At 51.0% G+C, this 57,671-nt stretch carries 57 protein-coding genes (2 of these 57 cut by a window edge); 46 read left to right on the forward strand and 11 right to left on the reverse strand.

Features of this window, described 5'->3' with window-relative positions; translation table 11 throughout:
• The 3 genes from fadI to sixA form a co-directional block, all read left to right on the forward strand.
• Positions 1-363, forward strand: partial view of an acetyl-CoA C-acyltransferase FadI gene (fadI, locus tag OH773_RS06145; protein WP_270143977.1) — the 3' portion only. Its footprint begins 948 nt before the window's first position; 363 of the gene's 1,311 nt are visible here — the last part of the coding sequence; its start codon lies beyond the left edge, outside the window; it ends in the stop codon at positions 361-363.
• On the forward strand, positions 363-2,486 hold the full coding sequence (gene fadJ / locus OH773_RS06150) for a fatty acid oxidation complex subunit alpha FadJ (RefSeq protein ID WP_270143979.1): 2,124 nt from the start codon (positions 363-365) through the stop codon (positions 2,484-2,486). Before fadI ends, fadJ begins: the two co-directional genes overlap by 1 nt.
• A 245-nt stretch (positions 2,487-2,731) precedes the next feature.
• The gene (gene sixA, locus OH773_RS06155) at positions 2,732-3,220 is read left to right on the forward strand and encodes a phosphohistidine phosphatase SixA (RefSeq protein ID WP_183270052.1); all 489 of its coding nucleotides are present in this window, start codon (positions 2,732-2,734) and stop codon (positions 3,218-3,220) included.
• A gap of 132 nt (positions 3,221-3,352) precedes the next feature.
• Here the strand turns inward: sixA and smrB are convergent, their stop codons facing one another.
• The gene (gene smrB, locus OH773_RS06160) at positions 3,353-3,904 is read right to left on the reverse strand and encodes an endonuclease SmrB (protein WP_270143981.1); all 552 of its coding nucleotides are present in this window, start codon (positions 3,902-3,904) and stop codon (positions 3,353-3,355) included.
• A gap of 171 nt (positions 3,905-4,075) precedes the next feature.
• Between smrB and prmB the strand changes: the two genes are divergently transcribed.
• The 6 genes from prmB to OH773_RS06190 all read left to right on the forward strand — a co-directional run bounded on the left by prmB (position 4,076) and on the right by OH773_RS06190 (position 8,693).
• The gene (gene prmB, locus OH773_RS06165; protein ID WP_270143984.1) at positions 4,076-5,008 is read left to right on the forward strand and encodes a 50S ribosomal protein L3 N(5)-glutamine methyltransferase; all 933 of its coding nucleotides are present in this window, start codon (positions 4,076-4,078) and stop codon (positions 5,006-5,008) included.
• Positions 5,009-5,104: 96 nt separating this feature from the next.
• Entirely contained in the window at positions 5,105-6,190 is a 1,086-nt protein-coding gene (gene aroC, locus OH773_RS06170; RefSeq protein ID WP_270143986.1) for a chorismate synthase, read from the forward strand.
• A gap of 4 nt (positions 6,191-6,194) precedes the next feature.
• Positions 6,195-7,019, forward strand: coding sequence for a penicillin-insensitive murein endopeptidase (mepA, locus tag OH773_RS06175; protein WP_270143988.1), 825 nt, complete (start codon positions 6,195-6,197; stop codon positions 7,017-7,019).
• Between the two features lie 11 nt (positions 7,020-7,030).
• On the forward strand, positions 7,031-7,828 hold the full coding sequence (locus OH773_RS06180) for a sulfite exporter TauE/SafE family protein (protein WP_270143990.1): 798 nt from the start codon (positions 7,031-7,033) through the stop codon (positions 7,826-7,828).
• Between the two features lie 16 nt (positions 7,829-7,844).
• A complete protein-coding gene (locus tag OH773_RS06185) occupies positions 7,845-8,390 on the forward strand; it encodes an elongation factor P hydroxylase (RefSeq protein ID WP_270145707.1) in 546 nt (181 codons plus the stop codon).
• Between the two features lie 27 nt (positions 8,391-8,417).
• Positions 8,418-8,693: a YfcL family protein gene (locus OH773_RS06190; protein ID WP_183270046.1), complete on the forward strand. Its 276-nt coding sequence runs from the start codon at positions 8,418-8,420 to the stop codon at positions 8,691-8,693.
• A 44-nt stretch (positions 8,694-8,737) separates the two neighbouring features.
• Here the strand turns inward: OH773_RS06190 and mnmC are convergent, their stop codons facing one another.
• Positions 8,738-10,738 (reverse strand): bifunctional tRNA (5-methylaminomethyl-2-thiouridine)(34)-methyltransferase MnmD/FAD-dependent 5-carboxymethylaminomethyl-2-thiouridine(34) oxidoreductase MnmC, encoded by a 2,001-nt coding sequence (gene mnmC / locus OH773_RS06195; RefSeq protein WP_270143993.1) that lies wholly within the window; start codon positions 10,736-10,738, stop codon positions 8,738-8,740.
• Positions 10,739-10,895: 157 nt separating this feature from the next.
• Between mnmC and fabB the strand changes: the two genes are divergently transcribed.
• Together fabB and OH773_RS06205 are read left to right on the forward strand one after the other, a co-directional pair.
• On the forward strand, positions 10,896-12,113 hold the full coding sequence (gene fabB / locus OH773_RS06200) for a beta-ketoacyl-ACP synthase I (protein WP_183270044.1): 1,218 nt from the start codon (positions 10,896-10,898) through the stop codon (positions 12,111-12,113).
• A gap of 232 nt (positions 12,114-12,345) precedes the next feature.
• A complete protein-coding gene (locus OH773_RS06205; protein WP_270143996.1) occupies positions 12,346-13,527 on the forward strand; it encodes an MFS transporter in 1,182 nt (393 codons plus the stop codon).
• Positions 13,528-13,558: 31 nt separating this feature from the next.
• On the opposite strand, the gene flk is transcribed toward OH773_RS06205, so the two are convergent.
• Positions 13,559-14,563, reverse strand: a complete 1,005-nt coding sequence (gene flk / locus OH773_RS06210; RefSeq protein ID WP_270143998.1) for a flagella biosynthesis regulator Flk — start codon at positions 14,561-14,563, stop codon at positions 13,559-13,561.
• Positions 14,564-14,666: 103 nt separating this feature from the next.
• Here flk and pdxB point away from each other — a divergent pair, with 103 nt between their 5' ends.
• The 15 genes from pdxB to hisP all read left to right on the forward strand — a co-directional run bounded on the left by pdxB (position 14,667) and on the right by hisP (position 28,999).
• Positions 14,667-15,800 (forward strand): 4-phosphoerythronate dehydrogenase PdxB, encoded by a 1,134-nt coding sequence (pdxB, locus tag OH773_RS06215; RefSeq protein ID WP_270144000.1) that lies wholly within the window; start codon positions 14,667-14,669, stop codon positions 15,798-15,800.
• Between the two features lie 69 nt (positions 15,801-15,869).
• A complete protein-coding gene (locus OH773_RS06220) occupies positions 15,870-16,883 on the forward strand; it encodes an aspartate-semialdehyde dehydrogenase (protein WP_270144002.1) in 1,014 nt (337 codons plus the stop codon).
• A complete protein-coding gene (gene truA / locus OH773_RS06225; protein WP_270144004.1) occupies positions 16,883-17,698 on the forward strand; it encodes a tRNA pseudouridine(38-40) synthase TruA in 816 nt (271 codons plus the stop codon). The genes OH773_RS06220 and truA overlap by 1 nt, the downstream gene beginning before the upstream one ends.
• 25 nt (positions 17,699-17,723) lie before the next feature.
• Positions 17,724-18,383: a DedA family protein gene (locus tag OH773_RS06230; RefSeq protein ID WP_270144006.1), complete on the forward strand. Its 660-nt coding sequence runs from the start codon at positions 17,724-17,726 to the stop codon at positions 18,381-18,383.
• Between the two features lie 138 nt (positions 18,384-18,521).
• A complete protein-coding gene (gene accD / locus OH773_RS06235) occupies positions 18,522-19,442 on the forward strand; it encodes an acetyl-CoA carboxylase, carboxyltransferase subunit beta (RefSeq protein ID WP_270144009.1) in 921 nt (306 codons plus the stop codon).
• Between the two features lie 78 nt (positions 19,443-19,520).
• Positions 19,521-20,789, forward strand: a complete 1,269-nt coding sequence (gene folC / locus OH773_RS06240; RefSeq protein ID WP_270144011.1) for a bifunctional tetrahydrofolate synthase/dihydrofolate synthase — start codon at positions 19,521-19,523, stop codon at positions 20,787-20,789.
• Positions 20,779-21,501, forward strand: coding sequence for a cell division protein DedD (dedD, locus tag OH773_RS06245; protein WP_270144013.1), 723 nt, complete (start codon positions 20,779-20,781; stop codon positions 21,499-21,501). Before folC ends, dedD begins: the two co-directional genes overlap by 11 nt.
• A 282-nt stretch (positions 21,502-21,783) precedes the next feature.
• On the forward strand, positions 21,784-22,269 hold the full coding sequence (gene cvpA, locus OH773_RS06250) for a colicin V production protein (RefSeq protein ID WP_120064052.1): 486 nt from the start codon (positions 21,784-21,786) through the stop codon (positions 22,267-22,269).
• 39 nt (positions 22,270-22,308) lie between these two features.
• Positions 22,309-23,826 (forward strand): amidophosphoribosyltransferase, encoded by a 1,518-nt coding sequence (gene purF / locus OH773_RS06255; protein ID WP_270144018.1) that lies wholly within the window; start codon positions 22,309-22,311, stop codon positions 23,824-23,826.
• Positions 23,827-24,012: 186 nt separating this feature from the next.
• The gene (locus tag OH773_RS06260) at positions 24,013-24,582 is read left to right on the forward strand and encodes a UbiX family flavin prenyltransferase (RefSeq protein ID WP_183270033.1); all 570 of its coding nucleotides are present in this window, start codon (positions 24,013-24,015) and stop codon (positions 24,580-24,582) included.
• Positions 24,583-24,880: 298 nt separating this feature from the next.
• Positions 24,881-25,663 carry a lysine/arginine/ornithine ABC transporter substrate-binding protein ArgT gene (gene argT, locus OH773_RS06265; RefSeq protein WP_270144020.1) on the forward strand — a complete coding sequence of 261 codons (783 nt, stop codon included), beginning with the start codon at positions 24,881-24,883 and terminating at the stop codon, positions 25,661-25,663.
• Between the two features lie 296 nt (positions 25,664-25,959).
• The gene (hisJ, locus tag OH773_RS06270; protein ID WP_183270031.1) at positions 25,960-26,742 is read left to right on the forward strand and encodes a histidine ABC transporter substrate-binding protein HisJ; all 783 of its coding nucleotides are present in this window, start codon (positions 25,960-25,962) and stop codon (positions 26,740-26,742) included.
• A gap of 74 nt (positions 26,743-26,816) precedes the next feature.
• Positions 26,817-27,503, forward strand: coding sequence for a histidine ABC transporter permease HisQ (locus OH773_RS06275; protein ID WP_270144022.1), 687 nt, complete (start codon positions 26,817-26,819; stop codon positions 27,501-27,503).
• Complete coding sequence (locus tag OH773_RS06280) at positions 27,500-28,216, forward strand: ABC transporter permease (protein ID WP_183270029.1); 717 nt, start codon at positions 27,500-27,502, stop codon at positions 28,214-28,216. The genes OH773_RS06275 and OH773_RS06280 overlap by 4 nt, the downstream gene beginning before the upstream one ends.
• A 9-nt stretch (positions 28,217-28,225) precedes the next feature.
• Positions 28,226-28,999: a histidine ABC transporter ATP-binding protein HisP gene (gene hisP / locus OH773_RS06285; protein ID WP_183270028.1), complete on the forward strand. Its 774-nt coding sequence runs from the start codon at positions 28,226-28,228 to the stop codon at positions 28,997-28,999.
• A gap of 90 nt (positions 29,000-29,089) precedes the next feature.
• Here the strand turns inward: hisP and OH773_RS06290 are convergent, their stop codons facing one another.
• The 3 genes from OH773_RS06290 to yfcG all read right to left on the reverse strand — a co-directional run bounded on the left by OH773_RS06290 (position 29,090) and on the right by yfcG (position 31,072).
• Entirely contained in the window at positions 29,090-29,983 is an 894-nt protein-coding gene (locus OH773_RS06290) for a TIGR01777 family oxidoreductase (RefSeq protein ID WP_270144024.1), read from the reverse strand.
• Positions 29,984-29,999: 16 nt separating this feature from the next.
• Complete coding sequence (gene folX, locus OH773_RS06295; RefSeq protein ID WP_183270026.1) at positions 30,000-30,362, reverse strand: dihydroneopterin triphosphate 2'-epimerase; 363 nt, start codon at positions 30,360-30,362, stop codon at positions 30,000-30,002.
• Positions 30,363-30,442: 80 nt separating this feature from the next.
• A complete protein-coding gene (gene yfcG / locus OH773_RS06300) occupies positions 30,443-31,072 on the reverse strand; it encodes a GSH-dependent disulfide bond oxidoreductase (RefSeq protein WP_270144027.1) in 630 nt (209 codons plus the stop codon).
• A 151-nt stretch (positions 31,073-31,223) separates the two neighbouring features.
• Between yfcG and yfcF the strand changes: the two genes are divergently transcribed.
• The 3 genes from yfcF to yfcD are packed head-to-tail and all read left to right on the forward strand — an operon-like array spanning position 31,224 to position 33,076.
• Positions 31,224-31,868 carry a glutathione transferase gene (gene yfcF, locus OH773_RS06305; protein WP_270144029.1) on the forward strand — a complete coding sequence of 215 codons (645 nt, stop codon included), beginning with the start codon at positions 31,224-31,226 and terminating at the stop codon, positions 31,866-31,868.
• Between the two features lie 56 nt (positions 31,869-31,924).
• The gene (gene yfcE / locus OH773_RS06310) at positions 31,925-32,476 is read left to right on the forward strand and encodes a phosphodiesterase (protein ID WP_270144031.1); all 552 of its coding nucleotides are present in this window, start codon (positions 31,925-31,927) and stop codon (positions 32,474-32,476) included.
• 57 nt (positions 32,477-32,533) lie between these two features.
• Entirely contained in the window at positions 32,534-33,076 is a 543-nt protein-coding gene (yfcD, locus tag OH773_RS06315; RefSeq protein ID WP_270144034.1) for an NUDIX hydrolase YfcD, read from the forward strand.
• Between the two features lie 96 nt (positions 33,077-33,172).
• On the opposite strand, the gene pta is transcribed toward yfcD, so the two are convergent.
• The 3 genes from pta to OH773_RS06330 all read right to left on the reverse strand — a co-directional run bounded on the left by pta (position 33,173) and on the right by OH773_RS06330 (position 37,077).
• The gene (pta, locus tag OH773_RS06320) at positions 33,173-35,314 is read right to left on the reverse strand and encodes a phosphate acetyltransferase (RefSeq protein ID WP_270144036.1); all 2,142 of its coding nucleotides are present in this window, start codon (positions 35,312-35,314) and stop codon (positions 33,173-33,175) included.
• Positions 35,315-35,514: 200 nt separating this feature from the next.
• Complete coding sequence (ackA, locus tag OH773_RS06325; protein ID WP_270144037.1) at positions 35,515-36,717, reverse strand: acetate kinase; 1,203 nt, start codon at positions 36,715-36,717, stop codon at positions 35,515-35,517.
• Positions 36,718-36,765: 48 nt separating this feature from the next.
• On the reverse strand, positions 36,766-37,077 hold the full coding sequence (locus OH773_RS06330) for a hypothetical protein (protein ID WP_183270018.1): 312 nt from the start codon (positions 37,075-37,077) through the stop codon (positions 36,766-36,768).
• Here OH773_RS06330 and yfbV point away from each other — a divergent pair.
• From yfbV to OH773_RS06350, 4 genes are all read left to right on the forward strand, one after another.
• The gene (gene yfbV / locus OH773_RS06335; RefSeq protein ID WP_270144038.1) at positions 37,054-37,509 is read left to right on the forward strand and encodes a terminus macrodomain insulation protein YfbV; all 456 of its coding nucleotides are present in this window, start codon (positions 37,054-37,056) and stop codon (positions 37,507-37,509) included. The genes OH773_RS06330 and yfbV overlap by 24 nt on opposite strands.
• Before the next feature lie 73 nt (positions 37,510-37,582).
• Complete coding sequence (locus OH773_RS06340) at positions 37,583-38,077, forward strand: YfbU family protein (RefSeq protein WP_183270016.1); 495 nt, start codon at positions 37,583-37,585, stop codon at positions 38,075-38,077.
• Positions 38,070-38,750 carry a sugar phosphatase gene (locus OH773_RS06345; protein ID WP_270144041.1) on the forward strand — a complete coding sequence of 227 codons (681 nt, stop codon included), beginning with the start codon at positions 38,070-38,072 and terminating at the stop codon, positions 38,748-38,750. The genes OH773_RS06340 and OH773_RS06345 overlap by 8 nt, the downstream gene beginning before the upstream one ends.
• A gap of 80 nt (positions 38,751-38,830) precedes the next feature.
• Positions 38,831-40,663: an SLC13 family permease gene (locus OH773_RS06350; protein ID WP_183270014.1), complete on the forward strand. Its 1,833-nt coding sequence runs from the start codon at positions 38,831-38,833 to the stop codon at positions 40,661-40,663.
• 41 nt (positions 40,664-40,704) lie between these two features.
• Here OH773_RS06350 and yfbR read toward each other — a convergent pair whose 3' ends face one another.
• Entirely contained in the window at positions 40,705-41,304 is a 600-nt protein-coding gene (gene yfbR, locus OH773_RS06355) for a 5'-deoxynucleotidase (RefSeq protein WP_270144043.1), read from the reverse strand.
• Between the two features lie 97 nt (positions 41,305-41,401).
• On the reverse strand, positions 41,402-42,616 hold the full coding sequence (gene alaA / locus OH773_RS06360) for an alanine transaminase AlaA (RefSeq protein ID WP_183270013.1): 1,215 nt from the start codon (positions 42,614-42,616) through the stop codon (positions 41,402-41,404).
• 1,008 nt (positions 42,617-43,624) lie between these two features.
• Between alaA and lrhA the strand changes: the two genes are divergently transcribed.
• From lrhA to nuoM, 13 genes are all read left to right on the forward strand, one after another.
• A complete protein-coding gene (gene lrhA / locus OH773_RS06365) occupies positions 43,625-44,560 on the forward strand; it encodes a transcriptional regulator LrhA (protein ID WP_270144046.1) in 936 nt (311 codons plus the stop codon).
• 639 nt (positions 44,561-45,199) lie between these two features.
• Positions 45,200-45,688 carry an NADH-quinone oxidoreductase subunit NuoA gene (gene nuoA / locus OH773_RS06370; RefSeq protein WP_270144048.1) on the forward strand — a complete coding sequence of 163 codons (489 nt, stop codon included), beginning with the start codon at positions 45,200-45,202 and terminating at the stop codon, positions 45,686-45,688.
• Between the two features lie 97 nt (positions 45,689-45,785).
• Positions 45,786-46,460, forward strand: coding sequence for an NADH-quinone oxidoreductase subunit NuoB (gene nuoB / locus OH773_RS06375; protein WP_183270010.1), 675 nt, complete (start codon positions 45,786-45,788; stop codon positions 46,458-46,460).
• 89 nt (positions 46,461-46,549) lie between these two features.
• Positions 46,550-48,361, forward strand: coding sequence for an NADH-quinone oxidoreductase subunit C/D (gene nuoC / locus OH773_RS06380; protein WP_270144051.1), 1,812 nt, complete (start codon positions 46,550-46,552; stop codon positions 48,359-48,361).
• Between the two features lie 2 nt (positions 48,362-48,363).
• Positions 48,364-48,864, forward strand: coding sequence for an NADH-quinone oxidoreductase subunit NuoE (gene nuoE / locus OH773_RS06385; RefSeq protein ID WP_270144053.1), 501 nt, complete (start codon positions 48,364-48,366; stop codon positions 48,862-48,864).
• Positions 48,861-50,201 carry an NADH-quinone oxidoreductase subunit NuoF gene (nuoF, locus tag OH773_RS06390; protein WP_270144055.1) on the forward strand — a complete coding sequence of 447 codons (1,341 nt, stop codon included), beginning with the start codon at positions 48,861-48,863 and terminating at the stop codon, positions 50,199-50,201. Before nuoE ends, nuoF begins: the two co-directional genes overlap by 4 nt.
• A gap of 63 nt (positions 50,202-50,264) precedes the next feature.
• A complete protein-coding gene (gene nuoG, locus OH773_RS06395; RefSeq protein ID WP_270144057.1) occupies positions 50,265-52,988 on the forward strand; it encodes an NADH-quinone oxidoreductase subunit NuoG in 2,724 nt (907 codons plus the stop codon).
• Positions 52,985-53,962 carry an NADH-quinone oxidoreductase subunit NuoH gene (gene nuoH, locus OH773_RS06400; RefSeq protein ID WP_270144059.1) on the forward strand — a complete coding sequence of 326 codons (978 nt, stop codon included), beginning with the start codon at positions 52,985-52,987 and terminating at the stop codon, positions 53,960-53,962. The genes nuoG and nuoH overlap by 4 nt, the downstream gene beginning before the upstream one ends.
• A 14-nt stretch (positions 53,963-53,976) precedes the next feature.
• Complete coding sequence (nuoI, locus tag OH773_RS06405; protein WP_121268553.1) at positions 53,977-54,519, forward strand: NADH-quinone oxidoreductase subunit NuoI; 543 nt, start codon at positions 53,977-53,979, stop codon at positions 54,517-54,519.
• Positions 54,520-54,531: 12 nt separating this feature from the next.
• Positions 54,532-55,089: an NADH-quinone oxidoreductase subunit J gene (gene nuoJ / locus OH773_RS06410; protein WP_270144063.1), complete on the forward strand. Its 558-nt coding sequence runs from the start codon at positions 54,532-54,534 to the stop codon at positions 55,087-55,089.
• Entirely contained in the window at positions 55,086-55,388 is a 303-nt protein-coding gene (nuoK, locus tag OH773_RS06415; protein ID WP_008459783.1) for an NADH-quinone oxidoreductase subunit NuoK, read from the forward strand. The genes nuoJ and nuoK overlap by 4 nt, the downstream gene beginning before the upstream one ends.
• Positions 55,385-57,226, forward strand: a complete 1,842-nt coding sequence (gene nuoL / locus OH773_RS06420; RefSeq protein ID WP_270144069.1) for an NADH-quinone oxidoreductase subunit L — start codon at positions 55,385-55,387, stop codon at positions 57,224-57,226. Before nuoK ends, nuoL begins: the two co-directional genes overlap by 4 nt.
• Before the next feature lie 129 nt (positions 57,227-57,355).
• A protein-coding gene (gene nuoM / locus OH773_RS06425; protein WP_183270002.1) for an NADH-quinone oxidoreductase subunit M crosses the window boundary here: on the forward strand, positions 57,356-57,671 show its 5' portion. It continues 1,214 nt past the right edge of the window; the window shows 316 of its 1,530 coding nt (coding positions 1-316); it begins with the start codon at positions 57,356-57,358; the stop codon falls past the right edge of the window.

Below are 57,671 nucleotides of genomic sequence, written 5' to 3' on the forward strand. Positions count from 1 at the left end.
CTTGGCCCGGCCTGGGCGACACCTCTGGCGCTAGAAAGAGCAGGCATCACATTGAATGACCTGACCTTATTCGATATGCATGAAGCCTTTGCTGCGCAAACGCTGGCTAACCTGAAAATGCTCGCCAGTGAACGTTTTGCTCGCGATGTGTTAGGCCGCGCCCATGCAACGGGCGAAGTGGATGATTCGAAATTCAACGTACTAGGCGGCTCGATTGCTTACGGTCACCCGTTTGCTGCGACCGGTGCGCGAATGATCACGCAAACGCTGCATGAATTACGTCGTCGCGGTGGAGGGTTGGGTTTAGTCACCGCCTGCGCGGCGGGTGGATTGGGTGCTGCCATGGTTCTGGAGGCCGAATAATGGAACAGACTTCTGCTTTCAACTTACATATCCGCCTCGACAATATCGCGGTGGTGACTATTGATGTTCCGGGCGAAAAGATGAATACGCTGAAAGCCTCTTTCGGCCCGGAAGTGCACGGTATCATCAAGCAAATTCGCGATAACTCCGCGCTGCAAGGAGTGATCTTTATTTCTGGCAAACCGGACAACTTCATTGCGGGTGCCGATATCAACATGATCGCTAACTGCCAGACGGCACTTGAGGCGCAAACTCTCGCGCACCAGGGCCAGCAAATCATGGCAGAAATTGCAGCTTTACCCATTCCAGTGGTGGCGGCCATTCACGGAGCATGCCTTGGTGGCGGGTTGGAATTGGCGCTGGCATGCCATGCGCGTGTTTGTACCGATGATGAAAAAACCAAACTCGGCTTGCCTGAAGTGCAACTGGGTTTACTGCCGGGCTCGGGTGGGACACAACGTTTGCCACGTTTGATTGGGGTCAGCAATGCGCTGGATATGATCCTGACGGGCAAACAATTACGTCCGCGCCAGGCATTAAAACTCGGGCTGGTAGATGAAGTGGTGCCGCATTCGATTTTGTTGGCAGCAGCCATTGAGCTGGTGGCAAAAGGCCGCCAGCCATCCCGAATACTGCCGGTTCGGGAACGCATTCTGGCGGGGCCGCTAGGGCGTTCTTTACTGTTTAGCATTGTAAGTAAGAAAACCGAGCAAAAAACGCGCGGTAATTATCCTGCCACGCAACGCATTATCGATGTGATGAAAGTGGGTCTGGGGCAGGGGAGTTTTAGCGGTTACGAATCAGAGGCGAAAGCCTTTGGTGAACTGGCGATGACTCCACAATCCGCCGCTTTGCGGGGGTTATTCTTTGCCAGTACCGAGCTTAAAAAAGAACATGGTGCGGATGCACAACCGCGTCCAATAAACGCAGTGGGTGTGCTGGGTGGCGGGCTAATGGGCGGAGGTATTGCGTTTGTCACGGCGACCAAAGGCAAATTACCCGTGCGAATCAAAGATATTAACAACGACGGCATTAATCATGCGTTGAAATACAGTTGGGACTTGCTGGATAAAAAAGTGCGTTGCCGTCATATGAAAGCGGGCGAACGCCAGAGCGAAATGGCGCGTATTTCCGGTGCTACGGATTACCGGGGATTCCATCATCGTGACATCGTCGTGGAAGCGGTTTTTGAAGATCTCGCACTCAAACAAAAGATGGTCGCAGAAATCGAACAACATGCGGCACCGCATACCATTTTTGCGTCGAACACGTCTTCTTTGCCTATTGCCGATATTGCGGCAAACGCCGCAAGACCTGAGCAGGTTATCGGTCTGCATTACTTCAGCCCGGTCGATAAAATGCCGTTAGTTGAGGTTATCCCGCATGCCGGAACCAGTGCGGAAACCATTTCCACGACGGTTGCTCTGGCTAAAAAACAGGGCAAAACACCGATTGTGGTGGGCGACAGCGCAGGCTTTTACGTCAACCGAATTTTGGCGCCTTACGTTAACGAAGCGATGCGTTGCCTGGTAGAAGGGGAACCTGTCGATAAAATTGATAATGCGCTGGTGGCGTTTGGTTTTCCGGTCGGCCCAATCCAACTTTTGGATGAGGTGGGAATCGATGTGGGGACTAAAATTAGTCCTATACTTCAGCGTGCTTACGGCGATCGTTTTGCCGCACCGCAAAGTATTGCAGCAATATTGAACGACGATCGCAAAGGGAGAAAAAATGGGCGGGGTTTCTATCTTTATCCTGGGAAAGGGAGTAGAAGCAAAAAGCAGGTTGATCCTGCAATCTATTCGCTGCTGGGCGTTTCGCCGAAAGGGCAGCTTACTGAAAAAGAGATAGCTCAACGCTGTGTGATGATGATGCTCAATGAGGCGGTTCGCTGCCTGGATGAGGGCGTTGTTCGCAGCGCTCGCGATGGTGACATCGGCGGCGTATTCGGTATTGGTTTCCCACCGTTCCTCGGTGGCCCGTTCCGCTATATGGATTCACAGGGGGCGGGTGAAGTCGTCGCGCAATTGCAACGCCTGGCCAGTCAGTACGGGGAGCGCTTTGCTCCTTGTGACAGGCTTTTACAAATGGTGGAAGAACAACGAAATTTTTGGGGAAACTGAACCCCAAAGATGAAACTGTAGTCAAAGAATCATGAGTTTTAACTCGCTCTTAGGGTGAGGAGTGAACTCGGTGAATGGATGCTGGTCGGTCATTTGGTAACCAGTGATTGACTATACTTGCACCATTGAGGTAAAAAACAGCGTTTCATTCGATGTACGGATAAGGCACAATGCCCGGCTGCTGAATTTCTCCTCTCAAGTTTCAGGGGAATTCAAGCATTCCTGGTTAACAAAAGCGGTGCAATATGCAAGTTTTTATCATGCGTCACGGCGACGCAGCACTCGATGCCGCCAGCGACTCGGTACGTCCACTCACCCAGTGTGGTTGTGATGAATCCCGAGTAATGGCGACTTGGTTGAAAGGTCAAGTAGCGGATATCGAACGTGTTCTGGTGAGCCCTTACCTGCGAGCCGAACAAACCCTGGATGTTGTGCGGGAAGCACTGATTCTTCCAGGTAAAGAAGACATTCTGCCGGAATTGACGCCGTGCGGCGATGTGGGACTGGTGGGTGATTACCTGCAAGCCCTGGCAAATGAAGGCGTTGAATCGGCATTGGTGATTTCCCACTTGCCGTTGGTCGGTTACCTGGTGTCTGAGCTCTGTCCACAAGAGACACCTCCGATGTTCAGTACCTCAGCTATTGCCAATGTCACACTTGATCCTGAAACCGGGAAAGGTGTGTTCAACTGGCAGATGAGTCCGTGCAATTTGAAGATAGCTAAAGCTATCTGAAAGCCGTAAGCATGAAGTAAAAAGAGCCGCGATAAGCGGCTCTTTCTGTTTGTGGCGACGGCCGGGGCATCTGATGTTTTCTCCCTCTCTCAGTGGGAGAGGGGCGGGGTGAGGGCATCAGGCAGCTCAGTGCTACGGTAACTCCGGTGGCAGCCACTCTTCAATTTCAATCAACACCAACAATGCAGAATCACCGCCATACTCTTTTGGCGCCTGGTGAAATGCCATGACATGTGGATGTTGCGCCAACCACAGCGGCGTTTGCTGCTTCAAAATGTGTTTGCCATGCCCATGCATGACGCTTGCACAAAATACATGTTCACGGCGACAGGCCGCGATCAACGCCCCTAATTCCTGTTTTGCTTGCAACTGTGTCAGACCATGCAAATCGAGGAACAATTCTGGCGAATAATCTCCCCGACGAATTTTTTTAAGCTCAAAATGGCTGACGTCCTCGCGCACATATCGCGTCGGACCTTCCGTTGCCAACCGTGGCTGGAATTCATCGGAAAAATAATGGCTGGCATCGGCTTGCTCTTGTAACAGCCGTTTCACCGGGACTTCCTGGACTTTCTTACGCATCGGACGATGAACAATGGTGTCCTGAGTCAATTTTTTCGTGCCGCTCATCAAATCACGGAAAAGGTTCCTTTCATCAACGCTGAGCGGAGTTTTCTTTTTCATCTTTTTCTTGTCTCGCATTCGTTTTGTCGCCAGTTTACCTGGTTTGCCGTCCATCACTAAATAAAACGGAACTTTCCCCGCAGTGACAGTAATTGAAATGCTGATTTGTCGCGGTCTTCATGGCAAACTAATCGATTATTGAATTAGCGTGAACGGCCTGCGGAGGGCAACGTGGATAAAATTTTCGCCGATGAGGCAGTGAATGAACTGCACACCATTCAGGATATGCTGCGCTGGGCAGTAAGTCGTTTTAGCGCCGCCAACATCTGGTATGGACACGGCACCGATAATCCGTGGGACGAAGCCGTTCAGTTAGTGCTGCCAAGCCTCTATCTGCCGCTGGATATTCCTGAAGATATGCGTACGGCACGCCTGACGCCAAGCGAACGCCATCGTATCGTTGAACGCGTTATTCGCCGTGTAAATGAGCGTATTCCGGTCGCTTATCTCACCAACAAAGCCTGGTTCTGCGGTCATGAATTTTATGTTGATGAACGCGTGCTGGTGCCGCGCTCTCCGATTGGTGAGCTTATCACTAACCGCTTTGCGGGCCTGTACGATCAGGAACCGCTGCATATTCTTGATATGTGTACCGGCAGCGGCTGTATTGCTATTGCTTGCGCGTATGAGTTCACAAATGCAGAAGTGGACGCGGTAGATATTTCTGTGGATGCGTTGGCGGTTGCCGAGCAAAACATCGCCGAGCACGGCCTGGAAAACCAGGTCACACCAATTCGTTCCGACCTGTTCCGCGACCTGCCAAAAGTGCAGTACGACATTATCGTGACCAATCCGCCGTATGTGGATGCAGAAGATATGTCTGATCTGCCAGGCGAATTCCGCTTCGAACCTGAGCTGGGTCTGGCTGCGGGCAGCGATGGTCTGAAACTGGCACGTCGTATTCTGGCATGTGCTCCGGACTACCTCGCTGATGGCGGCGTCCTGATTTGTGAAGTCGGGAACAGCATGGTGCATCTGATGGATCAGTACCCTGATGTGCCGTTTACGTGGCTTGAGTTCGACAACGGCGGGGACGGCGTCTTTATGCTGACCAAAGCGCAGTTGATCGACGCGCGTGAACACTTCAGCATCTATAAAGATTGATCAGTACAGGCGGGCCGTTAGGCCCGTCTTCATTTGCTCACAACACACTTGATTAACAACACAACGAAAAACGACAACGGTAAGGAGCCGTGAAAGATGGCTGGTAACTCAATTGGACAAGTATTTCGCGTAACGACATTTGGTGAATCTCACGGTGTGGCGTTGGGTTGTATCGTGGATGGCGTGCCGCCAGGCATTCAGCTGACCGAAGCCGATTTACAACACGATCTCGACCGCCGCCGTCCAGGCACTTCCCGCTACACCACGCAACGTCGTGAACCTGATCAGGTGAAGATCCTTTCCGGTGTATTCGAAGGGGTGACCACGGGTACAAGCATCGGTTTACTGATTGAAAACACCGATCAGCGCTCGCAGGACTACAGTGCGATTAAAGATGTGTTCCGTCCTGGGCACGCTGATTATACCTACGAACAAAAATATGGTCTGCGCGATTACCGTGGCGGTGGCCGTTCTTCCGCGCGTGAAACCGCAATGCGTGTGGCCGCTGGGGCTATTGCTAAAAAATATCTGGCACATAAATACGGCATTATTATTCGCGGCTGTCTGACGCAGATGGGCGATGTGCCGCTGGAAATTAAAGACTGGGAACACGTTGAGCAGAACCCATTCTTCTGTCCCGATCCCGATAAAATCGAAATTCTTGACGAACTGATGCGCGCGCTCAAAAAAGACGGCGATTCTATCGGTGCAAAAGTCACCGTGGTAGCTGATAATGTGCCGCCAGGTCTTGGCGAGCCCGTTTTCGACCGCCTGGATGCCGATATTGCCCATGCATTGATGAGTATCAACGCGGTGAAAGGCGTGGAAATCGGCGATGGTTTTGGCGTAGTTAACCTGCGTGGCAGCCAGAACCGCGACGAAATTACCAAAGAAGGCTTCCAGAGCAATCACGCTGGCGGCATTCTGGGTGGCATCAGCAGTGGCCAGCAAATTGTCGCGAATATGGCGCTGAAGCCAACGTCCAGCATCATGGTTCCGGGCCGCACCATCAATCGCGAAGGCGAAGAAGTGGAGATGGTAACGCGTGGCCGCCACGATCCTTGTGTGGGTATTCGTGCTGTGCCGATTGCCGAAGCGATGCTGGCGATTGTTTTGATGGACCATATGCTGCGTCAGCGTGCTCAAAATGCTGATGTTACTTTCCCTTTACCGCGCTGGTAATGCGATGAAAAAAACGCTCGTGGGGCTGCTGGCATTACTGGTCAGCGCCGCTACTTTTGCTGCGACACCGTGGCAGAAAATTAGTCATCCGATTGCGGGTAGCCCGCAATCCATCGGTGCTTTTTCTAACGGTTGTATCGTTGGAGCCCACGAGTTACCGCTCAATGATCCCCGTTACCAGGTGATGAGACAGGACCAACGTCGCTATTTCGGGCATCCTGATTTAGTGTCGTTTATCCAGCGCCTCAGCAATCAGTCGACACAACTTGGCTTGGGTACCGTGCTTATTGGTGATATGGGCATGGCGGCGGGGGGGCGTTTTAACAGCGGCCATGCCAGCCATCAAAGCGGGCTGGACGTGGACATTTTCCTGCAACTTCCTAAAGCGCGCTGGACTTCAGCTCAGCTACTCAAACCGCAAGCACTGGATTTAGTCGCCAGCGATAATCGGCATGTGGTGCCGAATTTATGGCAACCACAAATTAGTAGCCTGATTAAGCTTGCCGCCAAAGATAACGATGTCACGCGCATATTCGTCAATCCTGCTATCAAACAGCAACTCTGTCTTGATGCGGGGGCCGATCGTGACTGGTTGCGCAAAGTTCGCCCATGGTTCCAGCATCGTGCACACATGCATGTCCGCCTGCGTTGCCCGGCAGATAGCCTTGAGTGTGAAGATCAACCGCTACCGCCGCCTGGCGACGGCTGTGGTGCTGAACTACAAAGTTGGTTTGCGCCACCCGCTCCGGGCAGCACGCCACCGAAGAAAAAAACACCTCCCCCAATACCGGCCTCTTGTCAGGCTTTACTTGATGAGCATGTTCTCTAACGGATGAGCTAATGGAATGGTTTATGGTTTCCCCCCTGATGCTGGTGGTGCTGTTTTTTGTTGCTCTACTGGCGGGGTTCATTGATGCACTGGCGGGTGGTGGTGGTTTGTTAACTATCCCAGCGTTATTGGCAACAGGGATGTCACCCGCTCAGGCGTTGGCAACCAATAAGCTCCAGGCGTGCGGTGGTTCGGTTTCAGCGTCTATCTACTTTGTTCGTCAAAAAGTGGTGAATCTGAAGGATCAGAAACTCAATATTCTGATGACCTTCATCGGTTCAACCAGTGGTGCATTACTGGTTCAGCATGTGCAGTCCGACGTGCTACGGCAAATCCTGCCCGTGTTGGTTATCGGTATCGGCCTCTATTTTTTGCTGATGCCAAAACTCGGAGAAGAGGACAGACAACGCCGTTTATACGGCCTGCCATTTGCGTTGGTCGCGGGTGGTTGCGTCGGGTTTTACGACGGTTTCTTCGGCCCTGGTGCGGGTTCTTTCTATGCGCTGGCATTCGTCACGCTCTGCGGTTTTAATCTTGCCAAATCGACCGCTCACGCCAAAGTGTTAAACGCGACCTCCAATTTGGGTGGTCTGCTGTTGTTTATCATCGGTGGGAAAGTGATTTGGGGAACCGGTTTTGTGATGATGGTGGGGCAGTTTTTAGGGGCGCGTATGGGATCGCGTCTGGTACTGAGTAAAGGGCAAAAACTGATCCGTCCGATGATTGTTATTGTCTCGGCGGTGATGAGTGCCAAACTCTTATTTGATAGCCATGGAACGGAGATCCTCCAGTGGTTGGGGGTAGCTTAAGATGACAACAGCAACGATGACAGAACACCATTATCAGGAACTTATCGACATTTTCGATAACTGCTTTAAAGATGAATTTAATACACGTCTGATTAAAGGCGACGACGAACCGATCTATCTTCCAGCAGATGAGGAAATACCTTATCACCGCGTGGTGTTCGCTCATGGCTATTACGCCAGCGGAATGCATGAGATTTCTCACTGGCTCATCGCGGGTAAAGCTCGCCGTGAACGGGTGGATTTTGGTTATTGGTATTGCCCGGACGGGCGTGATGCCGAAACACAGAGTCAGTTCGAAGATGTGGAAGTTAAACCGCAGGCGCAGGAATGGTTACTGTGCATGGCGGCAAATTTCCCGTTCAATGTGAGTTGCGACAACCTGAGCGGGGATGTTGACCCGGACAGGATTGCATTCCAACGTCGGGTTCATGCTCAGGTCATGATTTACCTGCAAGAGGGCATCCCGGCGCGTACGGCAAAATTGATTGAAGCGTTGCGAGCGTTTTATAAAACGCCGCCGTTGGCAGCGGAGCAGTTTCCGTGGCCGGAAGATTTAAACTAATTACCTGCAGAAAAAAGAGGAAGTACGATGATCGCGGAATTTGAGACACGCATTCTGGCGCTAATTGATGAGATGGTTGAGACAGCCAGTGATGACGAACTGTTTGCCAGCGGTTATCTGCGTGGCCACCTGACTCTGGCGGTAGCGGACCTGGAACACGGTGAAGACCACAGCCCGGATGCGCTTCACACAGCGGTGTCAAATAGCTTAGAGAAAGCTATTCAAGCGGGTGAGCTTTCGCCGCGCGACCAGTCTTTAGTGTTGGGGATGTGGGATAATTTGTACCAGAAAGCGCAGTTTTAGTTGCAAAGGGTGGATGTCGCTTACGCTTATCCACCCTACATCCCTTATTTCACTTCTCTTCCCTTCAGTAACTTCCGCACCCAAAATCGATTAGGATTTAACGCCGCAAGCGTTTCGCTATCCATTGGGACAGGTTCATCGCTCATTTGTGCTGCCAGAATCTCTGCTGCCAGTGGCGCGCTGCAAAGCCCCCTCGAACCGAGTGACGCCAGCATAAACAAATTCGGATAAACCGGTGCAGTTATGGCATTTTCACGGCTTTCAACAAGCGTTGCATACGCTTCAAGTGTGGCGTTGTAGTCAGGAACGGAGCCAATCATTGGCATATGATCGCGTGATGCACAGCGTACACCGCAACGTGCTTCTCCGGCGGAAACATCCACTTCTTGCGGCCATTGCACTTCCGGCAGGCAGTTAATTAAACGCTGACGGTTATGCTGCTGATCTTCATCGTTATAGAGCATCTCTTCCACGCCACGATGATAGCTTGCACCGATGCAATGTTGCTGATTCTTCGGATTTTGTGGCGTCAGATAGCCGTCGTAACACAATACTTGGCGTAATGCCGAGAGCGTTGCCGTCGTCGGAATATGGCTCACCTGGCCGCCCACGGCGGAGATCGGCATTTTTTCGGTTTGTGAGAATCTATTGATTTTGTAGCCATTGGCTAACACCACTGCTGCATGTTGCTGCGGTGCATGTTCTGTAAATGACAACTGCCATGTGTCCGGAGTCAGTGTCAGGTTTTCCACCCGATGCTGGTAATGCGTTTTTAGCCCCATCTTTTCTGCGAGTGACAGCACGCCTGCGGTGAGTTGAGCCGGACATAACCAGCCACCGAGCGGGTAACTTACGCCGCCATAACCGATTTCCACACCACATTGTTGAGCCACGCTTTGTGCATCGACCGCGTGTGCGAGCGCATCCGGTAATTCGAGACTCAGCATTTGCTCAATTTTATGCTGACTTTTTTCATCCCAACCTAATTGCGTGACGCCGCACCAGTCATGGTCAAATTCGACGGGCAGTGAGTCATACAAGCGACGGGCAAAGGTAAAAGCAGCACTGAAAAAGGTTGCCAGTGCGGCGTCGTGCGTATTCAGCAATGGGTAAAGTGCGCCCTGACGATTACCGGAGGCACCCAGTGCCGGGGCTTCATCCTCGCAATACAAGGTGACTTGCCATCCACGGCGCAGTAACGCCAGAGAGAGCAGGGCGCTGGCAACGCCACCGCCAATGATGGCGACCTCTTTGCTTTGCGCGGCAGGGCGGGCGTTCCACGGCGTGCGGGGTGGGGTTTCCAGCTCATTTTCCAATATACCCGTGAGCATCTCCCGCTTGCGACCAAAGCCTTTGCTTTTAGTCATCGTGAAACCGGCATCAATAAGGCCCCGACGGACAAATCCAGCGGAGGTAAATGTGGCCAGCGTGCCGCCAGTACGAGCCAGTTTTGCCATCGCGTTAAATAGCTGCGGCGTCCACATATCCGGGTTTTTTGACGGTGCAAAACCATCGAGGAACCACGCATCAACCTGATTATTTAACGTGTCATCTAATTGCGGTATCAGTTCGTTAATGTCACCAAACCAAAGATCGAGTGTGACGCGTCCGTCCGCCAGTAAAAGGCGATGACAACCGGCTATCGGCAATGGCCATTGTTGCTGTAATTGCTCAGCAAAAGGTGCCAGTTCAGGCCAATGGGCATGGGCAGCGCGTAAATCATCCGCCGTGAGCGGGAATTTTTCAAAACTAATAAAGTGCAGGCGCTGGAGGGTGGCATCTGGCTCTTTTTGGACGAAATCAGCAAAAGCTTCCCATAACGTCAGGAAGTTAAGTCCCGTACCAAAACCGCTTTCTCCAACGATAAACAGCGAGCGATCGTGAGTGGAAAATCGTTCTAACAGGCGGTTTCCACCCAGAAAGACATAACGAGTTTCCTCCAGTCCATTATCATTAGAGAAGTACACATCGTCGAACTCTCGGGATACAGGTGTACCTTCTTCGTTAAAGCCCAGATTGGCTGGTTGTATTGGGGCGTGTTTCACGTAAGTTACTCGTCTGGCAGGCAGTGAAAGGATAGTAACGATGTGTGCGAAGCGGCGCAAATTTCAGGCCGATTTGTCTGATCGGACTTGTTCGGCGTACAAGTGTACGCTATTGTGCCTGTCGAAATCCTAAACCGTGCAGTAGAAGAGGTATTGAATGAAACGTGCAGTGATTACTGGTCTGGGCATTGTTTCCAGCATCGGTAACAACCAGCAGGAAGTCCTGGCATCTCTGCGTGAAGGTCGCCCGGGGATCACTTTCTCTCAAGAATTCAAAGATTCTGGAATGCGCAGCCACGTGTGGGGTAACGTTAAACTGGACACCACCGGCCTGATTGACCGTAAAGTGGTCCGTTTCATGAACGATGCCTCTGTCTATGCTTACCTTTCAATGCAGCAAGCTATTGAAGATGCTGGTTTGAAAGAAGAAGTTTATCAAAGCAACCCGCGTGTTGGCCTGATTGCAGGTTCCGGTGGTTCTTCTAAATCTCAGGTGTTCGGTGCAGACGCAATGCGTAGCCCGCGCGGCCTGAAAGCGGTGGGTCCTTACGTTGTGACCAAAGCGATGGGTTCTGCGGTTTCCGCATGCCTCGCGACTCCGTTCAAAATTCACGGTGTGAACTACTCCATCAGCTCCGCCTGTGCGACTTCTGCGCACTGTATCGGTAACGCTGTTGAGCAGATTCAATTGGGCAAGCAGGACATCGTATTTGCTGGCGGCGGCGAAGAGCTGTGCTGGGAAATGGCCTGTGAGTTCGATGCAATGGGCGCACTGTCTACCAAATACAACGAAGACCCGACTAAAGCTTCCCGTACTTACGATGCAAACCGTGACGGTTTCGTTATCGCAGGCGGCGGCGGTATGGTTGTGGTTGAAGAACTGGAGCACGCTCTGGCTCGTGGCGCACACATCTACGCTGAAATCGTTGGCTATGGCGCAACGTCCGATGGCGCAGACATGGTTGCTCCATCAGGTGAAGGCGCGGTGCGTTGCATGAAGATGGCAATGCACGGTGTTGATACTCCGATTGACTACCTGAATACCCACGGGACTTCTACGCCGGTTGGCGATGTGAAAGAACTGGGCGCAATCAAGGAAGTCTTCGGTAATAACTCACCAGCAATGTCCGCGACCAAAGCGATGACTGGCCACTCTCTGGGTGCCGCAGGCGTTCAGGAAGCTATCTACTCTCTGCTGATGCTGGAGCACGGTTTCATCGCGCCAAGCATTAACATCGAAGTGTTGGATGAGCAGGCTGCTGGTCTGAACATCGTGACTGAAACGACTGAGCGCAAACTGAACACTGTGATGTCTAACAGCTTCGGTTTCGGTGGGACTAACGCCACTCTGGTGATGCGTAAAGTGACTGCTTAATTTATCGCAGAAAGTGATAGATCCTAACGGGGTGCCAATGGCGCCCCGTTTTTTTTGCTGTTTACAATTATTGACAGTATCAATCACCGAAGGCACTATTCACGCCTCAACATTATCATTTTGATAATGCGTAAGCGTTCAACGTCAACCAACGCACCTTTAATCTGAACGTTCAGAGGGAAAGGGCGTGGTGGTTTCCTCGCCTTACTCTGCAATAAATGGAGTAAGCAGTATGTCTGCATTGATTGATTCTCAGCTAAAAAATAGCCGATCAGAAAACAAGTCTTTATTTAACATCACCTTTGCGGTGTTTCTCACTTATATGACTGTTGGCTTGCCGCTGCCAGTTATCCCACTTTTTGTTCACAACCAACTCGGCTATGGCAACACCATGGTGGGGATTGCTGTTGGGATTCAATTCCTCGCAACGGTTTTAACGCGTGGTTACGCAGGGCGATTGGCCGATCAGCAAGGTGCGAAGCGTTCGACGTTGCAGGGAATGTGCGCCTGCGCATTCGCGGGCGTTGCTTATCTGCTGGCGGCATTGTTGCCTGTAGATGCGATGGCAAAATTTGGTTTGCTGATTGTGGGTCGTTTGATTCTTGGTTTTGGTGAAAGCCAGTTGCTGACCGGCAATCTCACCTGGGGTATGGGGCTCGTTGGCCCGGCGCGCTCAGGGAAAGTGATGTCCTGGAATGGGATGGCGATTTATGGCGCATTAGCGGCTGGCGCGCCTCTGGGGTTGCTGTTGAATAGCCACTGGGGTTTTGTCGCGCTGGGTGTCTCGACGATTGCGTTGCCATTGGTAGCCTGGGCGTTCAATGGTCGTGTTCGCGCCGTTCCTGCGCATAAAGGCGATCGTCCGTCTCTGTTTGCGGTCATTGGACTTATCTGGAAACCTGGATTGGGCCTGGCATTGCAGGGCGTGGGTTTTGCCGTTATTGGCACGTTTGTTTCGCTCTACTTTGCAGCTAATGGCTGGGCCTGGGCTGGTTTCACGCTCACCGCATTTGGTGGTGCTTTCGTCCTGATGCGTGTGCTCTTTGGCTGGATGCCTGACCGTTTTGGCGGCGTACGTGTGGCACTGATTTCGCTGGTAATAGAAACTGTTGGGTTAGTGTTGTTATGGCAAGCACCGGGGGCGGGCATTGCGTTAATGGGGGCCGCACTCACGGGTTGCGGCTGTTCGCTGATATTCCCGGCGCTCGGGGTTGAAGTGGTAAAACGCGTTCCAGCACAAGTGCGTGGTACAGCACTGGGTGGCTATGCTGCGTTTCAGGATATCTCTTACGGTGTCGCTGGCCCGTTGACGGGATTGTTAGCGACATCAATGGGTTATCCTTCAGTATTTTTGGCAGGGGCGATATCCGCGGTAGTGGGCATCATTGTTACGCTGATCGCTTTCCGCAAGTGATCTTTGCCACCCTTTGCGGGGTGGCAATCTGCTATATCACTATCCACAGTAAAATCATCACCACAATCAATGCGACAAAGGCCATTCCTGGGTGAGCACTGATCAACTTCATCGGCTCGATAAACGGCGACAATATTGGGCTGGCGATGGGTTGAACATGATGAACCTCAAGTGCTGCTGGCAGGCGTTCTGCCCGCTTCAAAAACACCTGATTCAAAATATCCTGCACCTGCGCGGTGGTCAGTAATGTCTGAGGCGTTGCTTGAAAACGCTGTAGGGAGTAATCGGTAATTTCTTTCCATTCAGCAGGTTCCAGTGGTTGTTTAAGCGCGGCCTGGAGGGTATGCAGTGTCGGCGTATGCTGCTGGCTCAATGTTTGACGCGCCTGGAGCCATGTGGTCAGCAAAGTGAAGTGTTTTGCTGGGATCAGATCGCCCGTTTTAACCCCGGACAGCTCAAGCATCGACTGCCAGATTAGCTTACCTGACTCGCCCGTCGCGGCAGCCAGCTTCGCAACCTGTTTATTTAACGCGTTATGCTCAGCCGGAAGCAGCGGGCGATCGGTCGCCTGGCGCTGTTGCGGTTGCGGGATCGCCAACTGGTTATTTTGTAATAACGTCAGGACGCTTTTTAATTGCTCTGGCGTGAGCTGGCTTAGTGCAGACTGGCCAAATTGCTGGCGAATATAGTCACTAACGGCCTGGCGATTATTCCCTTGAGGCAGAAGCTCGCTAAGTTGTTGAACGACCTGGCGGTTGGCGTGAGTTGTCTGGGCATTGCCCAGGCGCTGATTGAGATTTTGTTCAGCCGCCGGAAAGTGACGCGATAATAAAGGCGTTTCACTTTTTAGCCCGAGATCATGCTTGAGTCCCGCCCACACTTCGGCACTTTGTTGCTGACTGAGTGCAACAAGGCGCGTGACCAGACGTTCCAGAACGGTACGTTGCTGAGTGGAAAGCGGAAGTTCGCCGGCCGCTGAAGGTGTGGAGGGGGGTTCCCCCGGAGGGTGCGCTGTCACCCCCTGAATGGGTTGCATAGTCTAAAATCCTTTATCGATCCCCGGCTCAAGTATGCCAGGACGCCAGATTATGGCACACTATCAGGCTTATTCTCGACGATTAACAGACAGGTAGCGTAACGTGAAAATCCTCGTTGACGAAAATATGCCCTATGCACGTGAATTGTTCAGTCGCCTGGGCGATGTAACTGCAGTGCCAGGCCGCCCGATTCCAGTCTCTGAACTGGCGGATGCCGATGCGTTAATGGTGCGTTCAGTCACCAAAGTGAATGCTGATTTACTCGAAGGTAAGGGGATTAAGTTTGTAGGTACGGCAACGGCGGGTACTGACCACGTTGACGAAAACTACCTTGCCCACGCGGGCATTACTTTTTCAGCAGCCCCTGGGTGTAACGCTATCGCTGTTGTCGAGTACGTCTTTTCTTCACTGCTCATGTTAGCTGAACGTGATGGTTTCCACCTGACCGACCGTACGGTGGGTATCGTTGGGGTGGGTAACGTCGGTTCACGTTTGCAGGCACGCCTGGAAGCTTTCGGCGTTCGGACACTGTTGTGCGATCCCCCACGTGCGGATCGCGGCGATGAGGGTGATTTCCAGGCGCTGGAAACGCTGGTGCGTGAAGTGGATGTGCTGACGTTCCATACGCCATTGTTCAAAGACGGCCCGTACAAGTCATTGCATCTTGCCGATGAAAAGCTGATCTCAAGTCTAAAGCCTGGCACTATTCTGATTAACGCCTGCCGTGGCCCGGTGGTCGATAACGCCGCGTTGCTGAAATGCCTTGAGAAAGGGCAGGATCTGAGCGTGGTGTTGGATGTCTGGGAGCCAGAGCCTGAGCTCAATGTAGCATTACTCGATAACGTTGATATTGGTACTGCGCACATCGCAGGCTATACGCTGGAAGGCAAAGCGCGTGGCACCACTCAGGTCTTTGAAGCATTCAGTGAGTTTATTGGTCAGAAACAAAAAGTGGCTTTAGACACTTTGCTGCCAGCTCCCGAATTTGGCGCTATTACTCTGCATGGTCCGCTCGATCAGCCGACACTCAAAAGACTGGTTCATCTGGTGTATGATGTGCGCCGCGATGATGCCCCGTTGCGTAAAGTTGCGGGGATCCCTGGTGAGTTTGACAAGCTACGCAAAAACTACCTGGAACGCCGTGAATGGTCGTCACTACATATTCAGTGTGATGATGAAACGGCGGCACAAACACTGCAAAAACTCGGTTTTAGCGCGGCTCATACTCCCCGCTAACCTATTCTTTTGTCCCGCTGGGCTGAAATCCGGTGGGACACTGTTTTATTAAGTCTGGAGTAAACCAACATGTCTGAAGGCTGGAATATTGCCGTTTTAGGTGCCACGGGTGCCGTAGGCGCAGCTGTGATTGAACTGCTTGCCGAACGCCAGTTCCCGGTTGGTGATTTGTATGCCCTGGCGCGGAGTGAAAGCGCAGGTGAAAACATTCGTTATGAAGGTAAAACCGTGATGGTTCAGGATGCTGAATCATTTGACTGGACTCAGGTTCAGCTCGCGTTCTTCGTCGCCGGTGTTGAAGCTTCGGCGCGTTTTGCCGAAGAAGCCACCAACGCCGGTTGCCTGGTGATTGACTCAAGCGGCCTGTTCGCAATGGAACATGATGTGCCGTTGGTGGTGCCTGATGTGAACCCATTCGTATTGGGTGAATACCGCAATCGTAATCTTGTAGCCGTTGCCGATAGCCTGACCAGCCAGTTGCTGACAGCGCTGAAGCCGCTGATTGAACAAGGTGGTTTGTCACGTATTCAGGTGACTAATTTACTGGCGGCTTCTGGCCGTGGTAAAAGTGCGGTCGATGCGCTGGCTGGGCAGAGCGCTCGCTTGCTAAACGGTTTGCCCATCGAAGAAGAAGATTTGTTTGGTCGCCAGTTGGCATTCAACATGCTGCCATTAGTACCAGACGCTGAAGGCAGCGTTCGTGCTGAACGACGCCTCGTGAACGAAGTGCGTAAAGTGCTGCAGGATGAAGGTGTCATGATTTCTGCGAGCATGGTTCAGGCTCCGGTGTTTTATGGCCACGCTCAGATGGTGAACTTCGAAGCGATGCGTCCACTGGCTGCAGAAGAAGCCCGTGATGCGTTTGGCCAGTTTGAAGACATTGAAGTGTCTGAAGAAGGTGAGTTCCCGACACAGGTTTCTGATGCTTCTGGCAGCGCGCATCTTTCTATTGGCTGTATCCACAATGATTACGGGATGCCGGAGCAGATCCAATTCTGGTCTGTGGCTGATAACGTCCGTTTCGGTGGCGCGCTGATGGCGGTGAAAACGGCTGAAAAATTAGTGCAGGAGTACATGTACTAATGTCCGACGAGTTGATCGAGACCCCGCTTCATAAGATTGCACTCGGCATTGAGTACGACGGCAGCAAATATTACGGCTGGCAGCGCCAGAACGAAGTGCGCAGCGTGCAGGAGAAGCTTGAAAAAGCGCTCTCTAAAGTGGCGGACGAGCCGATTAGTGTGTTCTGCGCCGGTCGTACCGACGCAGGTGTACATGCGACCGGCCAGGTTGTGCACTTTGAAACACGTGTTCAGCGTAAAGATGCGGCGTGGACGCTCGGGGTAAATGCGAATTTACCTGGAGACATCGCGGTGCGTTGGGTGAAAGCTGTGCCGGACGATTTTCATGCCCGGTTCAGCGCCACGGCGCGTCGTTACCGTTATGTCATCTATAACGAGCGGCTGCGACCTGCAGTAATGGGGCAGGGGGTGACGCATTTCTATCACCCTCTGGATGCCGACCGTATGCACCGTGCAGCCCAGTGTTTGTTGGGTGAAAATGATTTTACGTCGTTCCGTGCGGTGCAGTGCCAGTCGCGTACACCCTGGCGCTATCTGATGCACATTAACGTGACGCGCTACGGTTCTTACGTGGTGGTGGATATCAAAGCCAATGCGTTCGTGCATCATATGGTGCGAAACATTGTCGGCAGCCTGATGGAAATCGGCTGTGGCAATCAGGCCGAAACCTGGATGGCAGAATTGCTGGCGGCGAAAGATCGTAAATTGGCTGCCGCGACCGGAAAAGCAGAAGGCTTGTACTTAGTTTCTGTTGATTACCCTGAACATTTTGCATTGCCTAAACCCCCGATGGGGCCACTATTTTTGGCAGACTGACGCCAGCCGAGACAGGTAAATAACGATGGAATTTATCCGCTTCATTATTGATTTTATTTTGCATATTGATGTGCACTTGGCTGAGTTGGTTGCGCAGTATGGTGTCTGGGTTTATGCCATTCTGTTTTTGATTTTGTTCTGCGAAACCGGTCTGGTCGTCACGCCATTTTTGCCTGGCGATTCCTTGCTGTTTGTGGCGGGTGCGCTGGCAGCATTGCCAACAAACGATCTGAACGTGCATACCATGGTGATTTTAATGGTGATTGCCGCTATTGTGGGCGACGCCGTAAACTACACTATCGGACGGCTGTTTGGTGAAAAACTCTTCAGCAACCCGGATTCAAAAATCTTCCGCCGCAGTTATCTTGATAAAACCCACGCTTTTTACGAGCGTCATGGCGGAAAAACGATTATCCTCGCGCGCTTCGTACCGATTGTGCGAACCTTCGCACCGTTTGTCGCAGGGATGGGGCACATGTCCTATCGTCATTTTGCGATGTATAACGTAGCGGGTGCGTTGCTGTGGGTATTGTTGTTTACCTACGCAGGTTACCTGTTTGGCGATTTGCCTATTGTGCAGGAAAACCTGAAATTATTGATTGTAGCGATTATCGTGCTGTCGGTTTTGCCTGGCGTAATTGAAATTATTCGCCACAAGCGTGCAGCCAAACGCCTGCAAAAGTAACCCCATCGCGCGGTTCGACCACTTTTTTATCCAAAGTCGCGAGCCGTTATGTTTTAATGAGCACCATTTATGGTCTGGGGCAGGTCACACTGCCACAGAAAAACTGGCATCGACCAGGTTCAAGCAGAAAGGTCATCAATGAGCTGGATTGAACGAATTCTCAATAAGAGCAATATTACCCCTACCCGTAAGGCGAGTATCCCTGAAGGGGTGTGGACTAAATGCGACAGCTGTGGCCAGGTTCTGTACCGTGCAGAACTGGAACGCAATCTTGAAGTCTGCCCAAAATGTGATCATCACATGCGCATGTCCGCGCGCGATCGCTTGCACAGCCTGTTAGATGAAGGTTCGCTGTTTGAGTTGGGTAGTGAACTTGAGCCAAAAGATATTCTCAAGTTTAAAGACTCCAAAAAATACAAAGATCGTCTGGCATCTGCCCAGAAAGAAACTGGCGAGAAAGATGCGCTGGTGGTCATGAAAGGTACGCTCTATAACATGCCTGTTGTTGCTGTGGCGTTTGAGTTTGCCTTTATGGGTGGTTCTATGGGTTCTGTTGTGGGCGCGCGCTTTGTTCGTGCCGTTGAACAGGCACTGGAAGATAACTGCCCGCTGATCTGTTTCTCCGCTTCTGGTGGCGCACGTATGCAAGAAGCGCTGATGTCGCTGATGCAGATGGCAAAAACCAGTGCAGCACTGGCAAAAATGCAGGAACGCGGTCTGCCGTATATTTCGGTTCTGACTGACCCAACAATGGGCGGCGTATCTGCAAGCTTTGCGATGCTTGGCGATCTCAACATTGCTGAGCCAAAAGCCCTGATCGGCTTTGCAGGTCCGCGTGTTATCGAACAAACTGTTCGTGAAAAACTGCCGCCGGGTTTCCAGCGCAGTGAGTTCCTGATTGAAAAAGGGGCGATCGACATGATCGTTCGTCGTCCAGAAATGCGCCTGAAACTGGCAAGCGTTCTGGCAAAACTGACAAATCAGCCAGCGCCAAATCCGGAAGCGCCGCTTGAACCGATAGTGGTTCCGGAAGCACCGGAACAAGGTCACGAGGCCTGATTGTTAATAAGGGCAGGCCGAACAGGTCCTGCCCTTTTTCTTGAACCGTATTTCTCGAGCTTTAGCAGAGCGGGCATCATGGAAAAAACTCAAACACCTCAAGCCACGTCGCCCCTGGCCACGTGGCTTTGTTATCTGGAAAATCTCCATTCGAAAACCATCGAGCTTGGCCTCGACCGTGTCAAAAAAGTGGCAGCGACGCTCGATGTGCTGAAACCTGCACCGACGGTGTTCACTGTCGCGGGGACCAACGGGAAAGGGACAACCTGTCGCACACTGGAAAAAGTCTTGATGGCGGCGGGTTACCGCGTCGGCGTTTATAGTTCACCTCATCTTGTGCACTATACCGAGCGGGTGCGCATCCAAAGCGAAGAGTTGGACGAGGCCTTCCATACAGCGGCATTTGCTCAGATTGAAGCCGCGCGCGGTGAAACTTCGCTGACCTATTTCGAGTACAGTACCTTATCTGCGTTGCTGTTGTTTAAGCAGATGGCGGTTGATGTGGTCATTCTTGAAGTCGGCCTGGGCGGGCGCCTTGATGCGACGAATATTGTCGATGCTGATGTGGCTGTCGTCACCAGCATCGCCCTTGATCACACCGACTGGCTGGGTCCAGACCGTGAAAGTATCGGGCGTGAGAAAGCCGGTGTCTTCCGTGGTGGAAAACCTGCCGTGGTTGGAGAGCCGGATATGCCGTTGACAATCGCTGACGTTGCGGCTGAAAAAGGCGCGCACTTGCTACGTCGAGGCGTGGACTGGTCTTTCAGCGTTGAAGAGAACAGTTGGTGCTTCAAAGACAAGCTGGGTGAACTGAGTGGATTACCATTGCCACTGGTGCCTCAACCGAATGCCGCAACCGCGCTGGCAGCACTGCGTGCAAGCGAGCTGAATGTGAGTATTGGCGCTATCATTCAAGGGATTAAAGAGGCGGCTTTACCTGGGCGATTCCAGATTATTTCGCAAGCGCCATTGGTTATTCTGGATGTGGCGCACAATCCCCATGCGGCTGCTTATCTTGCCGGGCGGCTGGCAGAATTGCCAAAACGTGGCCGCGTGCTAGCTGTCATCGGTATGTTACACGATAAAGATATCGCCGGTACGCTGGCAAATTTGTCCCCTCAAGTCGATAGCTGGTATTGTGCACCGTTAGAAGGGCCGCGTGGTGCGAGTGCTGAACAGCTGATTGAACATCTCGGTCAGGGTGAAGTCTACGACACAGTGGCTCAGGCCTGGTATGCTGCAATGAAGGCAGCAACAGAAAATGATACCGTGCTGGTGTGTGGTTCATTTCATACAGTAGCCCACGTAATGGAAGCGCTGGACGCGGAGAAAGCAGGTGGCGAGTAAGTTTCAAAATCGATTAGTCGGAACCATTATTCTGGTCGCACTGGGGGTCATTATCCTGCCAGGGCTGCTTGATGGTCAGAAAAAGCATTATCAGGATGAGTTTGCCGCTATTCCTCTGGTTCCAAAACCGGGTGATACCGATGAGCCTGATATGCTGCCTGCTGCGACTCAGGCACTCCCTTCACAACCACCGGAAGGTGCAGCTGAAGAGGTGCGCGCGGGTACAGCGACCGCACCTGGACTAGATATCGCTTCACTTCCTGGAGACAGTGGTGCAGGTATTGATGAAGTTCCCGTCACCCGTGAACAGCCTAAACCTAAGCCAGTGGTTGAGAAGCCAAAACCGGTAGAAAAACCACAGAGTAAAACCGCTGCGGATCAAACGGCAGAACGTCTGGCGATGATGAACGAAGAACCGCCAGTCGCGGAGAAACCAGCGAAGCAAGAAACCGCAGAGAAGGCACCAACTGGGCAAGCCTATGTTGTACAGCTTGGTGCATTGAAAAATGCGGACAAAGTTAATGAAATTGTTGGTAAACTGCGCGGCGCTGGGTTCCGTGTTTACACGTCACCATCAACACCAGTGCAGGGTAAAGTAACTCGTATTTTGGTAGGGCCGGATGCATCGAAAGACAAACTCAAAGCGTCGTTAGGCGAGCTAAGTTCTCTTTCAGGATTGAACGGCGTGGTGATGAATTACACCCCAAGATAGTGCGGCATTCTTTGCCCTCACCCCGACCCTCTCCCCCTGGGGAGGTGGGAAAGGCGAGAGCGAAAACCGTACAGTTCCCTCTCCCTCAAGGAGAGGGCTAGGGTGAGGGGTGTTTTAGCCCCCAAGCCCGCCAAAATAGGCACTTTTTTAATGGCGTTGAGCGTTTTTTCAACGCCATTATTTATTTACGCGAGGGAAGGAAATCCCTACGCAAACGTTTTCTTTTTCTGTTAGAATGCGCCCCGAACTGGACGTCAGGGCGATTTGTCGTGAGATTTGTTCATGGTCTGGATAGATTACGCCATTATTGCAGTTATCGGCTTTTCGGCTCTGATTAGCGTTATTCGTGGGTTTGTGCGTGAAGCGTTATCGCTTGTAACCTGGGGTTGTGCTTTCTTTGTCGCCAGTCATTACTACACTTACCTGTCAGTCTGGTTCACTGGCTTTGAAGACGAACTGGTACGAAACGGAATAGCTATTGCGATACTGTTTATCGCGACACTCATCGTCGGTGCGATAGTCAATTATGTGATTAGCGCGCTGGTTGAGAAAACCGGCCTGTCGGGTACAGACAGGGTGTTGGGGATCTGTTTCGGTGCTTTACGTGGAGCGCTGATCGTCGCCGCCATTCTGTTCTTTCTTGATACGTTTACTGGTTTTTCCAAGAGTGACGACTGGCAAAAGTCGCAGCTTATCCCGCAATTCAGTTTCATCATCAGATGGTTCTTTGACTATCTGCAAAGCTCGTCAAGTTTCTTGCCCCGGTAATTGTATCGGGGGGTTGTGGCTTAATGAGGAAAAGACAACATGTGCGGTATTGTCGGTATCGCCGGTTTTATGCCGGTAAACCAGTCGATTTATGACGCGTTAACGGTGCTTCAGCACCGTGGGCAGGATGCCGCAGGCATCGTCACCATTGATGCCTTAAACTGTTTCCGTCTGCGTAAAGCCAATGGCCTGGTGAGCGATGTGTTTGGTGCAGTTCACATGCAACGTTTGCAAGGAAACATGGGGATTGGCCACGTGCGTTACCCGACCGCGGGTAGCTCCAGTGCTTCTGAAGCCCAACCTTTCTATGTGAACTCCCCATACGGTATTACTCTTGCCCACAACGGCAACCTGACGAACGCGCATGAACTGCGCCAAAAGCTGTTCGAAGAAAAGCGCCGTCATATCAACACCACTTCTGATTCTGAAATCCTGCTCAATATTTTCGCCAGCGAGCTGGATAACTTCCGCAATTATCCGCTGGAAGCCGACAACATTTTTGCGGCCATTGCCGCGACTAATCGCCAGATCCGCGGCGCTTATGCCTGTGTTGCCATGATCATCGGCCACGGTATGGTCGCGTTCCGCGACCCGAACGGCATCCGTCCACTGGTCATGGGCAAACGTGATTTGGGCGATGGCCGCACCGAATATATGGTGGCGTCCGAAAGTGTGGCGCTTGATACGCTGGGCTTCGAATTCCTGCGTGATGTTGCACCAGGTGAAGCTGTGTATATCACCGAGAAAGGGCAGTTGTTCACGCGTCAGTGTGCCGACAACCCAACCAGCAATCCTTGCCTGTTTGAGTACGTCTACTTTGCCCGCCCGGACTCCTTTATCGACAAGATTTCCGTGTATAGCGCTCGCGTTGAGATGGGTAAAAAGCTCGGTGAGAAAATTGCTCGCGAGTGGGAAGATTTGGATATCGATGTGGTTATCCCGATTCCTGAAACTTCCTGTGATATCGCGCTGGAAATCGCCCGAATTCTTGATAAACCGTATCGCCAGGGTTTCGTGAAAAACCGCTACGTTGGCCGTACCTTTATCATGCCGGGCCAGCAGCTGCGTCGTAAATCTGTGCGTCGTAAACTCAACGCTAACCGCGCTGAGTTCCGCGATAAGAATGTGCTGCTGGTGGATGACTCCATCGTTCGCGGTACCACTTCTGAACAGATTATCGAGATGGCTCGCGAAGCCGGTGCGAAAAAAGTGTACCTCGCATCAGCGGCGCCAGAAATTCGCTTCCCGAACGTGTATGGCATTGATATGCCAAGCGCTAACGAGCTGATTGCTCATGGCCGTGAAGTTGACGAGATCCGCCAGTTAATCGGCGCAGATGGTTTGATCTTCCAGAACCTGGACGATCTGATTGAAGCGGTTCGCGTTGAGAACCCGGACATCACTCAGTTTGAGTGCTCCGTGTTCAACGGTATCTACGTCACCAAAGATGTGGATCACGAATATCTTGAGTATCTTGAGTCACTGCGTAATGACGATTCGAAAGCCATTCAACGTCAAAATGAAGTAGAAAACTTAGAGATGCATAACGAAGGGTAAAACCATCCTCACCCTAACCCTCTCCTTGAAGGAGAGGGGATAGTCTGGTGTTCTCATCTCCTGAAGGATAAAACGGTTTTCTCCCTCACCTTTGGGAGAGGGCTGGGGTGAGGGCTTCACTTCTTGCATCCCCGCCCATCTTACGGCAAAGTCAGCCCAGATAAACTTCTCGGGCGAATGCAGATGATGAAACGGTTAATTGTTGGGATTTCAGGTGCCAGTGGCGCAACATATGGTGTGCGACTCCTTCAGGTGCTGCAACAATTACCGGATGTGGAAACACACCTCATTATGAGCAATGCCGCTCGCCAAACCCTTGCGCTAGAAACCGATATGTCCCTGCGCGAAGTCCAGGCGTTGGCTGATGTGGTGCATGATGCCCGTGATATAGCTGCCAGCCTTTCTTCAGGCTCTTTTAAGACTCATGGCATGGTCATATTGCCCTGCTCAATCAAAACCCTTTCTGGCATTGTTCACAGCTATACGGATGGCTTGCTCACACGGGCGGCCGATGTGGTGCTGAAAGAGCGTCGTCCTTTGGTCCTTTGCGTGCGCGAAACCCCACTGCACCTCGGCCATTTGCGCTTAATGACGCAAGCTGCTGAGCTGGGTGCCGTGATTATGCCGCCGATGCCTGCGTTCTATCATCGCCCGCAGAGCGTGCAGGACATTGTCGATCAGACGGTTAATCGGGTACTCGACCAGTTTGATATTGAGCTACCGCAAGACCTGTTCACCCGCTGGACAGGCGCATAAGCGCAGTGCCAGAGTGGTGCATCACAAAACCCAGTGCCTCATAATGGGGCGTTTTTGTAACCCCGATCACTTCCAGAACATTTATCCGCTATTTTCCACCGTTAATGCTTTTCCATCAGACCAGACCTGCTATCTTTCATTTCTATGACAGGGTTGTAACTATTTTTTAACATGAAACTGCACACTTTCTTTCACGCAAAAAAAAGTGGCATGAGAACTGCAACTCTGAATCAGCAGCACAGAACAAACACAACACGACATTACACATAATAAGATCAGTCAAAATTGAGGGTTACGTATGAAAAAGCAAGTTCTCGCTCTGTCCTTACTGCTTGGCTTGAGCACCACCGCAAGCGTCTTTGCAGCCATTCCTCAGAGCCTTCGTCTTGGTACGGACACGACATACGCACCGTTTTCTTCTAAAGATGCAAAAGGGGATTTTGTTGGTTTCGATATTGATCTCGGCAATGAGCTCTGTAAGCGCATCAATACCAAATGTACGTGGGTCGCAAGCGACTTTGATGCGCTGATTCCATCGCTTAAAGCGAAGAAAATCGACGGTATAATTTCCTCACTGTCTATCACCGAAAAGCGCCAGCAAGAGATTGCCTTCTCAGACAAACTCTATGCCGCTGATTCCCGCTTAATCGCTGTAAAAGGTTCTCCGATTAAACCTACGCTTGAGTCACTTAATGGCAAGCACGTAGGTGTATTGCAGGGCTCAACCCAGGAAGCGTTTGCTAATGCTGAATGGCGAGCAAAAGGCATTGATGTCGTGGCTTACGCCAACCAGGACCTGATTTATTCAGATCTGGCGGCGGGTCGACTGGATGCCGCATTCCAGGACGAAACAGCGGCAAGTGAAGGCTTCCTGAAACTGCCTGCGGGTAAAGACTATGCGTTTGCAGGCCCGTCTGTGAAAAACAAACAGTACTTTGGTGACGGTACCGGTATTGGTTTGCGTAAAGACGATGTTGAGCTGAAAGAAGCCTTTAACAAAGCGCTGGCAGATATGCGTAAAGACGGTACTTACGACAAATTTGCTAAGAAGTACTTCGATTTTAATGTTTACGGTGAATAAGTTTATCCCGTAGTCTGTAGCCCGGTGATGCTTTGATGCAGCCGGGCTGAATAGAATTGCAATATAGCCAAAGCTGATTGCACCTGTAAGGTGCAAATATTTAGCAATGCACCAAAATGGTGTATTGCTTGCATCTTGTTGGTGCAGTGGGTTTTTCGAGTTTTTGTGACGTGTCGTTCAGGCGTGTCAGGCCAGAGAAAAAACACTATATTAAGATGCATAAATTGGCATGGAACGTGCAATTTTATCCGGTTAAAAAGTAATCGCGTATAAAAACAGTCTATTCGAGGATAATTATGAACAAGCAGATCATCGCTCTTTCGTTGGTACTGGCTTTTTCCAGTGTTTCCACCGCTTTCGCCGCTATTCCTAAGAATTTACGCATTGGTACAGACCCTACTTACGCCCCATTTGAATCGAAAAATGCCCAAGGGGAATTGGTGGGTTTTGATATCGATCTGGCAAAAGAACTCTGTAAACGCATCGAAACGAACTGCACTTTCGTTGAAAACCCACTGGATGCGCTGATCCCCTCGTTGAAAGCGAAAAAAATCGACGCGATTATGTCGTCCCTTTCTATCACTGAAAAACGCCAACAAGAAATTGCCTTCACCGACAAACTTTACGCGGCAGATTCGCGTTTAGTCGTCGCAAAAGGATCCCCAGTTCAGCCAACGCTTGAGGCTCTGAAGGGCAAGCGCATTGGTGTTTTGCAAGGTACGACGCAAGAAACCTACGGTAATGAGCATTGGGCGCCTAAAGGCATCGAAATTGTCTCTTACCAGGGGCAGGATTCCATTTACGCTGACCTGACCGCAGGCCGTATTGACGCCGCATTCCAGGATGAAGTCGCTGCGAGCGAAGGCTTCCTGAAACAACCTGTTGGTAAGGATTATCAGTTTGGTGGGCCGTCCATTAAAGACGACAAGTTGTTTGGTGTAGGCACCGGTATGGGCCTGCGTAAAGACGATACTGAGCTGCGCCAGGCACTGAACAAAGCATTTGCTGAAATGCGTAAAGATGGAACTTACGAGAAGTTGGCGAAGAAATACTTCGACTTCGATGTTTACGGTGGTTAACAGTCACCAGTGGTTCAACCTGCCCTGAAAGGGCAGGTTAGGTTTGTGCAGACACTGACGACAGGATACGCACCATGTTGTACGGTTTTTCTGAAGTAATCTTTAAAGGGGCCATCGTCACGCTGGAACTGGCGCTAAGCTCCGTTATCCTCGCCGTTATTATAGGTCTGGCTGGAGCGGGTGCTAAGTTATCCAAAAACCGCCCGTTAGCCTTGCTGTTTGAAGGTTACACGACGCTGATTCGCGGTGTGCCTGATCTGGTGTTGATGCTGCTGATTTTCTATGGCCTGCAAATGGCACTCAATGTGTTAACCGACTCGCTGGGCGCCGCTCAGTTTGATATTGACCCTATGGTGGCCGGTATCATTACACTCGGCTTTATCTACGGTGCCTATTTTACTGAAACTTTCCGCGGTGCTTTCCTCGCTGTTCCACGCGGGCATATCGAAGCCGCAACTGCTTTTGGTTTTACCGGTTCTCAAACATTCCGCCGTATTTTGTTCCCGGCCATGATGCGCTTCGCACTTCCGGGGATAGGTAACAACTGGCAGGTCATTTTGAAAGCCACCGCACTGGTCTCTTTGTTAGGACTGGAAGATGTGGTGAAAGCCACGCAACTCGCGGGGAAAAGTACCTGGCAGCCATTCTACTTTGCGATTGTTGCCGGGATCATTTACCTGATATTCACTACGGTATCTAACGGTGTATTGCTCTGGCTTGAACGCCGCTACTCGGTTGGTGTGAAGAGGGCTGAGCTATGATCGAAATTATTCAGGAATACTGGAAAGCGCTGCTATGGACAGATGGTTACCGCTTTACTGGGGTCGCCATTACGTTGTGGTTGCTGATTTCTTCGGTGGTGATGGGCGGTATTCTGGCTCTGTTTCTGGCTATTGGCCGGGTATCGAGCAACAAGTTTATTGCATTCCCAATCTGGTTATTCACCTACATCTTCCGTGGCACGCCGTTGTATGTGCAACTTCTGGTGTTCTACTCCGGAATGTACACGCTGGAAGTGGTGAAAGGTACCGTATTACTCAATGAGTTTTTCCGTAGCGGCCTGAACTGTACGGTGCTGGCGCTGACGTTAAATACCTGTGCCTATACCACAGAAATTTTTGCCGGGGCGATTCGATCGGTGCCGCATGGTGAAATTGAAGCCGCTCGCGCTTATGGTTTCTCACCTTTCAAATTGTACCGCTGCATTATTTTGCCTTCGGCGTTACGTATTGCGCTGCCTGCGTACAGCAACGAAGTCATTTTAATGCTGCACTCCACGGCGCTGGCGTTTACCGCCACGGTGCCTGATTTGTTGAAAATCGCCCGAGATATCAACTCTGCGACTTACCAGCCGTTTACGGCGTTTGGTATTGCGGCGGTGTTATATCTGATTATTTCTTACGTACTGATAAGCCTGTTCCGCAGAGCCGAGCAGCGTTTTATGCAGCACGTTAAACCCAGTTCTTCGCACTGAGTAATTCCCATGGCTGAAAATAAACTAAACGTTACTGATCTGCACAAACGCTACGGCAAACATGAAGTGCTTAAAGGGGTTTCTCTACGCGCAGACGCGGGAGATGTGATTAGCATTATCGGCTCGTCCGGCTCGGGGAAAAGTACCTTCCTGCGCTGCATTAACTTCCTCGAAAAACCGAGTGAAGGGTCAATTGTGGTCAGCAACCAGAATATCAACCTGGTGCGTGACACTGACGGGCAGCTCAAAGTTGCTGACAAAAATCAGCTCCGCTTACTGCGCACACGTCTGACTATGGTGTTCCAGCATTTTAACTTGTGGAGCCACATGACGGTGCTGGAAAACGTCATGGAAGCGCCGATTCAGGTGTTGGGGTTGAGTAAGCAAGATGCGAAAGAGCGTGCCATAAAATATCTGGCGAAAGTCGGCATTGATGAGCGCCAGCAGGCGAAATATCCGGTGCATCTTTCTGGTGGTCAACAGCAGCGTGTTTCTATCGCGCGTGCGCTGGCGATGGAACCAGAAGTTTTACTGTTTGATGAGCCTACTTCTGCGTTAGATCCTGAGCTGGTGGGTGAAGTGCTGCGTATCATGCAAAAACTCGCCGAAGAAGGGAAAACCATGGTGGTGGTCACGCATGAAATGGATTTTGCGCGCCACGTCTCAAACCACGTCATTTTCCTGCACCAGGGCTTGATTGAAGAAGAGGGGACGCCAGCCGAATTGTTTGGTAACCCGAAAAGTGCACGTTTACAGCAGTTCCTTTCTGGATCGCTGAAGTAATCCCCCCTCACTCTAACCCTCTCCCAAAGGAGAGGGGATAGTCCGGTTTTCTCCTTCTCCTGGGGGAGAAGGTTGGGATGAGGGTGTAAATTACCGCACCACATCTCCCAGTGCTTCCTCAAGGTCATACCAACGGAAACCAAATCCCGATTCTTCAAGTCGTTTTGGTAGCGCTCGTTGCCCGCCTAACACCAATACCGAAGATTCCCCCATCATCATTCTCACCGCCGTTGCAGGAGCGCGCATAAAGGCCGGGCGATTTAATGCGTGACCCAGCGCGTGAGAGAACTGTTCGTTGCGTACCGGGTAAGGCGAAACCATATTGAAAGGCCCACTCAGATCGTTATTGAGCAGCCACAGAATACCGTTGACCATATCGTCGATATGAATCCATGCCAGATACTGCCGACCATCGCCCATAGGGCCACCCAAGCCTAAGCGAAATATCGGCAGTAACTTTGCCAGTATTCCGCCTTTCGGCGCCAGGACCACGCCGGTACGCAGCAGGCAGACGCGCGTCTGCTCACTCTGCGCGCCACAAGCGATTTGCTCCCAGCGGGCGCACAGTTTATGGGTAAATTCATTGTGCGGTGGCTCATCTTCGTTGACGACCACTTCGCCGAGATCGCCGTAATAGCCCGCAGCGGAGCCAGAGATAAGCACGGAGGGCGGTGTTTGGCTTGCTTTAAACATCTCGACCAGACGTTCGGTGATTTGCCAGCGGCTGGTGCACAGCCGTTGCTTCTGCGCCTCGGTCCAGCGTTTATCGGCAATCGGTTCACCCGCCAGATTGATGACAGCATCAAATCCATCAAGATTGGGATGATCGCTCAACCCTTTCCATAATGTGACTTTTTGGCTGAATTGCGCCCGGGCTTTCTCGGGGCTTCGGGTGACGACGGTGACATCGTGCCCTAACTCCAGCAATCGTGGCACCAGATGGCTGCCAATCAATCCCGTTCCGCCGGTCATCAGTATCTGCATGGTCGTCTCCCGCTTTTTACGCCTGGCGACGCCAACTCATCGTCATGGATACGGAGTCGGCATAACGCAGCGCGTGAAGTTTATCGATTTCTACTTCAGCATAAGACACCCACGGATGGTCGCATGCGATATCGAGCACATCCTGAGTTAATTTTTCCAGCAATGAGAAACGATTATTCTCAACCAACTGGATGATTTGTTTAGTTATCGTGCGATAGTTCAGCGCATCGTTGATGTCTTCACTGGCGCGAGCTTTGTCCGCCGGATAATGAATCGCAACGTTAACGACGATATCCTGGCGATTGGCAATTTCTTCTTCTTTGATGCCAATGAAGGTGCGCAGGCGTAAGTTTTTGATTCGAATAATGGCGGATGACATTGCAGGTTTCTTCCTTGTATTAGTTTTCAGCCACAGAATACATGAGGAAAAACATTGCGCCCATAGCGGGCGCATTGGCATTAACTTTTTTGCGCTTGCTGATATGCGCGTTCTGTCGCCGGGCGCGAGCGGATACGTTCAAACCAGTTCTCGACGGCCGGGAAATTCGCCAGATTAATGCGCTGGCGTTCATGAGATACCGTCCACGGGTAAGTCGCAATATCAGCAATGCTGTAATCATTGCCGCCCAACCACGGGGTTTTTTCTAATTGTTTGTTTAACACGCCATACAGACGCTGGGTTTCTACCTGATAGCGTTCAATCGCATACGGCACAGGTTGCGGCGCGAAATGGTTAAAGTGATGATTCTGCCCAAGCATTGGACCAAAACCACCCACTTGCCAGAACAGCCATTGCAGGGTGTGGGCGCGTTCACGCAGATCTTTACTTAATAGCTCGTTGGTCTTCTCAGCCAGATAAAGCAATATTTCACCTGATTCAAATAAGCTTAACGGACTGCCTCCATCGGCGGGGTTGTTGTCGATAATCGCGGGTATTTTATTGTTGGGGGAAATCGCCAAAAAGGCAGGCTGAAACTGATCTCCTTTGCCAATATCAATACGGTGAATACTGTAATCCAGACCCACCTCTTCCAGAAACAGCGTGATTTTGTGGCCGTTTGGTGTGGGTGCATAGTAAAGGTCGATCATCTCATTACCATCCTGATATCAGTTTTTTACATAAACCTATGGAGTATAGACTTTTTGATAAATTTGCTAGTTAGATGAGTTTTGCTCAAGTGACAACTGCCATTTTCCGCTATATGTTCAATAACCTGGATGCTTGAATCATGGGGATATTATGAGCCAGCCGACAATAACGCTTTGGTCCGATAGCAACTACTTTAGCCCTTACGTGATGTCTGTATATGTCGCCCTGAAAGAGAAGGGCCTTAACTTTACGTTGCAAACAATAGACCTGAATACGGGACAAAATCTGAAACCAGGCTGGAGAGGGTATGACCTTACACGCCGTGTCCCTGTGCTTGCGGTCGATGATTTTGTGTTAAGCGAATCCTCCGCCATTACTGAATATCTCGAAGAACGTTTTGCCCCGCCGACTTGGGAACGAATCTACCCACATGACTTAGAAAAAAGGGCGCGTGCGAGACAAATTCAGGCGTGGATCCGTAGTGATTTAATGCCTATTCGTGAAGAGCGTTCAACCGACGTGGTTTTCGCCGGTGTAAAGAAGCCGCCGCTGAGTGACAAAGCGCAAGCTACAGCGCAAAAGCTTTTGACCACTGTTGACGGTTTATTGCCTGTCGGCCAGCAAAATTTATTTGGTGAATGGTCTATTGCAGATACGGACCTGGCCTTAATGCTCAACCGTTTGATCCTGAATGGCGATGAGGTGCCTGAGCGTTTGCAAGAATACGCAACTTTTCAATGGCAGCGTGCTTCAGTTCAACGTTTTCTGGCACTTTCCGCAAAGCATTCTGGCTGACTAACAGCATAATTCGGTATGATCATTTCGCTTACCATTAACAGGAATGCGGTTTTATGAAGCTGATGTTTGCCTCGGATATTCATGGTTCTCTACCCGCTACGTTCAAAGTGCTGTCGCACTTTGAACGTAGCGGCGCTAAATGGCTGATTTTATTGGGGGACGTGTTGAATCACGGACCGCGTAATGCATTACCGGCAGGCTATAATCCTGGAGCGGTTGCGGAGCGGTTTAACAGCATTGCGGATAAAATTATTGCAGTACGCGGGAACTGTGACAGCGAAGTTGATCAGATGCTGCTACATTTTCCGATTACCGCTCCCTGGCAACAGATTTTAATGGCTGAGCAGCGTTTATTTGTTACGCATGGTCATTTGTATAATCCTGACAAACTGCCACCGCTGGCTGAAAATGACGTGCTGGTTTTTGGCCACACTCATCTACCATTAGCTGAAAAACAAGATACGGTTTATCTGTTCAATCCAGGCTCGGTGAGTATACCCAAAGGTGGATTTGAACCGAGCTACGGCATGTTAAACGATGGTGTTCTGAGCGTTCACGCACTGAATAACGATGGGGTTATTGCACAGGTCGAGATTACCCCGTAACTTACCGCTTGTTGAACATAACGCGCCATTAGAGCGCCCTGAATAAGGTTTCCCCCGATGGTGGAACAGAGTCATTTTGTTGGCACGGAATGGATAGACATTGTCAATGAAGACAATGAAGTAATCGCGCAAGCAAGCCGTGAACAAATGCGCGCGCAGCGTTTGCGACATCGTGCGACTTATATTGTTGTGCATGACGGAATGGGTAAAATTTTGGTGCAGCGCCGCACTGAAACTAAAGATTTTATGCCAGGTATGTTGGATGCTACCGCTGGCGGAGTTGTTCAGGCCGATGAGCAATTACTCGACTCTGCACGTCGCGAAGCTGAAGAAGAGCTGGGTATCGCTGGGGTACCTTTTGCCGAGCATGGTCAGTTCTATTTCGAAGATACCAATTGCCGGGTGTGGGGAAGTCTGTTTAGCTGCGTTTCTCATGGCCCATTTGCTTTGCAAGAAGCAGAGATCAGCGAAGTCTGCTGGATGTCTCCAGAAGAGATTACGGCTCGCTGTGATGACTTCACGCCAGACTCTTTAAAAGCGCTAGCTTTGTGGATGACCCGCAACGCTAAAAATGAATCTCAGCACGCTGCTGCGGAGTAATTCGTTCAGGTTCTCAATGTCTCGTAGTGAATCTCCGGGGCATCGCTAATAAAAAAGGCCGCATATCAATGCGGCCTTTTTGCTTCTCAGAAGACCTTAGTCTTGTTGAGAAGACTGAATCGCAGTCAGAGCGATGGTGTAAACGATATCGTCTACCAGTGCGCCACGAGACAGGTCGTTAACGGGTTTACGCATACCTTGCAGCATTGGCCCGATGGAGATCAGGTCAGCTGAACGCTGTACCGCTTTATAAGTGGTGTTACCGGTGTTCAGGTCTGGGAAGATGAACACGGTCGCGCGGCCCGCAACTGGTGAGTTTGGCGCTTTGGACTTAGCAACATCAGCCATTACTGCGGCGTCATACTGCAACGGACCATCGATAACCAGGTCAGGACGTTTTTCCTGAGCGATGCGAGTTGCTTCACGCACTTTCTCAACGTCACTGCCTGCACCAGAAGTGCCGGTTGAGTAGGACAGCATCGCAACGCGTGGATCGATACCGAATGCAGCAGCGGAATCCGCAGACTGAATGGCGATTTCTGCCAGTTGCTCAGCAGTTGGATCTGGGTTGATCGCGCAGTCGCCGTAAACATAAACTTGTTCAGGCAGCAGCATGAAGAACACAGAAGAAACCAAAGAGCTACCTGGTGCAGTTTTGATAAGCTGCAACGGAGGACGAATGGTGTTCGCGGTGGTGTGAACCGCACCGGAAACCAGACCGTCAACTTCGTCTTGCTCAAGCATCAAAGTACCCAGCACAACGTTGTCTTCCAGTTGCTCGCGAGCAACGGCTTCGGTCATGCCTTTGCTCTTACGCAGCTCAACCAGACGCGCAACGTAGCTTTCGCGAACCACTTCTGGGTCGACGATTTCGATGCCAGCACTCAGCTCAACGCCTTGCGCCGCAGCAACACGAGTGATTTCATCCGGGTTACCCAACAATACGCAAGTTGCGATACCACGTTCAGCACAGATAGATGCTGCTTTCACGGTACGTGGCTCTTCGCCTTCTGGCAGAACAACACGCTTACCGGCTTTACGAGCCAGTTCGGTGAGCTGGTAACGGAATGCTGGTGGGGACAGACGACGGCTGCGCTCAGAAGTTGAAGTCAGCGATTCGATCCACTCTGCATCAATGTGGCTTGCCACATATTCCTGCACTTTTTCGATACGCTGATGGTCGTCAGTTGGGACTTCCAGGTTGAAGCTTTGCAGGCTCAGAGAAGTCTGCCAGGTATTGGTATCAACCATAAACAGCGGCAGGCCAGTGGCGAATGCACGCTCACACAGTTTGCTCACGCGTGGGTCCATTTCGTAACCACCGGTCAGCAGAACTGCACCGATGTCGACACCGTTCATTGCGGCCAGGCACGCTGCAACCAGCACGTCTGGACGGTCTGCGGAAGTGACCAGCAGAGAACCTGGGCGGAAGTGTTCCAGCATATGCGGGATGCTGCGCGCACAGAAGGTAACAGACTTCACGCGGCGAGTTTTGATGTCGCCTTCGTTGATGATGGTTGCGTTCAGGTGACGCGCCATATCAATTGCGCGAGTTGCGATCAGATCGAAACTCCACGGCACACAACCCAGAACTGGCAGCGGGCTGTCAGCAAACAGTTCTTTAGGATCGATGTTTGCGATGCTCGCTTTAGTGGAGTCATCGAAAATCTCGGACAGATCAGGGCGAGTACGACCTTGATCATCTACTGGTGCATTCAGTTTGTTAATGATTACGCCAGTGATGTTGGTATTTTTGCTGCCACCGAAGCTGCTACGAGCCAGTTCGATACGCTCTTTCATCTGCTCTGGAGAGTTGTTACCCAGAGACATGACGAAGACGATTTCGGCGTTCAGTGTTTTAGCAATTTCATAGTTCAGAGACTGCGCAAACTGGTGTTTGCGAGTAGGCACCAGGCCTTCAACCAGAACCACTTCAGCGTCTTTGCTGCTGGCGTGGAAGTTGGCGATGATCTCTTCCATCAGCACGTCTTGTTGGTTGCTGGACAGCAGCGACTCAACGTGGTTCATGTGCAGCGGTTCAGCAGTAGGGATGCTGGAGTTTGCACGAACGATGCTGGTGGTTTGATCTGGAGTATCGTCACCGGAACGCGGTTGGGCGATAGGTTTGAAAACGCTAAGGCGAACGCCTTTTTGTTCCATAGCACGGATAACACCCAGGCTGACGCTGGTCAGGCCGACGCTAGTTCCGGTAGGGATCAACATAATAGTACGGGACACGGTATAACCTCTTTCGTATATACCCGTCATTCTTCGAGCTGCAGGGGTGTTGGCTTTACTCACAAACCCCAGTCACTTACTTAAGTAAGCTCCCGGGGATTTGCTCCCTTGCCGCCTACCTGCAACTCGAATTATTTAGGGTATAAGTCTGTTAGGACTTAGAAAACAACACCGCCAGCGAAGGCTGGCGGTAAGGAGAATCAAGCGGTCAGGCGAGATGCATCCTGAGCGATAACCAGTTCTTCGTTGGTCGGAATGACCACCGCAGCACGGGTACCCTCTTTGTTGATGAAGCCTGATTTACCAAAGCGCGCAGCCAGGTTGCGTTCGTGGTCAACTTCAAAGCCCAGAACACCCAGTTTGCCCAGAGACAGTTCACGTACCATTGCTGCGTTTTCGCCGATACCACCAGTGAACACCACTGCGTCCAGACGACCGTCCATCAGTGCAGTGTAAGAACCGATGTATTTCGCCAGACGGTGACAGAACACATCCATCGCACGCTTAGCGTCTTCTTTGGTGGTGTAGTTGTCTTCAACATAACGGCAGTCGCTGGTGACTTCAGTCAGACCCAACAGGCCAGATTCTTTGGTCAGCATTTTGTTGATGTCATCAACGCTCATGCCCAGAGAGTCATGCAGGTGGAAGATAATTGCTGGGTCGATGTCACCAGAGCGGGTGCCCATGACCAGACCTTCCAGCGGAGTCAGACCCATTGAGGTGTCAACACACTTACCGTTACGAATAGCAGAAACAGAACCGCCGTTGCCCAGGTGGCAAGTGATCACGTTCAGTTCTTCTACTGGCTTGTTCAGCATTTTCGCGGCTTCTTGAGTCACATAGTAGTGGCTGGTGCCGTGTGCGCCGTAGCGACGAACGCCGTGCTCTTTGTACAGTTTGTACGGCAGAGCATAGAGATAGGATTCTTCTGGCATGGTCTGATGGAATGCAGTGTCAAACACAGCAACGTTTTTATCAGCCAGTTTAGGGAAAGATTTCAGTGCTTCCGCGATACCGATCAGGTGCGCTGGGTTATGCAGCGGTGCAAAAGATGCGGAATCTTTGATACCCTGAATCACGGTCTCGTCGATAACGACAGAGCCGGTGTACTTCTCGCCGCCGTGAACAACACGGTGGCCGATAGCAGTCAGCTGCTCGGACAATTCAGGTTTTTGTGCCAGAATGGTATTAACCATAAAGTTAAGAGCTTCGCTGTGAGCGGCGCCTGCACCTAAAGCTGCTTCTTGTTTACTGCCATCCATTTTCCACTTGATACGCGCTTCTGGAAGATGGAAACACTCGGCTAAACCAGAGAGGTACTCGTCACCGTTTACAGCATCGATAATTGCGAATTTCAGTGATGAGCTACCGCAGTTCAGAACCAGTACTAACTTATTCGACATGGAAGTACCTACTATTAATATGTGGCTAAAAAAACGTCATTTAGTCTCTCAGCGTAGCGCATGATGAGCCTGACATTTATGATTAACGTCATGCCAGAAGTGTTTTTTTGGCATAGCGAATAAATACTCTAAAGTTTTCGGTATATTGCGTGATTTTTCGGCAATAACAAACTGAGCAAAAAATTGACAACCTGCGGTTTCCCATCTACGGCCATCAAGGCCGGCACAGGATACCTGATTGCGGTAGTTAAAGACAAAATATTTTGAACCATGTAATTTAGAGTTGTTGTTTTGCACAAAAATTTTATTTTTTATATGTGAAGTTGAGGTAAAGCCATGTCTATCCCCAAAAATAGCCACGCAAGCTGGTTCAGTATGTTCAGCCGTGGGCAACACTATTCAAAGACCTGGCCTATTGATAAACGCCTCGCGCCTATCTTTGTAGAAAATCGAGTGATCCGCGCCACGCGTTTTGCCATCCGCTTTATGCCTCCACTCGCTGTGTTTACGCTGACCTGGCAAATTGCGCTTGGTGGCCAACTTGGCCCCGCCGTTGCGACGGCTTTATTCGCCTGTAGTCTGCCGATGCAGGGATTATGGTGGTTAGGTAAACGCTCTGTGACGCCACTCCCGCCATCTATTCTCAGTTGGTTCTACGAAGTACGAGGCAAACTGCAGGAAGCAGGGCAGGCGTTAGCGCCTATTGAAGGCAAGCCAGACTACCAGGCGCTGGCCGATGTTCTGAAACGTGCGTTCAAGCAGTTGGATAAAACTTTTCTGGATGATTTGTAAAATCCCTGCCGTTACGCATATAAAGAAGGATATTTTTTTCGCAGGTGCATTCCTGCGCAACAGGAGCTAAGAAATGGAAATGACTAACGCCCAGCGTCTGATTTTATCTAATCAGTACAAAATGATGACCATGCTCGACCCGGACAACGCCGAGCGTTATCGTCGCCTTCAAACCGTTATCGAGCGTGGCTACGGTCTGCAAATGCGCGAGCTTGATCGTGAATTTGGTGAGCTGACGGAAGAAACCTGCCGCACGGTTATCGACATTATGGAGATGTATCACGCTCTGCATGTCTCCTGGACCAACCTGAAAGACAACCAGGAGATTGATGAGCGTCGTGTGACTTTCCTTGGTTTTGATGCGGCTACCGAAGCCCGTTTCCTGGGATATGTTCGCTTTATGGTGAACATTGAAGGTCGTTATACTCATTTCGATGCGGGCACTCATGGCTTCAACGCCCAGACGCCAATGTGGGAAAAATATCAGCGCATGTTGAAAGTCTGGCAGTCTTGCCCACGTCAGTACCATTTAAGTGTGAATGAAATCGCGCAAATTATTAATGCCTGAGGGGAGACGCGTAGTGAAGTGCAAAGGTTTCTTGTTTGATTTGGATGGGACGCTGGTTGATTCTCTGCCAGCCGTCGAGCGGGCCTGGATTAACTGGGCCAAGCGCTTCGATATTTCGCCACAGGAAGTTTTAGGTTTCATTCACGGCAAGCAGGCGATCACTTCGTTACGTCACTTTATGGCGGGCGCGTCTGAAGAAGAGATTCAGCAGGAGTTTCTTCGTCTCGAGAAAATCGAGTCTGAAGATACCGACGGGATTGTGGCGCTGCCAGGTGCCGTTGAACTGCTGACGCATTTGAATGAAGCGGGTATTCCGTGGGCTATCGTGACCTCGGGTTCATTACCGGTAGCGTCTGCTCGCCGTGCGGCGGGTGGTTTGCCCGAGCCTGAAGTCCTGGTCACCGCTGAACGTGTTGCTCGCGGTAAACCTGAACCTGATGCCTACTTGCTTGGTGCGCAACTGCTCGGTTTCGAGCCGGAAGAGTGCGTGGTGGTTGAAGATGCCCCTGCAGGCGTGTTATCGGGTTTGGCGGCGGGCTGCCATGTCATTGCAGTCAATGCGCCCGCGGATACGCCGCGCCTTGAGCATGTCGATTATGTATTGCAGTCACTGACTGAGCTTCTGGTTCAAAAAATGCCAGATAACACAGTCGAAGTGTTTAGAAAACACTGAACATATGACTTAGCCCCGCGATAGCGGGGCTTTTTTATGGCAAAATTTTCGCATCCTGAGCAATCACAAAAGGAATTGTTTTGAACTCAGAACTGATTTGGGTTTTATCATTGCTGGCCATTGCCGTGGTGCTGTTCGCTACGGGTAAAGTCCGTATGGATGCCGTCGCGCTGCTTGTCATTATTGCCTTTGTCCTTAGCGACACCCTCACACTGAGCGAAGCCTTCTCGGGCTTTAGCGACCCCAACGTTATTTTGATCGCCGCCCTATTTATCATTGGCGATGGTTTGGTGCGCACTGGCGTTGCTTCCAAAATGGGCTCCTGGCTGGTGGACGTGGCGGGCAGCAGCGAAACAAAAATGCTTATTTTGCTGATGCTCACCGTTGCTGGCTTGGGCGCATTTATGAGCTCGACAGGCGTGGTTGCCATCTTTATCCCCGTGGTCCTCAGCGTTTCAATGCGCATGAAAACGTCTCCGTCGCGCTTAATGATGCCGCTGAGTTTTGCAGGTCTGATAAGTGGCATGATGACGCTGGTCGCTACACCGCCAAACCTGGTGGTGAACAGTGAACTGCTACGTGAAGGTTTGCAGGGCTTCCATTTCTTTAGCGTCACGCCGATTGGGCTGGTGATTTTGTTGCTGGGCATCGGTTACATGCTCATCGCACGCTTTGCTTTAAACGGGCAGAAAAAGGACGAGGGTAAACAAAACTGGCGACGCCGTACTTTTCGCGATCTGATTAAAGAGTATCGTTTAACCGGGCGCGCACGTCGCCTGGCGATCCGCCCCGGTTCACCCATGGTTGGCCGCCGTCTGGATGACTTAAAATTGCGTGAGCGTTATGGCGCGTACGTTATCGGTCTTGAGCGTTGGCGTAAATTCCGCCGGGTTATCGTCAATGTTACCGGGACAACTGAATTTCGCGCACGTGATGTCCTGCTAATTGATATGTCTGCGTCCGAAGTCGATCTGCGTGAGTTTTGCCGAGAGCAGATGCTTGAGCCAATGGTCCTGCGCGGCGAGTATTTCTCGGATCAGGCGCTGGATGTTGGCATGGCTGAGGTTTCATTAATCCCTGATTCAGAATTATTCGGCCAAACGATTCGCGAAATCGGTTTTCGTACGCGTTACGGCCTGAATGTGGTGGGGTTACGCCGTAATGGCGAGGTGATGGACGGGCTGCTGGTGGATGAGTCCTTGCAGCTAGGCGATATTTTGCTGGTGGTGGGTGACTGGAAACTGATCAGCCAATTGCAGCAGAAAGGCCGCGATTTCCTGGTACTCAACTTACCGGTGGAAGAGGGCGAGGCATCACCTGCGCACAGCCAGGCACCCCATGCGATTTTCTGCCTGGCGCTGATGGTTGCGCTGATGCTGACCGATGAAATTCCTAATACGATTGCTGCGATTATCGCCTGTCTGCTGATGGGGAAATTCCGCTGCATTGATATGGAAAGTGCTTATAAAGCGGTGCATTGGCCAAGCATTATCTTGATTGTTGGGATGATGCCCTTTGCGCTTGCGTTGCAAAAAACCGGTGGCGTAGATTTGATCGTGAATGGGTTAATGAAGATGGGAGGTGGTTACGGCCCGCACCTGATGCTGATTTGCCTGTTCGTCATGTGTGCCGCGATTGGTCTGTTCATCTCTAACACGGCGACGGCTGTTTTGATGGCACCCATTGCCTTGGCCGCGGCAAAATCCATGGGGGTCTCGCCTTATCCGTTCGCCATGATTGTCGCTCTTGCCGCCTCTGCCGCGTTTATGACACCCGTCTCTTCTCCGGTGAATACGCTGGTGCTTGGGCCAGGGGATTATAAGTTCAGCGATTTTGTGAAGATGGGGGTGCCATTTACTATCATTGTGATGGTGGTGAGTGTGGTGATGGTGCCGATGCTTTTCCCATTTTGAGATTTTGCCGAATAAGCGTAAGCGCTATCCGGCAATAAATTCTACAGTGGCGAATCCTGGCTAATTTCGTCTAATGACAGCTCGAAACTCGGCACAAACACATTCATGAAATAGTCCATCTCTTCGCTGTGGCGGTCTGCCAGCGTTTTCTCAAGCCGGCTTTTCGCTAGTGCGAACTCTTTATTCCCGGCAGAGAGCTCTTCCAGGCATTTCAAATACGCGCACAATGCATCAGCCTGCTTAACGATAGCTCGTTCTTCATCGCTACTCTGATGTTCATCAATCAGTGGTGCCCAGATATCACGTAACTCTTCCGGTACCATATCGATAAGTTTTTGCTGCGCGATTTTCTCGATAGCTTTATATTCGTGGGCTATCTGTGAGTTGAAATATTTCACTGGTGTGGGCAAATCGCCTGTTAACACTTCACTGGCATCGTGATACATCGCCAGCAGAGCCACGTGTTCGGCGTTAATCTGTCCGTTAAATTTGCGGTTCTTTATCACGGCTAAGGCATGGGCGACCATAGCGACTTGCAGGCTATGCTCCGAAACATTTTCAGTGCGCACATTGCGCATTAATGGCCAACGGTTGATTAATTTAAGACGTGAAAGGTGGGCAAAGAAATGGCTCTGGCTCATAGATACACTCGGGGTCTATAGGGCGGGTAAGCAGAGCGTCACCCGCCGAGAATGTGGTGGATCCAGCTTACGCTTATCCACCCTTTGAGGCTAAAAATTACTGGTGGTAATGACCGAGGAAACGACCAAATTTATGGATAGCCATATCCAGTTCATCAACGCGAGGTAAGGTGACAATACGGACATGATCAGGCCACGGCCAGTTAAACGCAGTTCCTTGAACCAACAGCACTTTTTCCTGTAGTAAGAAGTCTAGCACCATTTTTTGGTCGTCATGGATGTTAAAACGTTTCGCGTCAATTTTAGGGAACATATACAACGCTCCACGCGGTTTCACGCATGACACACCTGGAATCTCGTTAATCAGTTCCCACGCGCGATTCCTCTGCTCGTACAAGCGGCCACCAGGCGCGATAAACTCACTGATACTTTGATAGCCGCCTAAAGCTGTCTGGATTGCGTGCTGAGCAGGAACGTTGGCACACAGGCGCATAGACGCCAGCATTTCCAGACCTTCGATGTAACCTTTTGCATGTTTCTTAGGCCCGCTCAGTACCATCCAGCCCTGACGGAAGCCCGCAACACGGTAGGTTTTGGACAAACCGTTAAAGGTTACTGTCAGCAGATCCGGGGCAAGTGCTGCAATCGAATGGTGCTGTGCCTCGTCGTACAAAATCTTGTCATAAATCTCATCAGCAAAAATAATCAAATTATGCTGACGTGCGATTTCAACAATTTCAAGCAGCAGTTCTTTTGAGTAGACCGCACCGGTTGGGTTATTGGGGTTGATAATTACGATACCGCGGGTACGCGGCGTGATTTTAGCGCGAATGTCGTCAAGGTCAGGGAACCAGTCGGCAGACTCATCACATAAGTAATGAACGGCTTTGCCACTGGAAAGCGAGACGGCTGCGGTCCATAACGGATAATCTGGAGCAGGAACCAACATCTCATCACCGCTGTTCAGCAATGCTTGCATAGATTGAACAATCAGCTCAGAAACACCGTTACCGATGTAGATATCTTCAACCGTCACATCCCGCATTTCTCGTGCTTGATAATGCTGCATGATGGCTTTACGTGCGGAGTAGAGCCCTTTCGAATCGCAATAGCCCTGTGCCGTAGGCAGGTTACGAATCACATCGACAAGGATCTCATCCGGGGCATCAAAGCCAAATGGCGCTGGGTTGCCAATATTCAGCTTGAGGACTTTATTCCCTTCTTCCTCAAGACGTTTCGCCTCTTTGAGTACTGGGCCACGGATGTCATAACAGACGTTATCAAGTTTGCTGGATTTTTCGATAGGGGACATGAACCTGACCTTAAATGTTAGCGCCACTTCCTGCCGTGGAAGCGACCAGGCAACAATGTACTCCTGCAACGCCAAGATTTGAAGGTTGTCGAAGCGCCAAATAGTAATAAATCTTCAATTTTTAGAGGGGGCAGTAAAATCGGTTTGGAAATTATTTAGCAGTATTATATGTTGTTAAATATATAAATATCGATAAAAAATATAGAATATCAATAAAAGTGCAACAATATTAACTGCCTTGATGTGGTGGTGGTAGTAGGTGCTGCTAACTGTAATATGAATTGAACTGAGTAATAGTTAAGGAAAATTGAATATTCATGCTCAACTTAAATGGAGTGGTGAGTGTGAGTTAATAATATGTGTATAAAAATAAACATGTATGTGATTAATATAAACAAAGAATAGAGTTATATTGCTTCTCATTTAGCTTGTAGAATTTTGGACACTTCTGTGAATAATGCATTGGTGAGTGAATTAAAAAAGAGAATGAGATCAGATAATTCGCAACAAAAGTTATGAGTTACTTCGTTTTGCGGTAAGATGCAGTGCTGAAATTGGTAGGTAATTTTTGCTGGAAATAACGCAACCTTATGTTTTATTGTGGGTTGCTTTATCGTCTTTGTACTGTGTCAATTGCCAGTGAAACGAAGTGCCTTAAAGGAAATTTTCATGGTGTTTACACGGGTGTCTGTTGTGAGTCGAATAAATAAAACTCAGCGCTGAAGTTGATTTACAATAATTACGCAGTTTTAATTTCAGTAGCTAGTGCGTTAAGACGAAAGTTTGTATGTTGTAAACGTCAGTATAATATCCCCAGGGTTAAGTGTGTCGCATTATTGATTCACATTCGCCTGAGGGCATGAAAATAAATAAGTCAGAACGACTGTCAGGATGACGGTGCTCCCCATCGGGAGGCGTTCTGTAAAAGGGAATTGCTTTATCTTTTTGATAAATCACAGCAATAAAACTAAGGCAGACTCGTAAGAGCAACCTACTAGTGAAAAAATTATGATTAACGCAAATCGTCCGATACTTAATCTCGACCTCGATCTGCTCAGGACTTTTGTTGCCGTAGCGGATCTGAATACATTTGCCGCTGCTGCCGTTGCGGTATGCCGTACTCAATCGGCTGTAAGCCAGCAGATGCAGCGTCTTGAACAATTGGTAGGAAAAGAGCTTTTTGCCCGTCATGGCCGTAATAAATTGCTGACCGAGCACGGTATTCAGCTCCTTGGTTATGCGCGAAAGATTTTGCGTTTTAATGATGAAGCTTGTACTTCGCTCATGTTCAGCAATTTGCAAGGCGTATTAACGATTGGGGCATCTGATGAAACAGCGGATACCATTCTGCCGTTTCTGCTCAATCGGATAAGCTCGGTTTATCCAAAATTGGCCTTGGATGTGCGTGTTAAACGTAATCCGTTTATGGTTGAAATGCTCGATCAACAGGAAGTGGATTTAGTTGTCACCACGTCGAAACCTGCGCATTTTGAATCCATTGTTTTACGCACTTCGCCAACGTTATGGTACTGCGCTGCTGATTACGTCTTCCAGAAAGGTGAAACGGTGCCTTTGGTGGTGCTCGATAATCCGAGCCCATATCGGGATATGATGATTGAGCAATTGAATGCGGCCCGCATTCCGTGGCGTATTGCCTATGTTGCTTCGACGCTTTCTGCCGTTCGCGCTGCGGTTAAAGCAGGGCTCGGAATTACTTCTCGTCCGGTAGAAATGATGAGTCCAGAGCTGCGCGTGCTGGGAAGCGCCGATGGTTTGCCGGCCATGCCTGATACGCAATACATGCTGTGCCGTAATCTGCAAACCACCAATGATTTAGCGCAGGCTATTTTCAGCGCACTGGAAATCAACCCGAATCCCTATCGTTACATGGCTTCTTCTGATGAAGATGGTGACACGGTGTTACTGGAAGGCGATTTCGAGTAACGCTATAGCCGTAAAGCGGATTTGTTAGTAACAAATTATGAAATTCAAAAACAGGTCATTGGGTGCTATTTTTGCCTCAATGGCTTGTTTTTTAATCAGCGCACGTTGAGTTTATTGCTTTTTTGTAAAAACGTCTTTTAAAACAATCTGTTTTCCATCTCTCTTCCTACCTGCCTTCTCCATACATCCTGGGAATCAAAATCGGTTTAAATGTTAAAATAAAGGCTGCAATGTTGTTTGTTTTTGATATGAATTAACAGAAGCGTGTCTCAGATCAAGAAAATACTCCCTATAGGGGGGATGAATAGTTGAGATTTCCTGCCAAAATAGAGCCGTAGTAATTTTTTTCCTCCATAACGGACACGATTCACCTTCATTAAAAACGAGTTAGTAACGCGACGTTACCAGCTTTTAACGCACTAAATGTTAATGAAGTTGATTTCATGTAAATTAATGTGTGGATACTTTTGTTAAAGTTGACAAAAGGTTATAGAAAGGAGTAAAAAACCCCATCAATTTGCTGGTAAAGTTTTGATTCTGGCACTAATTGTAAGGTTAATTGTTCCTCCCCATGAATCGATGTGGTGTTCATCTGCCAGCAAGAGCAGAGACTTTGGCGCCACTTTTGATGAGTAAGCAATGAGTATGTCAACATCCACTGAAGTTATCGCTCATCACTGGGCGTTCGCAGTCTTTCTTATTGTTGCCGTAGGCCTGTGTTGCGTAATGCTTCTCGGGGCCTGGTTCCTTGGCGGGAGAGCTAAGGGTCGGCACAAAAACACTCCCTTCGAGTCAGGTATCGACTCAGTTGGTACAGCGCGCTTACGTCTATCCGCTAAGTTTTACTTGGTTGCCATGTTCTTCGTCATCTTCGACGTGGAAGCCTTGTATCTCTACGCGTGGTCGGTTTCTATTCGTGAAAGCGGATGGATAGGTTTCGTCGAGGCCGCAATTTTCATTTTTGTGCTACTGGCAGGCCTGGTGTATTTGGTGCGCATTGGCGCGCTTGATTGGACTCCTGCGCGTTCGCGCCGTACCCATATCAACCCAGAAACTGACAGTCTCACTAACCGTCATACCCAAGATGCTCTAAATCATTCAGCAAGTAGCAAGGCGATCAGTGAGTAAGTTTCCAGGCGCTTACTTGAGTAAGTGATTGGGATTTAAGAACGCAGGCAACACAGCTACAACCTGAAGAAAGACGAGTATAAAGCGAGGCAATAAGATGGACTATACGCTCACCCGCATAGACCCCAACGGTGAGAATGACCGTTACCCCCTGCAAAAACAGGAGATCGTAAGCGATCCTCTTGATCAAGAAATCAACCGTAGTGTGTACATGGGCAAGCTCGAGCATGCCATGCACGATATGGTGAACTGGGGTCGTAAAAACTCAATTTGGCCTTATAACTTTGGCCTTTCTTGCTGCTACGTTGAGATGGTGACTTCGTTTACCGCCGTACATGACGTGGCACGTTTCGGTGCCGAAGTACTGCGTGCATCTCCGCGTCAGGCCGACCTGATGGTTATCGCAGGAACCTGCTTTACCAAAATGGCTCCCGTCATTCAGCGCCTTTACGATCAAATGCTTGAGCCAAAATGGGTCATCTCGATGGGTGCTTGCGCCAACTCAGGCGGCATGTACGACATCTACTCTGTGGTGCAAGGTGTGGATAAATTCCTGCCAGTGGATGTTTACATCCCAGGTTGCCCACCGCGCCCGGAAGCTTACATGCAAGCACTGATGCTGCTGCAAGAGTCCATTGGTAAAGAGCGTCGTCCACTCTCCTGGGTGGTTGGCGATCAAGGTGTTTATCGCGCCAACATGCAATCTGAGCGTGAACGTAAACGTGGCGAGCGTATTGCTGTCACCAACTTGCGGACACCAGACGAGATTTAATATGCGCCTGTGGGCAGTGTGAGTTTACTTCGCATATCAATAATACTAGCGCGAAGCCACTGCTGACAGTCACCACAGTACCATTTGCAATGGTGAGAATTATGACCGATTTAACTGCGCATGATGCCAGGCAGCAAGAGTTGCAAACCCGTGACCATTTAGATGATCCGGTTATTGGCGAACTGCGTAACCGTTTTGGGCCGGATGCCTTCACTGTTCAGCCGACCCGCACTGGTGTTCCAGTGGTCTGGGTTAAGCGTGAACAACTGCTGGAAGTGGGCGATTTTTTAAAGAAACTACCGAAACCCTACTCCATGCTGTTCGACTTACACGGCATGGACGAACGTCTCCGTACTCACCGCAACGGTTTACCGGCTGCGGATTTTTCCGTTTTCTACCATCTGATTTCTATCGATCGCAACCGCGACATCATGCTCAAGGTGGCGCTGTCTGAAAACGATCTGAACGTGCCTACGTTCACCAAACTGTTCCCGAACGCTAACTGGTATGAGCGTGAAACCTGGGAAATGTTTGGCATCAACATTGTTGGCCACCCGCACCTGACGCGCATCATGATGCCACCAACGTGGGAAGGCCACCCGCTGCGTAAAGATTATCCGGCGCGTGCCACCGAGTTCGATCCGTTTGAATTGACCAAACAGAAAGAAGACCTCGAGATGGAAGCGCTGACCTTCAAGCCTGAAGAGTGGGGCATGAAGCGCAGCAGCGAGCATGAAGATTTCATGTTCCTGAACCTGGGTCCAAACCACCCATCCGCGCACGGTGCATTCCGTATTGTCCTGCAACTCGACGGTGAAGAAATTGTCGACTGTGTGCCGGATATCGGTTACCACCACCGTGGTGCTGAGAAGATGGGTGAACGTCAGTCCTGGCACAGCTACATTCCGTACACCGACCGTATCGAATACCTCGGCGGCTGCGTAAACGAAATGCCATATGTGCTGGCGGTTGAAAAACTGGCGGGCATCAAGGTTCCTGAGCGTGTTGACGTTATCCGCGTCATGCTGTCTGAACTGTTCCGTATTAACAGCCACCTGCTGTATATCTCCACGTTTATTCAGGACGTGGGTGCGATGACCCCGGTGTTCTTCGCCTTTACCGACCGTCAGAAAATCTATGACCTGGTCGAAGCGATTACCGGTTTCCGTATGCACCCTGCCTGGTTCCGTATCGGCGGTGTCGCTCACGACTTGCCAAACGGCTGGGAACGTCTGCTGAAAGAGTTCCTCGACTGGATGCCAAAACGTCTGGATTCCTACGAGAAAGCAGCGCTGCGCAACACCATCCTGAAAGGTCGTTCTCAGGGCGTTGCGGCTTACGGCAAGAAAGAAGCGCTGGAGTGGGGTACCACCGGTGCTGGCCTGCGTGCAACGGGCGTTGACTTCGATATCCGTAAAGCTCGCCCCTATTCTGGTTATGAAAACTTTGACTTCGAAATCCCGGTCGGCGGTGGCGTCAGTGACTGCTACACCCGCGTGATGTTGAAAGTTGAAGAACTTCGCCAGAGCTTGCGCATTCTTGAGCAGTGCCTGAAAAACATGCCTGCTGGCCCGTTCAAAGCCGATCATCCGCTGACAACGCCGCCACCGAAAGAGCGTACGCTGCAACATATCGAAACCCTGATCACTCACTTCCTGCAAGTTTCGTGGGGCCCGGTCATGCCGGCTAACGAATCCTTCCAGATGATTGAAGCGACGAAAGGGATTAACAGTTACTACCTGACCAGCGACGGCAGCACAATGAGCTACCGTACCCGTATTCGTACCCCGAGCTTTGCGCACTTGCAGCAAATCCCGGCGGCGATTCGTGGCAGCCTGGTTTCTGACCTGATTGTCTATCTGGGTAGTATCGATTTTGTAATGTCTGATGTGGATCGCTAACTATGCACGATAAACAACAACCCCAGGCTGAAGCTTTTGAGCTGAGTCATGCCGAGCGTGATGCGATTGAGCACGAAAAACATCATTACGAAGATGCTCGCGCGGCATCTATCGAAGCGCTGAAGATTGTCCAAAAACAGCGTGGCTGGGTGCCTGACGGCGCTATTTACGCCATTGCCGAGGTTTTGGACATCCCTGCCAGCGACGTAGAAGGTGTTGCCACATTCTACAGCCAGATTTTCCGCCAACCGGTCGGTCGCCACGTTATTCGCTATTGCGATAGCGTGGTTTGCCATATTACCGGCTACCAGGGCATTCAGTCGGCTATCGAAGCAAAACTGAACATCAAACCGGGTCAAACCACGTTTGATGGTCGTTTTACACTGCTGCCGACTTGCTGCCTGGGCAACTGCGACAAAGGGCCGACCATGATGATTGATGAGGATACTCACAGCCATCTGACGCCGGAAGCGATCCCTGATTTGCTGGAGCAGTACAAATGAAAACCATTATTCGTACTGCCGAAACCCATCCGCTGACCTGGCGGTTGCGCGATGACAAACAGCCTGTGTGGCTGGATGAATATCGCAGCAAAAACGGCTACGAAGGTGCACGTCTTGCGTTGACGGGGCTCGCGCCAGATGAAGTCGTTAATCGGGTTAAAGACGCCGGCCTGAAAGGGCGCGGCGGTGCGGGCTTCTCCACGGGTTTGAAGTGGAGCCTGATGCCGAAAGACGAATCCATGAACATTCGTTACCTGCTGTGTAACGCTGATGAAATGGAGCCGGGCACTTATAAAGACCGTTTACTGATGGAGCAACTGCCGCACCTGCTGGTGGAAGGCATGCTGATTTCTGCGTTCGCGCTGAAAGCGTACCGCGGTTACATCTTCCTGCGTGGTGAGTATATCGAAGCGGCTGTGCATCTGCGCCGTGCGATTGCCGAAGCCACCGAAGCAGGTCTGCTAGGCAAAAACATCCTCGGTTCGGGTTTTGATTTCGAGCTGATCGTGCACACCGGCGCTGGGCGTTATATCTGCGGTGAAGAAACTGCATTGATTAACTCCCTGGAAGGTCGTCGTGCGAACCCACGTTCTAAACCACCATTCCCTGCATCAAGCGGCGTATGGGGTAAACCGACGTGCGTAAACAACGTCGAAACGCTGTGTAACGTACCGGCGATTCTGGCTGATGGCGTGGAGTGGTACCAGGGCATTTCTACCAGTAAAGATGCTGGTACCAAGCTGATGGGCTTCTCGGGCCGCGTTAAGAACCCTGGCGTTTGGGAATTACCGTTCGGCACTACCGCACGCGAAATTCTTGAAGATTACGCGGGTGGCATGCGCGATGGCCTGAAATTCAAAGCCTGGCAGCCGGGCGGGGCAGGGACTGACTTCCTGACCGAATCGCATCTTGATCTGCCGATGGAATTTGAAAGCATTGGCAAAGCGGGTAGCCGTTTGGGTACGGCGCTGGCGATGGCTGTTGACCATGAAATTGGTATGGTGCCGCTGGTTCGCAATCTGGAAGAGTTTTTTGCCCGTGAATCTTGTGGCTGGTGTACACCTTGCCGTGACGGTTTACCGTGGAGCGTAAAAATTCTGCGTGCACTGGAGCGTGGCGAAGGCCAACCTGGGGATATCGAGACACTTGAGCAACTGTGTCGTTTCCTTGGGCCAGGTAAAACCTTCTGTGCGCATGCGCCAGGTGCGGTTGAACCGTTGCAGAGTGCGATTAAATATTTCCGCGAAGAATTCGAAGCAGGCATTGCCAAACAAGATTTCGGTAACACTCGTGCCATTCAAGGCATTCAACCGAACTTGCTAAAAGCGCGCTGGTGATATCTGCACCCTATTAAGGTGCGGGTAAGAAAAATTTTATAATTAACTGGAAGCATGCTGACTATGGCTACGATTCATGTAGACGGCAAAGAATATGAGGTAAACGGGTCTGACAACTTGCTGCAAGCTTGTCTGTCTCTCGGCCTCGATATTCCTTATTTTTGCTGGCACCCGGCGCTCGGAAGCGTCGGTGCTTGCCGCCAGTGTGCGGTGAAGCAATATCAAAACGCAGAAGATAATCGTGGTCGTCTGGTGATGTCTTGTATGACACCCGCCTCTGACGGGACGTTTATCTCCATTGACGATAGCGAAGCGAAAGAATTCCGTGAAAGCGTTGTGGAATGGTTGATGACCAACCACCCGCACGACTGTCCGGTCTGTGAAGAGGGCGGTAACTGCCACCTGCAAGATATGACGGTTATGACCGGTCATAGCTTCCGCCGCTACCGCTTCACTAAACGTACTCACCGTAACCAGGATCTCGGCCCGTTCATCTCTCACGAAATGAACCGCTGTATCGCCTGTTACCGTTGTGTGCGTTACTACAAAGATTATGCCGACGGCACGGATCTGGGCGTCTATGGCGCACATGACAACGTCTATTTCGGTCGTCCTGAAGACGGTACGCTTGAAAGCGAATTCTCCGGTAACCTGGTAGAAATCTGCCCAACCGGCGTGTTCACGGACAAAACGCACTCCGAACGTTACAACCGTAAATGGGACATGCAGTTTGCCCCAAGCATCTGCCAGCAGTGCAGCATCGGCTGTAACACCAGCCCTGGTGAGCGCTACGGTGAATTACGTCGTATCGAAAACCGCTACAACGGTACTGTGAACCACTACTTCTTGTGCGACCGTGGCCGCTTTGGTTATGGCTACGTGAACCTGAAAGACCGTCCACGCCAGCCGATCCAACGCCGTGGTGACGATCTCATCACCCTGAACGCTGAACAGGCGATGCAAGGTGCAGCAGATATTCTGCGTCAGTCGAAGAAGGTTATCGGTATTGGTTCCCCGCGTGCCAGCGTTGAAAGCAACTTCGCACTGCGTGAACTGGTGGGGGCAGCCAACTTCTACACTGGTATCGCAACCGGCGAACAAGCGCGTCTGCAATTGATGCTCAAAGTGCTGCAAGAAAGTGGCGTTCATACTCCGGCACTGCGCGAAATCGAATCTTATGATGCGGTGCTGGTGCTCGGCGAAGACATTACCCAAACCGGTGCGCGTGTTGCGCTGGCTGTGCGTCAGGCCGTGAAAGGTAAAGCGCGCGAAATGGCAGCAGCACAGAAAGTGGCTGACTGGCAGATTGCGGCCATCCTGAACATTGGCCAGCACGCGAAACATCCGCTGTTCGTTACGAATATCGACAGTACTCGTCTGGATGACATCGCCGCGTGGACTTACCGTGCGCCGGTTGAAGATCAGGCGCGTTTAGGCTTTGCGATTGCCCATGCGCTGGATAGCAACTCCCCGGCCGTTGAACTCGACCGCGACTTGAAAAACAAAGTCGACGTGATTGTTCAGGCACTGGCGGGTGCTAAAAAACCTCTGATCGTTTCCGGGACTAACGCCGGTAGCGAAGCGGTGATGCAGGCAGCAGCAAACGTTGCTAAAGCGCTGAAAGGCCGTGGAGCTGATGTCGGTATCACCATGGTCGCTCGCGCAGTGAACAGCGTAGGCCTCGGTCTGATTGGCGGCGGTTCGCTTGAAGAAGCGCTGAGTGAGCTGGAAAGCGGTGCTGCTGATGCGGTCGTGGTGCTGGAAAACGATCTGCATCGCCATGCTTCTGCCGCTCGTGTTGATGCCGCACTGAGCAAAGCTCCGCTGGTCATGGTTATTGACCATCAGCGTACAGCGATTATGGACAAAGCCCATCTGGTGCTTTCCACCGCAAGCTTTGCTGAAAGCGATGGTACGGTAATTAACAACGAAGGCCGCGCACAGCGTTTCTTCCAGGTTTATGACCCGTCTTACTACGACCACTCCATTGTCATGCTCGAAAGCTGGCGTTGGCTGCACTCCCTGCACAGCACGGTTGAAAGCCGTGAAGTGGACTGGACGCAGCTTGACGATGTTATCGATGCCTGCGTGAAAGCGTTGCCACAACTGGCTGGAATTAAAGATGCGGCACCAGATGCCAGCTTCCGTATCCGTGGTCAGAAACTGTCACGTTCGCCAATCCGCTCCAGTGGTCGTACTGCAATGCGCGCCAATATCAGTGTGCATGAGCCGCGTCAGCCACAGGATAAAGACACCATGTTCTCCTTCTCGATGGAAGGGAACAACAGCCCGTCGGCCAATCGTCAGCAGATCCCATTTGCATGGGCACCAGGCTGGAACTCACCGCAGGCATGGAACAAGTTCCAGGCCGAAGTGGGTGGCAAACTGCGTCACGGTGATCCGGGTGTGCGTCTGATTGAAGCATCCGAAACGGGCATTGATTTCTTTGACTCCGTGCCGGAAATCTTCCAGGCAGAAGAAGGTAAATGGCGTATTGCGCCTTACTACCATCTGTTTGGCAGTGACGAAATGTCCCAACGTTCCCCGATTTTCCAGAGTCGAATGGCTGAGCCTTATATCAAGCTCAATCCGGTAGATGCGGCAAAACTGGGCGTTAACGCCGGAAGCCTGATTTCGTTCAGTTACGAAGGCCAGACGCTCAGTCTGCCATTGCAACTTTCCGAAGGTCTGGCGGCAGGGCAGGTCGGTTTACCGATGGGGATGCCTGGCATTGCTCCGGTACTGGCAGGTGCGCGTCTTGAAAATCTCCAGGAGGCTGGCCAATGAGTTGGTTAACACCGGATGTTATCGACATTCTGCTAAGCATTCTCAAAGCGATTGTTATCCTGCTGGTTGTGGTGACCTGTGGCGCGTTCATGAGCTTCTTTGAGCGTCGCTTGCTGGGCCTGTTCCAGAACCGTTATGGACCAAACCGTGTTGGCTGGGGCGGCTCGCTCCAGTTAGTCGCGGACATGATCAAGATGTTCTTTAAAGAAGACTGGACGCCGCGCTTTGCGGACCGCGTCATCTTTACCCTGGCACCCATGATTGCCTTCACCTCTATGCTACTGGCCTTTGCGATTGTGCCTGTCAGCCCGAGCTGGGTGGTTGCCGACCTGAACATTGGTATTTTGTTCTTCCTGATGCTGGCGGGTCTTGCGGTTTACGCCGTGCTGTTTGCAGGCTGGTCAAGTAACAACAAATACTCTCTGTTAGGCGCGATGCGTGCTTCGGCACAAACGCTGAGCTACGAAGTGTTCTTGGGTCTGTCGCTGATGGGCGTTGTGGCTCAGGCTGGTTCGTTCAACATGAGCGATATCGTTGATAATCAAGCGCATCTGTGGAACGTGATTCCTCAGTTCTTTGGCTTCATTACCTTTGCCATTGCAGGTGTTGCGGTTTGTCACCGTCACCCGTTTGACCAACCTGAGGCAGAACAAGAGCTGGCTGATGGCTATCACATCGAATATTCAGGCATGAAATTTGGCCTGTTCTTCGTCGGTGAATACATCGCTATCGTGACGGTTTCCGCCCTGATTGTGACCCTGTTCTTTGGTGGCTGGCATGGCCCGTGGTTACCTCCTGTCATCTGGTTTATGCTGAAAACCGCATTCTTCATGATGATGTTCATTTTGATTCGCGCCTCATTACCTCGTCCGCGTTATGACCAGGTGATGTCCTTTGGCTGGAAAATTTGCCTGCCACTGACGCTGGTCAATTTGCTGGTGACCGCCGCGGTCATTCTCTATCAGGCACCATAAGGGGTGAAAAAACCATGACATTGAAAGAGTTAGTGGTTGGTTTCGGCACCCAGGTACGCAGTATCTGGATGATCGGTCTGCACGCGTTTGCCAAACGCGAAACGCAGATGTATCCGGAAGAGCCAGTGTATTTACCACCACGCTATCGTGGTCGCATCGTGCTGACGCGCGATCCGGACGGCGAAGAGCGTTGTGTTGCCTGTAACCTGTGTGCGGTAGCTTGTCCGGTCGCCTGTATCTCTTTGCAGAAAGCAGAAACCAAAGATGGCCGCTGGTATCCAGAGTTTTTCCGCATCAACTTCTCGCGCTGCATTTTCTGTGGCTTGTGCGAAGAAGCGTGCCCAACAACGGCCATTCAGCTTACTCCAGACTTCGAGCTGGGCGAGTTTAAGCGTCAGGATTTGGTGTACGAAAAAGAGGACCTGCTGATTTCCGGTCCGGGTAAATACCCGGAATATAACTTCTACCGGATGGCAGGTATGGCAATCGACGGCAAAGATAAAGGCGAAGCGGAAAACGAAGCTAAGCCTATCGACGTCAAAGGCCTATTACCTTAAAGGAGCAAGGCAATGGAATTCGCTTTTTATATTTGCGCAATCATCGCGGTTGGAACCACTTTGCGTGTTATCACGCATACCAACCCGGTGCATGCCTTGCTGTATCTGATCATCTCATTGCTGGCTATCTCCGGGGTGTTCTTCTCCTTGGGGGCCTACTTTGCCGCAGCGCTTGAGATTATCGTCTACGCCGGCGCCATCATGGTGTTGTTCGTCTTTGTAGTCATGATGCTAAACCTCGGTAATGCCGTCGTTGAACAAGAGCGTAACTGGCTCAAACCGCAGTTGTGGATTGGTCCTGGCGTTTTGTCAGCCATCCTGCTGTCGGTGTTGGTGTACGCGATCCTCAGTCTGAATGACCAGGGAATCGACGGTACATCTGTCAGTGCTAAAGAGGTCGGTATCGCGTTATTTGGACCGTACGTTCTGGCAGTGGAATTAGCCTCAATGCTGCTGCTGGCGGGTCTGGTTGTTGCATTCCACCTCGGTCGTGAAGACCGTCCGGGTGAAGTGCTGAGTAATCGCCAGGCTGACGCGGCGGCGAAAAGAAAAACGGAGGAGCACGTATGATTCCGCTGCAACATGGACTAATCCTCGCGGCTATCTTGTTCGTACTTGGGCTGACTGGGCTTGTGATTCGTCGCAACTTGCTTTTCATGCTGATTAGCCTGGAAGTGATGATTAACGCGGCAGCACTCGCGTTTGTGGTCGCCGGGAGTTATTGGGGCCAGGCTGACGGCCAGGTGATGTATATACTCGCGATTAGCTTAGCTGCCGCCGAAGCCAGTATTGGCCTCGCACTGTTACTGCAGCTCCATCGTCGTCGCCAGAACCTGAATATCGATTCAGTAAGTGAGATGCGTGGATGAACCTTCTCTGGTTAACCATTCTTTTGCCATTTATTGGTTTTTTATTGTTGGCGTTCTCTCGTGGCCGTTGGTCAGAAAATCTTTCTGCCACGGTTGGGGTCGGCTCGATTGGTCTTGCGGCGTTAGTCACTGCGATTGTCGGGGTTGATTTCTTTAACAACGGGCAACAAGCCTTTACCCAGCCGTTGTGGACCTGGATGTCAGTTGGCGATTTCAACATCGGCTTCAATCTGATCCTCGACGGTTTGTCACTGACTATGCTGTCAGTGGTGACCGGCGTCGGCTTCCTGATCCACATGTACGCATCATGGTATATGCGTGGGGAAGAGGGGTATTCGCGCTTCTTCGCCTACACCAACCTGTTTATCGCCAGCATGGTGGTTCTGGTTCTTGGTGACAACCTGCTGCTGATGTACCTCGGTTGGGAAGGCGTAGGTCTGTGCTCGTATCTGCTGATTGGTTTCTACTATACAGATCCGAAGAACGGCGCTGCGGCCATGAAAGCATTCGTTGTGACCCGCGTCGGTGACGTATTCCTCGCGTTCGCGTTGTTCATTCTTTACAACGAACTGGGTACGTTGAACTTCCGCGAAATGGTGGAGCTTGCTCCGGCTCACTTCGAAGCGGGCAACAACATGCTGACGTGGGCGACGCTGATGCTGTTAGGCGGTGCGGTCGGTAAATCTGCACAGCTTCCACTGCAAACGTGGCTTGCGGATGCGATGGCTGGTCCAACGCCAGTTTCAGCGCTGATCCACGCGGCCACCATGGTTACTGCAGGTGTCTACCTGATTGCGCGTACTCATGGCCTGTTCCTGTTAACACCTGAAGTACTGCATTTGGTTGGCATCGTGGGTGCGGTCACACTGGTGATGGCGGGCTTTGCCGCGCTGGTGCAAACCGATATCAAACGTGTGCTGGCGTACTCGACCATGAGTCAGATTGGCTACATGTTCCTGGCGCTGGGTGTACAAGCGTGGGATGCGGCGATTTTCCATCTGATGACTCACGCTTTCTTTAAAGCGTTGTTGTTCCTGTCATCCGGTTCGGTGATCCTTGCCTGCCACCACGAACAAAACATCTTCAAAATGGGTGGCCTGCGTAAGTCCATTCCGCTGGTGTATGTCTGTTTCCTGGTGGGTGGTGCTGCATTGTCTGCATTGCCACTCATTACCGCAGGCTTCTTCAGTAAAGATGAGATTCTGGCCGGTGCGATGGCGAATGGTCATATCAACCTGATGGTTGCAGGTCTGGTCGGTGCGTTTATGACCTCGCTGTATACCTTCCGTATGATCTTCATCGTCTTCCACGGTAAAGAGCAGATTCACGCTCACGCGGTTAAAGGCATTACTCACCACTTGCCGCTGATTGTGTTGCTGGTGCTGTCCACTTTTGTTGGCGCAATGATTGTTCCGCCATTACACGGTGTTCTGCCAGCCACCACTGAGCTGCCACACGGTAGCGTTCTGACCCTTGAGATTACCTCAGGCGTCGTGGCGATTGCCGGTATCTTAATTGCGGCATGGCTGTGGTTAGGTAAACGCACTTTGGTCACCGCCATTGCAAACAGCGCACCGGGCCGCTTCTTCGGTACCTGGTGGTTCCATGCCTGGGGCTTCGATTGGCTGTACGACAAAATCTTTGTTAAGCCATTCCTGGGCATTGCCTGGTTGCTTAAGAGCGATCCGCTGAATTCAATGATGAACATTCCGGCAGTGATTTCACGCCTGGCAGGTCGCGGCCTGTTAGTGAGTGAGAACGGTTATTTACGCTGGTATGTGGCCTCAATGAGTATCGGTGCGGTCGTGATTCTGGGCTTGCTGCTGGTCTTGCGCTAATCCCATACAATTCCCCCTCTCCTTAAGGGAGAGGGCTGGGGTGAGGGTGAAAAACTCTCCTCCGGTGTTCATGTAAGGACAGGAAGTGAGTGATGTTTTGGTTTATTTTGACTTAGGGACACAAATGCCATGCTATTACCCTGGCTGATACTCATCCCCTTTATTGGCGGCTTCTTCTGCTGGCAGACTGAACGCTTCGGCGTAAAAGTGCCGCGTTGGATTGCGCTGGTAACGATGGGACTGACTCTGGCTCTCTCACTGCAACTGTGGCTATCCGGCGGATACTCGCTGACGCAATCTGCAGGTTTGCCGCAGTGGCAGTCTGAATTTATCCTGCCGTGGATCCCACGTTTCGGGATTGAGATCCATTTAGCAATTGATGGCTTGTCATTGCTGATGGTGGTGCTTACCGGCTTGCTCGGTGTGCTGGCGGTACTTTGTTCCT

The organism is Buttiauxella sp. WJP83, from assembly GCF_027594725.1.
GTDB lineage: Bacteria > Pseudomonadota > Gammaproteobacteria > Enterobacterales > Enterobacteriaceae > Buttiauxella > Buttiauxella selenatireducens.

Excerpts from the sequence above, each read along its gene's own strand:
- nuoJ (WP_270144063.1), top strand. The coding sequence starts at position 54,532 with ATGGAATTCGCTTTTTATATTTGCGCAATCATCGCGGTTGGAACCACT.
- folC (WP_270144011.1), top strand. The coding sequence starts at position 19,521 with ATGGAAAAAACTCAAACACCTCAAGCCACGTCGCCCCTGGCCACGTGG.
- argT (WP_270144020.1), top strand. The coding sequence starts at position 24,881 with ATGAAAAAGCAAGTTCTCGCTCTGTCCTTACTGCTTGGCTTGAGCACC.
- OH773_RS06280 (WP_183270029.1), top strand. The coding sequence starts at position 27,500 with ATGATCGAAATTATTCAGGAATACTGGAAAGCGCTGCTATGGACAGAT.
- OH773_RS06220 (WP_270144002.1), top strand. The coding sequence starts at position 15,870 with ATGTCTGAAGGCTGGAATATTGCCGTTTTAGGTGCCACGGGTGCCGTA.
- hisJ (WP_183270031.1), top strand. The coding sequence starts at position 25,960 with ATGAACAAGCAGATCATCGCTCTTTCGTTGGTACTGGCTTTTTCCAGT.
- yfcG (WP_270144027.1), bottom strand. The coding sequence starts at position 31,072 with ATGATCGACCTTTACTATGCACCCACACCAAACGGCCACAAAATCACG.
- OH773_RS06275 (WP_270144022.1), top strand. The coding sequence starts at position 26,817 with ATGTTGTACGGTTTTTCTGAAGTAATCTTTAAAGGGGCCATCGTCACG.
- OH773_RS06185 (WP_270145707.1), top strand. The coding sequence starts at position 7,845 with ATGACAGAACACCATTATCAGGAACTTATCGACATTTTCGATAACTGC.
- flk (WP_270143998.1), bottom strand. The coding sequence starts at position 14,563 with ATGCAACCCATTCAGGGGGTGACAGCGCACCCTCCGGGGGAACCCCCC.
- OH773_RS06260 (WP_183270033.1), top strand. The coding sequence starts at position 24,013 with ATGAAACGGTTAATTGTTGGGATTTCAGGTGCCAGTGGCGCAACATAT.
- OH773_RS06340 (WP_183270016.1), top strand. The coding sequence starts at position 37,583 with ATGGAAATGACTAACGCCCAGCGTCTGATTTTATCTAATCAGTACAAA.
- OH773_RS06345 (WP_270144041.1), top strand. The coding sequence starts at position 38,070 with ATGCCTGAGGGGAGACGCGTAGTGAAGTGCAAAGGTTTCTTGTTTGAT.
- alaA (WP_183270013.1), bottom strand. The coding sequence starts at position 42,616 with ATGTCCCCTATCGAAAAATCCAGCAAACTTGATAACGTCTGTTATGAC.
- yfcF (WP_270144029.1), top strand. The coding sequence starts at position 31,224 with ATGAGCCAGCCGACAATAACGCTTTGGTCCGATAGCAACTACTTTAGC.
- aroC (WP_270143986.1), top strand. The coding sequence starts at position 5,105 with ATGGCTGGTAACTCAATTGGACAAGTATTTCGCGTAACGACATTTGGT.
- purF (WP_270144018.1), top strand. The coding sequence starts at position 22,309 with ATGTGCGGTATTGTCGGTATCGCCGGTTTTATGCCGGTAAACCAGTCG.
- OH773_RS06230 (WP_270144006.1), top strand. The coding sequence starts at position 17,724 with ATGGAATTTATCCGCTTCATTATTGATTTTATTTTGCATATTGATGTG.
- lrhA (WP_270144046.1), top strand. The coding sequence starts at position 43,625 with ATGATTAACGCAAATCGTCCGATACTTAATCTCGACCTCGATCTGCTC.
- mepA (WP_270143988.1), top strand. The coding sequence starts at position 6,195 with ATGAAAAAAACGCTCGTGGGGCTGCTGGCATTACTGGTCAGCGCCGCT.
- ackA (WP_270144037.1), bottom strand. The coding sequence starts at position 36,717 with ATGTCGAATAAGTTAGTACTGGTTCTGAACTGCGGTAGCTCATCACTG.
- nuoC (WP_270144051.1), top strand. The coding sequence starts at position 46,550 with ATGGTGAGAATTATGACCGATTTAACTGCGCATGATGCCAGGCAGCAA.
- smrB (WP_270143981.1), bottom strand. The coding sequence starts at position 3,904 with ATGAAAAAGAAAACTCCGCTCAGCGTTGATGAAAGGAACCTTTTCCGT.
- nuoB (WP_183270010.1), top strand. The coding sequence starts at position 45,786 with ATGGACTATACGCTCACCCGCATAGACCCCAACGGTGAGAATGACCGT.
- sixA (WP_183270052.1), top strand. The coding sequence starts at position 2,732 with ATGCAAGTTTTTATCATGCGTCACGGCGACGCAGCACTCGATGCCGCC.
- fadJ (WP_270143979.1), top strand. The coding sequence starts at position 363 with ATGGAACAGACTTCTGCTTTCAACTTACATATCCGCCTCGACAATATC.
- OH773_RS06290 (WP_270144024.1), bottom strand. The coding sequence starts at position 29,983 with ATGCAGATACTGATGACCGGCGGAACGGGATTGATTGGCAGCCATCTG.
- yfbV (WP_270144038.1), top strand. The coding sequence starts at position 37,054 with ATGTCTATCCCCAAAAATAGCCACGCAAGCTGGTTCAGTATGTTCAGC.
- OH773_RS06190 (WP_183270046.1), top strand. The coding sequence starts at position 8,418 with ATGATCGCGGAATTTGAGACACGCATTCTGGCGCTAATTGATGAGATG.
- OH773_RS06180 (WP_270143990.1), top strand. The coding sequence starts at position 7,031 with ATGGAATGGTTTATGGTTTCCCCCCTGATGCTGGTGGTGCTGTTTTTT.
- nuoG (WP_270144057.1), top strand. The coding sequence starts at position 50,265 with ATGGCTACGATTCATGTAGACGGCAAAGAATATGAGGTAAACGGGTCT.
- truA (WP_270144004.1), top strand. The coding sequence starts at position 16,883 with ATGTCCGACGAGTTGATCGAGACCCCGCTTCATAAGATTGCACTCGGC.
- yfcD (WP_270144034.1), top strand. The coding sequence starts at position 32,534 with ATGGTGGAACAGAGTCATTTTGTTGGCACGGAATGGATAGACATTGTC.
- yfbR (WP_270144043.1), bottom strand. The coding sequence starts at position 41,304 with ATGAGCCAGAGCCATTTCTTTGCCCACCTTTCACGTCTTAAATTAATC.
- nuoK (WP_008459783.1), top strand. The coding sequence starts at position 55,086 with ATGATTCCGCTGCAACATGGACTAATCCTCGCGGCTATCTTGTTCGTA.
- nuoA (WP_270144048.1), top strand. The coding sequence starts at position 45,200 with ATGAGTATGTCAACATCCACTGAAGTTATCGCTCATCACTGGGCGTTC.
- OH773_RS06205 (WP_270143996.1), top strand. The coding sequence starts at position 12,346 with ATGTCTGCATTGATTGATTCTCAGCTAAAAAATAGCCGATCAGAAAAC.
- accD (WP_270144009.1), top strand. The coding sequence starts at position 18,522 with ATGAGCTGGATTGAACGAATTCTCAATAAGAGCAATATTACCCCTACC.
- folX (WP_183270026.1), bottom strand. The coding sequence starts at position 30,362 with ATGTCATCCGCCATTATTCGAATCAAAAACTTACGCCTGCGCACCTTC.
- nuoE (WP_270144053.1), top strand. The coding sequence starts at position 48,364 with ATGCACGATAAACAACAACCCCAGGCTGAAGCTTTTGAGCTGAGTCAT.
- hisP (WP_183270028.1), top strand. The coding sequence starts at position 28,226 with ATGGCTGAAAATAAACTAAACGTTACTGATCTGCACAAACGCTACGGC.
- cvpA (WP_120064052.1), top strand. The coding sequence starts at position 21,784 with ATGGTCTGGATAGATTACGCCATTATTGCAGTTATCGGCTTTTCGGCT.
- nuoH (WP_270144059.1), top strand. The coding sequence starts at position 52,985 with ATGAGTTGGTTAACACCGGATGTTATCGACATTCTGCTAAGCATTCTC.
- nuoF (WP_270144055.1), top strand. The coding sequence starts at position 48,861 with ATGAAAACCATTATTCGTACTGCCGAAACCCATCCGCTGACCTGGCGG.
- nuoL (WP_270144069.1), top strand. The coding sequence starts at position 55,385 with ATGAACCTTCTCTGGTTAACCATTCTTTTGCCATTTATTGGTTTTTTA.
- yfcE (WP_270144031.1), top strand. The coding sequence starts at position 31,925 with ATGAAGCTGATGTTTGCCTCGGATATTCATGGTTCTCTACCCGCTACG.
- nuoI (WP_121268553.1), top strand. The coding sequence starts at position 53,977 with ATGACATTGAAAGAGTTAGTGGTTGGTTTCGGCACCCAGGTACGCAGT.
- fabB (WP_183270044.1), top strand. The coding sequence starts at position 10,896 with ATGAAACGTGCAGTGATTACTGGTCTGGGCATTGTTTCCAGCATCGGT.